Source organism: Paenibacillus tuaregi (genome assembly GCF_900086655.1).
In the GTDB taxonomy this organism is placed as follows: Bacteria; Bacillota; Bacilli; order Paenibacillales; family Paenibacillaceae; genus Fontibacillus; species Fontibacillus tuaregi.
This window is the reverse complement of record NZ_LT575476.1, coordinates 4304934-4362604: the sequence shown is the minus strand read 5'-3', so window position 1 is coordinate 4362604 and position 57671 is coordinate 4304934. Positions and strand designations below refer to the sequence as shown.

General features: G+C 47.2%; 48 protein-coding genes, 1 riboswitch and 1 other annotated feature (1 of these 50 only partly in view). Of the genes, 43 read left to right on the top strand and 5 right to left on the bottom strand.

Annotated elements, in window-relative coordinates; genetic code table 11:
• The 9 genes from BN6628_RS19495 to BN6628_RS19455 form a co-directional block, all read left to right on the top strand.
• On the top strand, window positions 1–19 hold the 3' portion of the coding sequence (locus tag BN6628_RS19495) for a hypothetical protein (RefSeq protein ID WP_068620004.1). The gene continues 563 nt to the left of window position 1, outside the view; 19 of the gene's 582 nt are visible here — the last part of the coding sequence; its start codon lies beyond the left edge, outside the window; it ends in the stop codon at window positions 17–19.
• Window position 20: 1 nt separating this feature from the next.
• Window positions 21–1145 carry a discoidin domain-containing protein gene (locus BN6628_RS19490; RefSeq protein WP_068620003.1) on the top strand — a complete coding sequence of 375 codons (1125 nt, stop codon included), beginning with the start codon at window positions 21–23 and terminating at the stop codon, window positions 1143–1145.
• Window positions 1146–1148: 3 nt separating this feature from the next.
• A complete protein-coding gene (locus BN6628_RS19485) occupies window positions 1149–2852 on the top strand; it encodes a discoidin domain-containing protein (protein ID WP_068620002.1) in 1704 nt (567 codons plus the stop codon).
• 114 nt (window positions 2853–2966) lie between these two features.
• The gene (locus BN6628_RS19480) at window positions 2967–4100 is read left to right on the top strand and encodes a discoidin domain-containing protein (protein ID WP_068620001.1); all 1134 of its coding nucleotides are present in this window, start codon (window positions 2967–2969) and stop codon (window positions 4098–4100) included.
• Between the two features lie 71 nt (window positions 4101–4171).
• On the top strand, window positions 4172–5326 hold the full coding sequence (locus tag BN6628_RS19475; protein WP_068620000.1) for a hypothetical protein: 1155 nt from the start codon (window positions 4172–4174) through the stop codon (window positions 5324–5326).
• 44 nt (window positions 5327–5370) lie between these two features.
• Window positions 5371–7431, top strand: a complete 2061-nt coding sequence (locus BN6628_RS19470; RefSeq protein ID WP_068619999.1) for a DUF4082 domain-containing protein — start codon at window positions 5371–5373, stop codon at window positions 7429–7431.
• 32 nt (window positions 7432–7463) lie between these two features.
• Window positions 7464–9281: a DNRLRE domain-containing protein gene (locus tag BN6628_RS19465; RefSeq protein ID WP_068619998.1), complete on the top strand. Its 1818-nt coding sequence runs from the start codon at window positions 7464–7466 to the stop codon at window positions 9279–9281.
• 74 nt (window positions 9282–9355) lie between these two features.
• Window positions 9356–9790, top strand: coding sequence for a phage holin family protein (locus BN6628_RS19460; RefSeq protein ID WP_235847670.1), 435 nt, complete (start codon window positions 9356–9358; stop codon window positions 9788–9790).
• Window positions 9774–10697, top strand: coding sequence for a peptidoglycan recognition protein family protein (locus BN6628_RS19455; protein ID WP_068619997.1), 924 nt, complete (start codon window positions 9774–9776; stop codon window positions 10695–10697). Before BN6628_RS19460 ends, BN6628_RS19455 begins: the two co-directional genes overlap by 17 nt.
• Window positions 10698–10826: 129 nt before the next feature.
• Here BN6628_RS19455 and BN6628_RS19450 read toward each other — a convergent pair whose 3' ends face one another.
• A complete protein-coding gene (locus BN6628_RS19450) occupies window positions 10827–11384 on the bottom strand; it encodes a hypothetical protein (RefSeq protein ID WP_068619996.1) in 558 nt (185 codons plus the stop codon).
• Window positions 11385–11690: 306 nt separating this feature from the next.
• Window positions 11691–11815: riboswitch (SAM riboswitch) on the top strand.
• Between the two features lie 114 nt (window positions 11816–11929).
• On the opposite strand from BN6628_RS19450, the gene metA reads away from it, so the two are divergent.
• The 15 genes from metA to BN6628_RS19380 all read left to right on the top strand — a co-directional run bounded on the left by metA (window position 11930) and on the right by BN6628_RS19380 (window position 28836).
• Window positions 11930–12865: a homoserine O-acetyltransferase MetA gene (metA, locus tag BN6628_RS19445; protein ID WP_068619995.1), complete on the top strand. Its 936-nt coding sequence runs from the start codon at window positions 11930–11932 to the stop codon at window positions 12863–12865.
• A 21-nt stretch (window positions 12866–12886) separates the two neighbouring features.
• Complete coding sequence (locus BN6628_RS19440) at window positions 12887–14071, top strand: aminotransferase class I/II-fold pyridoxal phosphate-dependent enzyme (protein WP_068619994.1); 1185 nt, start codon at window positions 12887–12889, stop codon at window positions 14069–14071.
• Window positions 14068–15228, top strand: coding sequence for a trans-sulfuration enzyme family protein (locus BN6628_RS19435; RefSeq protein WP_068619993.1), 1161 nt, complete (start codon window positions 14068–14070; stop codon window positions 15226–15228). Before BN6628_RS19440 ends, BN6628_RS19435 begins: the two co-directional genes overlap by 4 nt.
• 160 nt (window positions 15229–15388) lie before the next feature.
• Entirely contained in the window at window positions 15389–16522 is a 1134-nt protein-coding gene (gene mqnC, locus BN6628_RS19430) for a cyclic dehypoxanthinyl futalosine synthase (RefSeq protein ID WP_068619992.1), read from the top strand.
• A gap of 170 nt (window positions 16523–16692) precedes the next feature.
• Window positions 16693–16916, top strand: a binding site (T-box leader).
• Window positions 16917–17007: 91 nt separating this feature from the next.
• Entirely contained in the window at window positions 17008–18267 is a 1260-nt protein-coding gene (gene tyrS / locus BN6628_RS19425) for a tyrosine--tRNA ligase (RefSeq protein WP_068622463.1), read from the top strand.
• 49 nt (window positions 18268–18316) lie between these two features.
• Complete coding sequence (locus BN6628_RS19420) at window positions 18317–19000, top strand: protein rep (RefSeq protein WP_068619991.1); 684 nt, start codon at window positions 18317–18319, stop codon at window positions 18998–19000.
• Between the two features lie 833 nt (window positions 19001–19833).
• Complete coding sequence (gene tyrP / locus BN6628_RS19415; RefSeq protein WP_068619990.1) at window positions 19834–21243, top strand: tyrosine-tyramine antiporter; 1410 nt, start codon at window positions 19834–19836, stop codon at window positions 21241–21243.
• A 78-nt stretch (window positions 21244–21321) separates the two neighbouring features.
• Entirely contained in the window at window positions 21322–23187 is a 1866-nt protein-coding gene (gene tdc / locus BN6628_RS19410) for a tyrosine decarboxylase (protein WP_068619989.1), read from the top strand.
• 83 nt (window positions 23188–23270) lie between these two features.
• A complete protein-coding gene (gene pdxK / locus BN6628_RS19405; RefSeq protein WP_068619988.1) occupies window positions 23271–24104 on the top strand; it encodes a pyridoxine/pyridoxal/pyridoxamine kinase in 834 nt (277 codons plus the stop codon).
• Window positions 24105–24175: 71 nt separating this feature from the next.
• Complete coding sequence (gene nhaC / locus BN6628_RS19400; RefSeq protein WP_068619987.1) at window positions 24176–25549, top strand: Na+/H+ antiporter NhaC; 1374 nt, start codon at window positions 24176–24178, stop codon at window positions 25547–25549.
• Between the two features lie 164 nt (window positions 25550–25713).
• Complete coding sequence (locus BN6628_RS19395) at window positions 25714–26025, top strand: YerC/YecD family TrpR-related protein (protein WP_068619986.1); 312 nt, start codon at window positions 25714–25716, stop codon at window positions 26023–26025.
• Window positions 26026–26519: 494 nt separating this feature from the next.
• Window positions 26520–27770, top strand: a complete 1251-nt coding sequence (locus BN6628_RS19390; protein ID WP_068619985.1) for an S-layer homology domain-containing protein — start codon at window positions 26520–26522, stop codon at window positions 27768–27770.
• Between the two features lie 168 nt (window positions 27771–27938).
• Entirely contained in the window at window positions 27939–28088 is a 150-nt protein-coding gene (locus BN6628_RS26180; RefSeq protein WP_157692487.1) for a hypothetical protein, read from the top strand.
• Window positions 28089–28143: 55 nt separating this feature from the next.
• Complete coding sequence (locus BN6628_RS19385) at window positions 28144–28380, top strand: hypothetical protein (RefSeq protein ID WP_068619984.1); 237 nt, start codon at window positions 28144–28146, stop codon at window positions 28378–28380.
• Window positions 28381–28503: 123 nt separating this feature from the next.
• Window positions 28504–28836, top strand: coding sequence for a hypothetical protein (locus BN6628_RS19380; RefSeq protein ID WP_068619983.1), 333 nt, complete (start codon window positions 28504–28506; stop codon window positions 28834–28836).
• A 78-nt stretch (window positions 28837–28914) separates the two neighbouring features.
• On the opposite strand, the gene BN6628_RS19375 is transcribed toward BN6628_RS19380, so the two are convergent.
• Complete coding sequence (locus BN6628_RS19375; protein ID WP_068619982.1) at window positions 28915–30597, bottom strand: Ig-like domain-containing protein; 1683 nt, start codon at window positions 30595–30597, stop codon at window positions 28915–28917.
• Between the two features lie 353 nt (window positions 30598–30950).
• Between BN6628_RS19375 and BN6628_RS19370 the strand changes: the two genes are divergently transcribed.
• The 14 genes from BN6628_RS19370 (at window position 30951) to serC (ending at window position 48213) form a co-directional block, all read left to right on the top strand.
• Window positions 30951–31865 (top strand): putative sporulation protein YtxC, encoded by a 915-nt coding sequence (locus BN6628_RS19370; RefSeq protein ID WP_068619981.1) that lies wholly within the window; start codon window positions 30951–30953, stop codon window positions 31863–31865.
• A 408-nt stretch (window positions 31866–32273) separates the two neighbouring features.
• Window positions 32274–34211: a threonine--tRNA ligase gene (thrS, locus tag BN6628_RS19365; protein ID WP_068619980.1), complete on the top strand. Its 1938-nt coding sequence runs from the start codon at window positions 32274–32276 to the stop codon at window positions 34209–34211.
• Between the two features lie 85 nt (window positions 34212–34296).
• Window positions 34297–35115: a 3D domain-containing protein gene (locus tag BN6628_RS26970; RefSeq protein WP_392397647.1), complete on the top strand. Its 819-nt coding sequence runs from the start codon at window positions 34297–34299 to the stop codon at window positions 35113–35115.
• Between the two features lie 131 nt (window positions 35116–35246).
• Window positions 35247–35525, top strand: a complete 279-nt coding sequence (locus BN6628_RS19355; protein WP_068619979.1) for a hypothetical protein — start codon at window positions 35247–35249, stop codon at window positions 35523–35525.
• Between the two features lie 203 nt (window positions 35526–35728).
• Entirely contained in the window at window positions 35729–36721 is a 993-nt protein-coding gene (liaF, locus tag BN6628_RS19350) for a cell wall-active antibiotics response protein LiaF (protein ID WP_068619978.1), read from the top strand.
• 2 nt (window positions 36722–36723) lie between these two features.
• On the top strand, window positions 36724–37770 hold the full coding sequence (locus tag BN6628_RS19345) for a HAMP domain-containing sensor histidine kinase (protein ID WP_187386147.1): 1047 nt from the start codon (window positions 36724–36726) through the stop codon (window positions 37768–37770).
• Window positions 37760–38416 carry a response regulator gene (locus BN6628_RS19340; RefSeq protein ID WP_068619977.1) on the top strand — a complete coding sequence of 219 codons (657 nt, stop codon included), beginning with the start codon at window positions 37760–37762 and terminating at the stop codon, window positions 38414–38416. Before BN6628_RS19345 ends, BN6628_RS19340 begins: the two co-directional genes overlap by 11 nt.
• A gap of 118 nt (window positions 38417–38534) precedes the next feature.
• Window positions 38535–40157, top strand: a complete 1623-nt coding sequence (locus BN6628_RS19335; protein ID WP_068619976.1) for a S1C family serine protease — start codon at window positions 38535–38537, stop codon at window positions 40155–40157.
• Between the two features lie 165 nt (window positions 40158–40322).
• Entirely contained in the window at window positions 40323–41012 is a 690-nt protein-coding gene (locus BN6628_RS19330; protein ID WP_068619975.1) for a response regulator transcription factor, read from the top strand.
• 2 nt (window positions 41013–41014) lie between these two features.
• On the top strand, window positions 41015–42472 hold the full coding sequence (locus BN6628_RS19325; protein WP_068619974.1) for a sensor histidine kinase: 1458 nt from the start codon (window positions 41015–41017) through the stop codon (window positions 42470–42472).
• 98 nt (window positions 42473–42570) lie between these two features.
• Window positions 42571–43530 carry a 4-hydroxy-3-methylbut-2-enyl diphosphate reductase gene (locus BN6628_RS19320; RefSeq protein WP_068619973.1) on the top strand — a complete coding sequence of 320 codons (960 nt, stop codon included), beginning with the start codon at window positions 42571–42573 and terminating at the stop codon, window positions 43528–43530.
• 605 nt (window positions 43531–44135) lie between these two features.
• A complete protein-coding gene (gene aroF / locus BN6628_RS19315) occupies window positions 44136–45188 on the top strand; it encodes a 3-deoxy-7-phosphoheptulonate synthase (RefSeq protein WP_068619972.1) in 1053 nt (350 codons plus the stop codon).
• 228 nt (window positions 45189–45416) lie between these two features.
• Window positions 45417–46841 carry a type I glutamate--ammonia ligase gene (gene glnA / locus BN6628_RS19310; RefSeq protein WP_068619971.1) on the top strand — a complete coding sequence of 475 codons (1425 nt, stop codon included), beginning with the start codon at window positions 45417–45419 and terminating at the stop codon, window positions 46839–46841.
• Window positions 46842–47124: 283 nt separating this feature from the next.
• Window positions 47125–48213 (top strand): 3-phosphoserine/phosphohydroxythreonine transaminase, encoded by a 1089-nt coding sequence (gene serC, locus BN6628_RS19305; protein ID WP_068619970.1) that lies wholly within the window; start codon window positions 47125–47127, stop codon window positions 48211–48213.
• Window positions 48214–48284: 71 nt separating this feature from the next.
• Here the strand turns inward: serC and BN6628_RS19300 are convergent, their stop codons facing one another.
• Window positions 48285–49505: an MFS transporter gene (locus BN6628_RS19300; protein ID WP_068619969.1), complete on the bottom strand. Its 1221-nt coding sequence runs from the start codon at window positions 49503–49505 to the stop codon at window positions 48285–48287.
• A gap of 111 nt (window positions 49506–49616) precedes the next feature.
• Between BN6628_RS19300 and BN6628_RS19295 the strand changes: the two genes are divergently transcribed.
• The 4 genes from BN6628_RS19295 (at window position 49617) to BN6628_RS19280 (ending at window position 54882) form a co-directional block, all read left to right on the top strand.
• Window positions 49617–51395, top strand: a complete 1779-nt coding sequence (locus BN6628_RS19295) for an ABC transporter substrate-binding protein (RefSeq protein WP_068619968.1) — start codon at window positions 49617–49619, stop codon at window positions 51393–51395.
• A 402-nt stretch (window positions 51396–51797) separates the two neighbouring features.
• Window positions 51798–53594 (top strand): S41 family peptidase, encoded by a 1797-nt coding sequence (locus BN6628_RS19290; RefSeq protein WP_068619967.1) that lies wholly within the window; start codon window positions 51798–51800, stop codon window positions 53592–53594.
• Between the two features lie 340 nt (window positions 53595–53934).
• Window positions 53935–54399 carry a tRNA (uridine(34)/cytosine(34)/5-carboxymethylaminomethyluridine(34)-2'-O)-methyltransferase TrmL gene (trmL, locus tag BN6628_RS19285; protein WP_068619966.1) on the top strand — a complete coding sequence of 155 codons (465 nt, stop codon included), beginning with the start codon at window positions 53935–53937 and terminating at the stop codon, window positions 54397–54399.
• Window positions 54400–54627: 228 nt separating this feature from the next.
• Window positions 54628–54882, top strand: a complete 255-nt coding sequence (locus BN6628_RS19280) for an AbrB/MazE/SpoVT family DNA-binding domain-containing protein (RefSeq protein WP_068622459.1) — start codon at window positions 54628–54630, stop codon at window positions 54880–54882.
• A 274-nt stretch (window positions 54883–55156) separates the two neighbouring features.
• On the opposite strand, the gene BN6628_RS19275 is transcribed toward BN6628_RS19280, so the two are convergent.
• Together BN6628_RS19275 and BN6628_RS19270 are read right to left on the bottom strand one after the other, a co-directional pair.
• Entirely contained in the window at window positions 55157–56227 is a 1071-nt protein-coding gene (locus BN6628_RS19275) for a phosphodiester glycosidase family protein (RefSeq protein WP_068619965.1), read from the bottom strand.
• Entirely contained in the window at window positions 56224–56634 is a 411-nt protein-coding gene (locus BN6628_RS19270) for a hypothetical protein (protein WP_068619964.1), read from the bottom strand. The genes BN6628_RS19275 and BN6628_RS19270 overlap by 4 nt, the downstream gene beginning before the upstream one ends.
• A 197-nt stretch (window positions 56635–56831) precedes the next feature.
• On the opposite strand from BN6628_RS19270, the gene BN6628_RS19265 reads away from it, so the two are divergent.
• Window positions 56832–57671: aminotransferase class I/II-fold pyridoxal phosphate-dependent enzyme (locus BN6628_RS19265; RefSeq protein ID WP_148449331.1), on the top strand; the 840-nt coding region annotated here is incomplete at its 3' end.

Below are 57671 nucleotides of genomic sequence, written 5' to 3'. Positions count from 1 at the left end.
GAAAGTGGAGGTGAAATGATATGGCGGTTCCAGCAACAACGGGGAGTTTAAGAACAAAGGTAAGTGAGATGGAGATTGGGGATTATATTGCTTTTTATTACGGAAATATAACTGGTCCTGCCACAGCAGGATCACCAGCTAAATTTGATAAATTAGGCTTAAATGGCAACGTGATAGAATTACCAGTTACGGGAAAGGCGAATCCGGATGGATACTTTTATTTTATAAAAGTTGATAAGGGGATTTTGTTAGCAGACAGAATCGTTCAAAATGGCATATCGTGGGATGCGTTGAATTTAGGAAAGTATATTCAAGGTGTTCCGTGGGACAGCGGAAATGCAATTCCTACTATGACAAGTAATACGGCTCCAAGTGGAGTGGCGAGTGTGAGCGGAGTTTACTCAGGATCATACGTTTATGACCCCTGGAAAGCCTTTGATAAAGTTACAAACAATACGGCCAATCGTTGGGTTGTACAAAACACATCAGGATGGATTAGTTATCAATTCACTTCACCGAAAGTTATCAGTAGTTATACACTTCTTGCCAGCAGCGCAGGGGGCAACGTAACGGATTGGCAGACTATCACCCCTAAATCATGGACATTTGAGGGATCAAACAATGGAATAGATTGGACTGTATTGGATACTCAAAAAGGTGTCACACCTTGGACAGATAATGTAAAGAAAATATTTTTATTTACCAACAATCAAGCGTATCAAACTTATAGATTGAACATCAGTGCCAACAATGGCGGTAACTTTGTTGGAATTAATGAAATCGAAATGATGGAGACAGTAGGTCTTATCCGTTCTCTTACAGGTGGAGTGGCTTATGCAGATGCTAACGGAAATAGTTCTGCTACCGATCAGGGCAAAGGTGCTTGGCCTACAAATTCAGAATGGGATAAATATATTGTTAATTTTCCAGTAAGTAAAATTCAAGTAGGAAAGACATTAGATGATGTGTTTCATTGGAGTAATGTCTCAACTTTAATCCAAGACACTCCTATTATAGCTTATTCAGCAGCAACAAATAGAGTAGTGCGTGGACGTAATAAAGCACAGGATTTTGAAGTTGTTGCTTCCTCTGTTTCGTCTCCTAATGCAGGATTTCGTCCTGTATTTGAATATAAGGAGGTGTAATTTATGGCTACAATTGGACAACAACTTACTTCGCCAGAGATAGGCTGGAAGAGGCATAACATGCCTACCGCAAAATACTCAGAAGGCGTTTGGGAGAACTATGGAAATTCCTATTTCAGGTCAGCAAACTTGAATGCAAAGATTTCATTCAAGTTTACTGGTACTAAGTTAAGGATTGTTACAACAATGTGGAGTGATCATTCTAATAAGATTTCAATTTCTATAGATGGAACCACAGAAGTATACTCGGAATCGACTTCAGAAACACGGCAAGCGTTAGTATTTGAAAAGTTAGGTCTGATTGATGGTCTGCATTATGTAGAAATATCCAACGCAACTAATAAATATATAACACTTAGCGATATAGACATTGATTCCACGGGTCGCTTATTCCATTCTGATGAAGTCACTAATATAAAAGACTTATCCGTTGGCAAGCGTATTCGCTGTCACTACAAATCTGCTGTAGCTGGGACTATAGGTGCTTTTAGTGGATTGGGACAAGAAACAAGTAACTTCATTCCTTCTACTAGCTCCGCTACGCCGGATGGCGACTTTTACTTCATTATGGCGGAGGACTGGAATAAGAAAAAGATGCTTATACCAGATCGTAATATTCAACATAGCATTTCGTGGGATGTTTTAAACAGCGCTGGTATTGCAAGCGGTAGCGGAGCGATACTAGACTTTCAATGTGTACCAACAATGAATGCAAACGATACATTAGAAATGGCAGTAGAAGGGTCACAATATAATGCCAATTACCCTCCTTATAAATTATTTGATGGTCAATTCGGCGCTTCGGATGGTATGTTTTGGGCATCTGCTACAGCAGGAGTAGAAACAGTTACAATTACTTTTAAAAATAAAACTCCTATAATTAACAAATACAATCTATATCCAAGAGTTGGATATTTGGATGCCGCTCCGAAAGATTGGTATTTTTACGGTTCTAATGATAAAACTAATTGGGTTAAATTAGACAGCAGAGTTGGAGAGTCCAAGTGGAGTTCATTGTCATCGCCAAATAGTTATTTATTTCAAAATGATAAGGCATACAAGTACTACAAATTCGTTTTCTCAAAAAATAATGGAAATCCTCTTTTCTATGAATTGTCAGAGATTGTTTTAGCAGAGAAGAAAAACTACTCATCTACTACTCGTTTATTGACTGGTGGTACATCGGCATCAGATACAGATAACGAATGGGATAAGTATATAGTTAACTCTACGCTCAATGGAACTATTACAGCAGGGGATAATAGTGTTTGGAATTCATCGTATTTATATACCTATACAAGTACAACTCATTCGTCTGGCTCAGGTAATAGAGTGTCTAGGGCGACTACAAAAAGCGGTTTGGTAGCATATGGTTCAGCAGTATCAAACACTGTGTATGCAAACTCAGGCTTCCGTCCTGTATTAATCATCGAAATGTCAACTGGAAATAAATCATTTATCTTATTCAATGGAGGGTATAAGAAGTGGAATACAGAAAATAAAGTATGGCAGACAGTTTCGACAACATTACCTTCATTGGACACTTTTATAAGTGACGGGATGGACGACTTATCTGTGTTTGATAGGAAAGCAACAACAATCGTGCAGAGTACGACTGCTAATGGATCGTTGGGATCAGGTAAGATGTTTAAAGGGAATATTGATCTGAAAAAGTATTTTGAAATAACCAATGTAACTGTGAAGTAGGATTCGAATAGTCCTACTTCTTTTGTTTTGTTAAAGTAAACGATTTTACCAAGAAAGTGAATAAAAAAAGATGAATATGTCATTTTGTATATGAAATGGTAAGGAGGGTGAAACATGGATATAATTGGCTCTGTTTTAGCGACACCAGAAGTAGGTTGGCAGAGAGTTGAAGAAACTAATATCAATATGACTTACGAGGGAACTTGGATTAACTATATTGATGCTAATTATACTAGTGGTGGATCATCAAAAAGAGGTTCGACTAATGCAAAAGCTAAACTTACATTTATAGGAACTCAATTTAGAGTTATTGGATTTGGTCATACATCTCTGTCTAATAGTATTGATGTGTATGTTGATGGAGTTAAAGTAGGAAATTTTAGTGAGGCAACCGCAAATACAAATGGAAAAATTTTAATGTTTGAAAAAACTGGAATGCAAAATGTAAGGCATGATATTGAATTAGTAAATATGGGTGCTGCGCTGTTTGATCTTGATGCTATAGATATTGAGTCCACGGCAAAGTTTATTAATAATAAAATCTTACTATCATCAGATATTAAGTTAGCTTCAATAAAGGATCAAAGATCGATTAATCTTATTCCTACCATGACCAGTAACACTTTGCCAGTAGGGAAAGCTTCAGCAAGCACAGAATATGATGCAAATTATCCAGCATGGAGAGCATTTGATAAACAAATTACACAAACTGGTGCTGCTAACAGTTGGCTTACTTCTGCAAATGTAGTTACGGGTTGGCTACAGTATGAGTTTTTAATACCAACTGCTGTAAATAAATATACTTTAATGCATGGCTTTAATTTAGTTAATACAGCTCCAAAGACATGGACTTTTGAAGGTTCAAATGACGGATTGGCCTATACAGTTTTAGATAGACAGTCAAATATTACAGACTGGGTTCTTTGGACAAAAAAAGAGTTCTCTTTTAACAATAACTCTAAGTATAAAATGTATAGAATCAACATTACTGCGAATAATGGAAGTACTGCATATGTTGGAATACAAGAGATGGAAATGTTTAATAACACATTTAAGTTGAAATATATCAATGGAAACCAAGACGAAAATATATTCATAGATCATGGATTGGATTCATTTGATACAAAAACTGGATATGATGGAATTGTTGACATTTCAAGGATATCGACATCTCTTAGTTCAGGAAGAACTTTTGAGCATTCCATTGATTTATCAAAGCGCCGAGTTGATAAGATTTCATTTCAGTAAGAAGTGGAAGTTTGTTACTCTATTTCTTTTTATGTCATTAAGTTATTTTATGCATTGATAGGAGGACCTAGATGAGCAATTTAGTAAATGCAACCCCAAAGTTCACAAGTGACACTGTTAGCGATATGCCAGGTTCTACTGTTATAGTTCCAAGCGATCTTGCTACTGGGACTACGTGGAGTGTTTTTGATGGAAATACTGCTACAGCAATTAGAAGTGCTACAACACCAATACTTCCAAATTATATAGGCTTGAACCTTCCAACTAAAAAGTTTATAAAGAAATACTCTCTTCTATTAAATGATAGTGGCTATTTAGGCATGACTGATTGGGAATTTCAAGGCAGTAATGATAATTTTACAACCTATGATGTCCTTCATATTGTGGCAGGGAAACCTGCTGTCGGCTCTCCTACTTTATTTGAATATGATCTACCTAATGTCACCAAGAAGTACAAATCTTTTCGAATTAAAGTAAATGGAAGGATTGGAGCTAATAGCTGGGGGTTAATTGAATTTAAAATATATGAACTGATATTTGAACATAAATTCTTGATTTCATCAGAAGATGCGACATATTCATTGCACAAAAAGCTCAAACCATTAATTCCAGTGATGAATGGATATGAAAATGCAGTTGGTAGTGTTATTGGATCAGGAAGCTATTTGACAAATTACACTTGGAAGGCATTTGATAATGATGATGCTACTTACTACGGCACTAGCTTCGTACCAGCCTCATCATATCCAGTTTATGTAGGTTTTAGATTCAATGATCCGGTATGTGTAAAAAGATATTCTTTTCTAGCTGGTCTAAGAACATTCAAATTTATGGCATCCAATAACGGAACTACATGGGACACGCTTGATACCAGAACATCGCTAGAGTCGAATACGACAACGACACAGACATTCGACATACAAAATAACAACTTTTATACGCACTATAAAATACAAGCAACTTTAGCGACAACTGGGAGTGATTGGATAAGCATCTTTTCGGCCCAGTTTTATGAGCTACCACCAACCGTATTGATAACTTGTACAGCCAATGAAAATAATTTTGTTAATCATGGTATGGAAAGAGGGTTCAATATCGATACAAGTGAACAATTAAATACTATTAAACATATAAGACAGAATTCAACATCCCTTGGGTCAGGTAAGGTATTCAAGCAGAAAATCGACACAACAAAAAGACCAATTAAGAAAGTATCAATCACATAACCAAATAAAATGATTGTTTTAAAGAAAGGAGCAGAGAAATTGTTATGGCTGGACTATATACGGTTAAAACTCCTATCTCAAATAACGGAGCATCAAATAGGCCGATCATTGGCTACAAAATGGTATTCAACAAAGATTTAAACATAACTAGCATGTTTTTTTATAGAAACGGGATGTATGCTGCTGGTCAGGTGCAACCAAGGATATATGATAAAAATGGCGTTCTTGTTGGATCTAATACACCAAAGACAAGTTCGTATATTAGTGATTCTGGTTATTGGCAAGAACTTGCTTTTTCGTCACCTGTAAAGATACTTGCAGGTCAGGAATGTCTTATTGGCGTTTACTATAGCGGTTCAAATCTGGCTGGCATAGTACCTGGGAATTTACCGCCAAAAATTGTGGAGGGGAGTTCGGGATTAGAAATCACCCTAAAAGGTTTGTATTCAAATTCAATAGATTCATTCCCTACAACACTTGAATCGAATCTTCAATTCTCTTTTGGTCTCACGTTTTCTGTGGTAGAGAGTAGAGTGTTAATTTTTAATAATGGACAATATAAATACTTCGATAATGAATGGCGAAATTTAGGTGGCGCAGTTTTAGAAACCGATTTTTTATCACACGGAATGTCATCAATCGAAACGATCTCGGATAACGATTGGAGTCAACTTCAAGGCGAAGTAGAACTATGCTACTACACAGATGATCCATCAAAAACCGAAGCCCAATTCACCATCGAAACAACTCCCTTCACACTCGCAGAAGAGTGGGAAGACCAGACTATCAAGATCATCGAATACACTGACGATCCTAATCAAACCGAGTCATCTGTGACGTTGGAAACCGAGCCATTTACCTTGTACGATGAACTTGGTGACTCTGTAGATGTTCTGTATTACACAGATGATCCGTCAGCAACTAGTAAGAATCTGGAGATCACAGCAAATTACAGTCCATTAGATGAGTTAACAGGTGATTTTGACATCCTAACCTGGACAGAGGATGAGTCATTAACGACATCCAACTTAACCCTAAAAGCACTTCCTTTTGAACAACTGCTACTCCAGCCATCAGACTTTAAAATAAACGGTTCACTTCAATCCATCATTGTGAATAAAATTACAAGCCAGTTTCCAGAAGGAACCCACAAATACATAGTATCGTTCGATTCCGGGCAGACGTGGGAGGCTTATAAATCTAAGAAGTGGTTGAAAGTTAATCCAACGAATCTGGAAGAAGTCAAGACATACGCTATGTCGCTTGCTACCTTACAGACTCTAAAGGAAGCAGCGTTTGCCGGCAAAGGAAAACAAATTCGAATAGGTTATTATCTGGATAATAGTATCCATCGTGAAGAAGAAGTGAAACTCGATAATCTCAAATTGGTTACGAAATCACCAACCGATGATGTTAAATTTAACGAACTGTCCTTCTACTTGTTGAACACGGTTGCTACCTTACAGATGAAACTAACTGGGAATAAGCTTACAGGGAGCCTGGATGACACAGATAAGGGAAAGGTACAGTACCGGGCTCTTCTGAACGGTAAACCTTACTTTCCTGTTACTGGTGAGTTCACGGCTTTAGCGCCTTCTCCTGTAGATATTCACTTGAATATCTCGGAGAGGGCTATTTTGTTTAATCAGCCCAATACGATTCGAGTCGAGTTCCAGGATGCCTGGAGGCAGACCGACTTCTGGGAAGCCCAGTTCATAGGAACTTATTCCGGGCTCATGTTTATGGATGAAAAAGGGGAGTATCTGTCCGATACGTTTGGCGGGCTGCTTAAATATCTTAATTTCGACATCATTATTGCCGGGCAAACAACGCTGGAACAAAAAGTAGTTATCAAGAATCAACTGGGTTATCCAATCAAGAATCTTACGCTAGAGGTCATGAACGATAAGCTTCCAGAGGGAGTAAATGTTGAATTATCAAGAAAAGCGAATCCATTTATAGGGTCACCTAAGTTAGGCTTTAATCAAGTAATAAATCCGGATGAAACTATAGAAGTTTATGTTAGAGTCGCCACAACAATTGACGCGAAGCCATGGCCTGGGGGTCAATTTGAGATAAGGGCCAAGGCGGACAAATTAACATAATCTCAATACAATGAGATTGGATGTGAAGAAAATTGAACGATGTTTTTGACCTGATTGGAAGCTTATCGATAAGAACTCCATCGAATACGGCATTAGGGAAGTTTGTTTTATATGGATCTGGCACAGCAGAGATAGAGTCTTTGATTGATATTAAGCAAAAGGGAACTGCTCCGATTGATTCCCTAATATCGGTCAGAGTTCAAGAAACAGATGAACTCGATTCATCCTTGAACATTATGTACCGGGGAAATGGGGACCGGGAGGCACTCATCCTGGCCATTTCATCAACCTATATGGATAGTGTGATAGAAGTCAGACCTCACAATCAGGCATTCGGCAGGTTTGAGCTTTTAGAAGCTCCAAGAAAGACAGCGAAGCTCTCTCCAATAGCGGATGCGACAGTCCGCAGCAGTGAGGACTACAAGACCATCAATTATGGCGAGCTGCGGACCATGGGGGCGGGTTCTAATGCTAATGAGTATTTTGAATCATTTATTAACTTTGGGGATTTAAGCAAAGCGATTCCCGATTTGCGGATTGTCAAAGAAGCTAAGCTGAGACTTTATTACACGGGTATTTACCCCAAAGACCAGGTTATTAAGCTTTCCCAACCGGACAAACTTTGGCGGGAGTATGGAGTAAATTATGTAAACAGGCCCCTGCCGGTCTCATTATTAAAAGACAAGTATACAGTTAATGAAACGGAATGGTATATCGAGTTCGATATTATGGATGTCGTTGCTCAGTGGCAAAATGACACTTTGCCCAACTATGGTTTCATTATTACTTCGGACGAGCCTTCTTTGTATTACTTTTATACAAGGGAGTCCAGCAAACCGCCTACCTTGCAAATAACATATATCACTAATCAAATCTATTCTATTGGTAGGTCTGAGATCCAATCCCAGATGTTCATTTGGGGAATCGGGAGATCAGAACGATCTGCTGTGTTGGAAGTACATAGTGATTATGGATTTAGCGAACGTAGCGGTATGCTTTATGTGCATCGGCCAGAAGTTCCCCTCTTATCAGAACAAGATGGGGCGATTGGCGTAACAAGAAACTGGATATCTGGTAATTTAACTTCGGCCTACAGAGACAACAAGGAAATTGAGGCCATGATTGGGTACTATTACCGGAAGACGGATGCAAGGGATTTCTTACTCTCAGTTAGTACTCCAGAGAAAGAAGCCTACATTACCGTTGACCCTAGACGAAGTCTGCCTGCTCTCATTCAAGCCAAGGCTATAAAGTCGAGTGACAGGGAATCTAATCTCACGGTGTCCAGGCCTTCCCAAGTGGGGCAAATTACCACATCTAAGTATAAAAGAACTCAAAGTGAAATCGATTGTACTCTCACATATGCCATTCAGAAATCTTCCGAAATCAATGCTTCTATCTCCATATCCAGGCCGGAGATTACGGGGAAACTAGCTGTAAGAGTAACTGAGGCCAGTCTAAGAGAGGGAATTATTGAAGTTCCTTATAGTTTCAATCTTGAATCAAGTCTCTCTGTTTCGAGACCGAGTGTTCCATCTATGATTAGTGTCCATTATAAAAGTGATATGGATGGGCATATTGAAGTAAAAGAACGGGTTGAACTGGATTGCTCCTTAATGGTGTACAGTGTAAGCTCGATTGAAGCAACGATGCTTGTAATGCAGCACAATGAGATAAATACAACTCTGTATGTTAGCAAACCGGAGCTTTCAGCCTATGTGCAGGCAAGGGTGCCTGGTTCTGCTGAGTTAGCTGGATTGGCCGACATTAGAATTAAAGACGCCAGAGATCTGGACTGCATTTTTAGAGCAAGAGGGCAAACCAGAAACACGTATTATTATATTCTGTAAGCAAATATATCAATTAATCTCAATTAGGACTCCAACCCGGAGTCCTTTTTATTTTGAACATGGGAGGTCAAATTGTGTATGCAAAAATACTAAATCTGAGTGTGGCTGTGATGGGCAGCGGCACCAGCTACTTATATGGAGGCATGAGCGCTATGCTTGAATTCTTACTGCTGCTCGTCGTCGTGGATTATGTAACTGGAATTGTGGCCAGCATTAAGGAAGCTAGAGCCGGAATGTCCACTAAGGGACTTTCGAGCAAGAGAGGTTCTATTGGGCTGGCTAAGAAGGGCATCATGTTCCTGATTATTGCGGTTATGCACCGGGCGGATGTAATTCTGGATATGAATGTGCTGATGGCAGGTGCCATTTGGTTCTACGTATCCAACGAGCTTATCAGTGTAACAGAGAACTTGGGACGACTGGATATGAAGCTGATTCCGCCGCAGCTGAAGGAAGTCATTGCGGTGCTGAAGAACAAGGACGGTGACCGGCATGAAGCAGAAAGGTAACTTCCTGCTTATGAAGCCTTCCGAGTTCAGGGGATGGCTGAGCAAGCAAAAGGTCATCCGGAACATATCCCGGCTGCAGGTTCACCATACCGCCTCCCCGAATTACTCAACACGGGGGATTCGGGAGGGTGCCGCTCGCCAGGATTACTTCGTATGCCTCGAAGGCATGCGGAATTATCATATTCAGACGCAGGGGTGGTCAGCTACTGGCCAGAACATCACCACCTTCGAAGATGGCACTATTGCCATCAGTTTAGACCGGGATTTGAATCACACTCCGGCAGGCATCAAGGGGGCCAATACGGGGGCAATCTGCATTGAGAATATTGGCAGCTTTGACCGGGGAGGCGACCTGATTACAGAAGAACAGCGGAAGTCGATCCTGCATCTCTACGCCTGTCTGGCTGAGAAGTTCAATATCCCTGTCGATACCGATCATATCGTGTATCATGCCTGGTATACCCGGTCCGGAGAGCGGATGGCCGATTACACCCCGGGCAGGTCCAGCAAAACCTGTCCCGGCACGAATTTCTGGGGAGACGGCAATACGGTACTGGCAGCCAATCGAAACTTTATTCCTCAGATTGCTGCTGAACTTGCTAGATTGAAGAACAAAAAGCCGACCCCGGATCAGATCAGCAATATAAATGATAATTCAATTAATAAGGAGGACGAACCCATGACACCCACGGAAAAGAAAATGATGGACGAGCTGAAAGCTCAAGTGAATGGGCTGCTTAAGGCTCAGAGTATGGACGTGCCGTCCTATGCCAAGCCGGCAATAGACAAGCTGACCCAAATGAAAGATAGAAACGGGCATCCGATCATCGATACCCCGGACGGCCGCAGTGCCGACTTCTACGCACTGGCTACGGTTCTGGATCGGCTGGGCATGCTAGACCGGTAAATAGAGCGTTAACGAGCAGGCCAGGAAACTTAAAACTAAAAGCACCGCTTAAGTCTCGGCATATGGCCGACCAGCCATCCAAGCATGCCCCGGACCACGCATCCGTGCGCACAGGGAGTGCGCTGCCATTTAAGCTTCTCCGTCATTTAACTCACACTTATAGCCTTCTGCGGCGGATTCTGCACATAATAGTCCGCGGGAGGCCTTTTGCGGATAGATTTGGTGCTCAGGCAGCTTCCGGTGATCCATACTGATGTAATTTAATGCAGAAACATACTGAACAACAGCCGTATCGTATACGTATTCTAGATTCAATCCCTCATCTAATCTTTCCTCAAATTGCCGCACCATGTTATCCGGGCAAGCATGCTGAAACAGCCGCTCCAAGGCCAACCTCTTATTTCGTTGAAAAGAAACCTCAAACTCGCGATACGAGGCGAATCTAGTACTCCTAATCTTGTATTCATGGAACTCAAAAATCAACTCTCTAAAACCCTCAGTATTACCATCCCACATGGAATATAACTTTCGAAAATCAGCCTCGTTCTTGACATCAAAGATAACCATCCGATACATCAAGGTTCTCTCCCAGTTCAACTCCCTAATCAAGAAACTTAGAAAAGCCTCTTTACTATCCCAAGCGTTGTTGATGATATCCATTCGTTGACTAAAGGTTTTATCCCACATAAATGATTCAAATCTCCTTAATCTCCAGGTCTAAAATCACAAGTGTCCGTGGGATAATTTTACTACATAAGAACATATGTTCGCAATAAATATAAAACGACATAATTCTAGTTTTTTTGCCAAATTCGATTGTGAAATTTATTATTGAGAAATTCCTAACCGTTTGATCTTGCGTAACGGAATAAATTATGTATAATTGAGCATAACGACGAAACAAGTGTGTAACGTCATGGATTTCGTCAAGCTTTTCCACAATTAAATAACCTTAATTAGGACGTCTACGTAGACAACTAATTAATCAACGTTTTCTTATCAAGAGTAGGTGGAGGGACCAGCCCAATGAAACCCGGCAACCGGCGAGCAATCGCACGGTGCTAATTCTTGCAGAACTTCAGGCAGCCGCAAGGCCCTGAGTCTCTGAGAGATGAGAGAGGCGCATATATATCAAGGATATGACCTTTCTCTATAGAGAAAGGTCATTTTTTGTATGCCCCCGCTTCTGACATAGGAAACCGCACCCAAACCCATGAAGGAGTGAACGAGACATGCCAATCAAAGTACCTGACACCTTACCCGCCAAAGAAGTTCTTATTAACGAGAACATCTTCGTGATGGATGAAAGCCGTGCTTATCACCAGGACATCCGCCCGCTGCGGATTGCTATCTTGAACCTGATGCCTACGAAAGAAACTACGGAGTCGCAAATTCTGCGCCTGCTGGGCAATACTCCGCTGCAAGTGGAGATCGTGCTGCTGCATCCGCGTTCCCACACATCCAAGAACACGTCGGCGCGGCACTTGGAAATGTTCTATAAAACATTTGACGAGATCAAGAAACAGCGCTTTGATGGAATGATTATTACGGGAGCTCCGGTGGAACAAATGGAGTTCGAAGAGGTAAACTACTGGGATGAGCTGAAAGAGATTTTTGAATGGACGAAGACCCATGTCACTTCAACTCTTCATATATGTTGGGCTTCTCAGGCAGGTCTGTATCATCACTTCGGCGTACCAAAGGTACCCCTGGAGGACAAATGCTTTGGTGTTTTCCCGCATACAGTCAATATTCCGAACGTGAAGCTGCTGCGCGGCTTTGATGAGGTGTTCTATGTGCCTCATTCCCGCCATACCACGGTGCGGAAAGAGGATATCGAGCGCAGTGAAGAGCTTGAGATTCTGGCAGAGTCCGAGGACGCGGGAATTTATTTGGTTGCGACCAAGGACGGCAAGCAGATTTTTGTGACTGGGCACTCGGAATATGATCCTTTATCCCTGAAGTGGGAATATGACCGTGATGTGAATAAAGGGATGGAAGTTGCCCTTCCGGTAAATTACTTCCCGAAGGATGATCCTACCCGCACACCGCCTTCGACTTGGCGGGCTCATGCGAACTTATTATTTTCCAATTGGCTTAATTACTATGTGTATCAGGAAACACCGTATGACATGGAAGCTCAAGCAGACTATGTGTACCACATCTAAATTAGGGGGTTAATCTACGTTATGGCAGACAAAGAGCTTCACATTGAGAGCAGACTGGCGCAGATCGGTTCCGTTGAGGAGCCGGTTACCGGAGCGATTAATTATCCGATCTACCAGGCAACCGCCTTCCGTCACCCGCGCCTCGGGCAGAGCACCGGATTTGATTATTCACGGACCAAAAGCCCAACCCGCGCAATTCTGGAGGCTGCTGCAGCCAAGCTTGAATCCGGGGATGCCGGATTCGCCTGCAGTTCCGGAATGGCGGCGCTACAGACGATTTTCACATTGTTTGCGCAAGGGGACCATCTGATTGTATCCCTGGATCTATACGGGGGAACCTACCGGATGATCGAGCGGATTCTGGGCAAATACGGCATTACGGCTTCGTATGTGGACACAAATGATCTGGATGCGCTCGAACAGGTGCGCCAGCCGAATACCAAAGCGCTAATTGTGGAGACTCCAACGAATCCCCTGATGATGGTTACAGATATCGGGGCGGCGTGTACATGGGCCAAGCGGCATGGAATCCTGACCGTGGTGGACAATACGCTGCTGACCCCGTTCTTCCAGCGTCCGATTGAGCTTGGAGCGGATATTGTCATTCACAGTGCTTCCAAATATTTGGGCGGTCATAACGATGTGCTGGCGGGCCTTATTGTGACAAAAGGAAAAGAGCTGTCTGAAGAAATCGCCTTTCTTCATAATTCCATTGGGGCAGTGCTGGGTCCGACGGATTCCTACCAATTGATGCGCGGCATGAAGACGCTGGCGCTTCGCATGGAGCGCCATGAAAGCAACGCGCTGGCAATCGCCCGGCATCTGCAATCTCATCCGCAGATTGCCGAAGTGTTCCATCCGGGTCTGCCTGAGCATCCCGGGCATGAGATTCAGAGCCGGCAGGCCAGCGGCAACACAGGGATTTTCTCCTTCAAGGTGAAGGATGCCCGTCTTGTTGAGCCGATCCTGCGGCATCTGGATCTGATTGCCTTTGCGGAGAGCCTCGGCGGGGTAGAATCGCTGATGACTTATCCGGCGATCCAGACGCATGCGGATATTCCTGCTGAAATCCGGGATGCGGTAGGGGTTGATGACCGGCTGCTCCGCTTCTCGGTGGGGATTGAGCATGTGGACGATCTGATTGCCGATCTGGACCGGGCTATTGAAGCTGCGCGGGCCGAAATTGAAGGAGGACAGGCAGTATGAGCGGACAAGAACGGAAATTTGATACCAAGCTGATTCATTTTGGCTCCGAGATTGATGAGACGACCGGGGCTTCCAGTGTGCCGATTTACCAGGCCTCCACGTTCCATCATCATGATATTTTTAATCCCCCTGTCCATGACTACAGCCGCTCGGGGAATCCAACCCGCCAAGCGCTGGAGGATTACATTGCAGTGCTGGAGGGCGGCGTTCGCGGTTTTGCCTTCTCCACCGGCATGTCCGCCATTTCGACCACCTTCATGCTGCTGTCGGCGGGCGACCATATTATCGTCACGGAAGATGTATACGGTGGTACATACCGGCTGCTGACGACGATCCTCAGCCGGATGAAGATTGAGACAACCTTCGTGGACATGACCGATCTGGAGGCAGTGAAATCTGCACTTCAGCCGAATACCAAGGCGGTCTATATCGAGACGCCATCGAATCCAACGCTGAAGATTACGGATATTGCGGCCGTAGCCGGATGGGCGAAGGCGCAGGGTCTGATCAGCATTGTGGACAATACGTTCATGACGCCGTATTATCAGCGTCCGCTGGAGCTTGGCGTTGATATCGTGCTGCACAGTGCGACCAAATTCCTGGGCGGGCACAGCGACGTGCTTGCCGGCCTGGCCGTTGCAGGCAGCGAAGAGCTTGCGAAGCAGCTCAAGTATCTGCAAAATGGCATGGGCACTGTGCTGGGTGCCCATGAGTCGTGGCTGCTGATGCGCGGCATGAAGACGCTGGGTGCGCGCATGGCGCACAGCGAGATCAGCGCGCGCAAGCTCGCGGGTTGGCTCAGTCGCCGGAATGATATCGGCGCTGTGTATTATCCCGGCCTGCCGGAGCATCCGGGCCGGGAGGTGCAGGAGAAGCAGTCGACCGGTTATGGCGCGGTCGTCTCCTTCGACGTAGGCTCGGGCGAGCGTGCCAAGCAGGTGCTGAGCGATGTGAAGCTGCCGCTGGTAGCGGTGAGCCTGGGCGCGGTGGAGAGTATTTTATCGTATCCGGCGATGATGTCTCATGCCTCCATGCCTGCGGAAGTGCGTGCGGAGCGAGGGATTACGGATGGACTGCTGCGCTTCTCGGTAGGTCTTGAAGACATTGATGATCTGATTCAGGATCTGGAGCAGGCTCTTGAGAATAGTCCCAAGTAGGTGAATGAGTGCTTTATTATAAAGATATTTAAAGTTCAACAAATGTTCATATTTGACGTTTTAATCCAGGCACCCGTTCTTATCGGGTGCTGTTTTTCTTGGGCGGGTATGGTACGATGAATGATATGAATATGACCAGACTCTTGTTAGGAGGTTCTGTATGATAGACGCAATTTTAGATAAAGCCCTAAAGGGCGAACGCCTTACAGTTGAAGACACCATTGCCTTGTTTGAATCTAACGAGGTGGAGAAAATGGGACATACGGCAAATATCCTGATGGAGCGTATGCACCCAGACCCTATCACCACCTTTGTGATCGGTCGTAATGTGAATTATACGAACGTATGTGATGTGTACTGCCGTTTCTGCGCCTTCTACCGCAGACCAGGCTCGGATGAAGGTTATGTGCTTCCGGACGAGGTTATTTTCCAGAAAATCCAGGAGACGATTGATGTCGGTGGCACCGAAATTCTGATGCAGGGCGGCACGAACCCGAATCTGCCGTTCAGCTATTATACGGATCTGCTGCGCGGAATCAAGCAGCGCTTCCCGGAAATTACGATGCATTCGTTCTCTCCGGCAGAGATTCAGAAGATGGTTGTGGTCTCGGATGGCCTGACTCTGGAAGAGGTTGTACGCCAGATTCACGAAGCGGGACTGGACTCACTGCCGGGCGGCGGTGCTGAGATTCTCGATGACCGGACACGCCGCAAGATCAGCCGGTTGAAGGGTTCCTGGACAGACTGGATGGACGTGATGAAGACGGCCCATAAGGTGGGCATGAACACAACGGCCACTATGGTTATTGGATTGGGTGAGTCCATGGAGGAGCGCGCTCTGCACCTTCACCGTGTGCGTGATGCTCAGGATGAGTGCATCCGTAATGGGTATGATTCCGAAGGCTTCCTTGCCTTCATTCCTTGGACATTCCAGCCGGACAATACGAATCTGAAGCTGGACCGACAGACTCCTGAGGAGTACTTGAAGACTGTGGCGATCAGCCGGATCACGCTGGATAACATCAAGAACTTCCAATCCTCCTGGGTCACAATGGGACCTGAGGTAGGCAAGCTCTCTCTTCAATACGGCTGTAATGATTTCGGCAGCACGATGATTGAGGAGAACGTGGTCTCTTCCGCGGGAGCAACTCATAAAGTGAACATTGGATCGATTCTGAAGCTGATCCGTGAGACCGGCAAAATCCCGGCACAGCGCAATACCCGCTATGATATTCTCCGTGTGTTTAATGATGAGAACGCGAATGTGGAGAATGATTTTGTGATGCAGAACTAATTCCAATCATATTTTCTGTACTTAGAGCAGCACTTGTCTGTTCCTAATCCTGCTTGAGGACGGAACAGGTGGGTGCTGTTTCTGTGCTTGAACCAGGGATTACTTAGAATAAAAAAGAAAATGTTGACAAACCCTAACTGCAGGTCTAATATGACATTAATCTAATATTGGATAACACAATGAAAGAGCGAAGTAGCGATTTTGTCCCTGTTCCCAGAAAGCCGGGGGTTGATGCGACCCGGTACAAACAACAATTGCGAATTACACTCCGGAGTAACTTAGGTAACGCTAAGCGGACTGGCAATCGATATCATTGCCGAGAGTGGTATTAACGGTGGCTGCAGCGCCGTTAATGCAATTTGGGTGGTAACACGGTTAATACATCGTCCCTATAGTCTATACGTAGACTAGGGACGATTTTTTGTTTTTCAGCGATTCATTCCCAATTAACAATATAACAAACGCCAAAGGAGCTGATCACAATGTTGAATATCATTGATGAACTGGAATGGCGCGGAGCCATTAACCAACAAACGGATGCAGAAGGACTTCGCAAGCTGACCTCGGAGAAATCGATATCGCTATACTGTGGGGTTGACCCGACCGGAGACAGTATGCACATCGGCCACTTGATTCCTTTTATGATGCTGAAAAGATTCCAAATGGCCGGCCACCGTCCAGTGATTCTGATTGGCGGAGCTACCGGTACGATCGGGGACCCAAGCGGCCGGACATCAGAGCGGACACTTCAGACGATGGACCAGGTTCAGAAGAATGTTGATGCCCTTACAGCGCAAATGAAGAAGCTGTTCCTGAACGAGGGTGAAACTGGACTTCGTATGGTCAACAATTTTGACTGGACGCACAACCTGACGATTCTGGACTTTCTCCGCGACTACGGGAAGAACTTCAGCGTCAACACGATGCTGGCCAAGGATATCGTTGCAAGCCGTCTTGATTCGGGAATCTCATTCACCGAATTCTCGTACCAGATCCTTCAATCCATGGACTTCCATCATCTGTTCAGAGAAATGGATGTGCAGCTGCAGATCGGCGGCGCGGATCAATGGGGGAACATTACAAGCGGACTAGATCTTATTCGTAAAAAAGAAGGTCCAGAAGCCAAAGCCTTCGGTCTAACTATTCCATTGATGCTTAAAGCAGATGGTACCAAATTCGGTAAAACGGCAGGCGGGGCGATCTGGCTCGATCCGAACAAGACAACCCCATTTGAATTCTACCAGTTCTGGGCCAATACGGATGACCGTGATGTAATCAGATACCTGAAATTCTTCACCTTCCTGTCTAAGGAAGAGATCGATGAGTTGGAAACAAAGGTTCAGACAGAACCGCACAAGCGGGAAGCCCAGCTTAAGCTGGCAGAAGAGATGACCAAGTTCGTACACAGCGAAGAAGCACTGATTCAAGCTAAGGAAATTACGGCAGCTTTGTTCAGTGGGGATATTAAGTCCTTAACAGCTGATGAAATCGAGCAGGGTTTCAAGGATATGCCTACCTTCCAAGCCTCGACAGAACCAAAGAATATTGTGGACTGGCTGGTCGATCTGGGCATCGAGCCTTCCAAACGCCAAGCGCGGGAGGATGTGACGAACGGGGCCATTTCCATCAACGGGGATAAGGTGACCGATCTGGATATGCAGATCACAGCGGAGAATTCTTTCGAGGGTAAATTCATTATCGTGCGCAAAGGGAAGAAGAATTACAGCTTGGTCAAATTAGGGTGAATAGCCGCTTAGGCTATTCCTACCCATTCCTCTTGGAGGCGAATGTTAAGTGTCTGAACCGTGGAGAAGGACGCTTCAATACGCTTGTGCCAATCATCGGATCATCTCGGCTATTAACTGCGATCAGCAAGTGAACTGGCTCCATCTGGACCTGGTCCTTAAACAGATTCCCAGTGTTCAACTGGGGGCGGAACTCGATCAAGCGCTGGTAGCATTCAATCGCTTGCTGAAGTACAAAAGTGTAAAGCAAGTGACACTTGGATATTTCCGGATGTTAGAGGTCAGGCAGGATGGCGATCTGTCGGAGGCAAGAATTCATATTCTGCTGTCCACGCTGAAGAGCTATTTTCAAGGAAGGTATTATCTGAAGTGTGATACCTGGTTATCCTTGTGGCGTAAAGCGATGGACCGCGAAGCTGACAACCGGGTAACTGTCGAAGTTAGTTCTATTAATGGAAAAAGCGATAAATGCCATACCATCGACACGATGAGACGGGGACTGCAGCAAATGCAGCAATCGCAACAAGAATGTGAGGCGTCAAAAGCTGATGAACGGCCGGGTGGACGGAGATGGATCGGATATGGTAAATTGCTGAAGCAGTACTTGGATCTTCCTAGGTCTGGTGATGATCTGGATTTAGGCTCTTATGACATGGATGATCCTGTCGCAAACCGTGCATTTGAAATCATGCTTGCCTGGTACCCTGGAATACGAAAGGCTGCAGTTAGATAAGCTGAACTTGAGAATTATCAATCCATAAGCAAGAGTGTAAAAGATTCTGGAGAAGCGAAGCGTTCGCCTTTGTGATTGGATTGCTGCCACATTTCACACGACTATCTTTCTTATAGGTCGATAGTTCAACTTATATAGATCAAATGCTGGCCGTGAGTTATATGACAATAATCACAGTTTTGGCTTAATATTTCGTTTTTTTAAACCGGATTTTATGTCATGAATCATGACTGAAATCCGGTTTTTTTTGTCATTTTTGTCTAAATTATGCTCCTGTATTAACGTGTCTTCGGCAGTAAGTAAGATGAAGGGATACCGTAATATGGAAATACCCCATTTGCCCAGAGCATCGTTGAACGGGGGAGTGGAAATCTTGATGTGAGTAAGTATTCATTTTAAGCATAAAAGAAGCTGCCGATTTATGTTCTGTTTTTCACATGTAACGCTTAATGGAATGTAGGTCGATATGCAGAAAATACATAAATATTTATTCAATTATATTGAATAAATATACTATATTCTTTCTGTTTAATGCTTTTATTGAAAGAAGCATTAAACGATTTATGGATGAAACAATAGTGTGATAAAAGCATGAATGCCTTTATTAATTAGATTCTATAAAAAAGCTAAAAACCCATGTGTGACAAGGTTTTGAAGGTGATTGACATAACAAAAAGATCAGGCGTATACTGACCGTGCAAGTTAATCGATTAACAAAAAAATGAATTTCCAAAGAGTTCCAAGGTGGTGAATTAGAAGGCCAGTCAACTATGATTTAGGTGAGTATTTATGCACTGCATGATGACTAGAGATAGAAAGAAGGATAGAATTTTATGGCCAATTCAAAAAAGCTGACCCTGTTTGGCTTGATTGGTATCACGATGGCGTTCTTCGGTACGGTACGGAGTGTGCCGACGCTGGCTGCGACAGGGTGGACACAGATCTTTTACATGCTGGTGGCGGCGATTTTGTTCGCTCTGCCGATTGCCCTGATGTCCGCCGAGATGTCCACAGGCTTTGCCGAAGAAGGCGGGCCGCAGGTATGGGTCAAGAAAGCGTTAGGTGAGAAGTGGGGATTCGTTACCTCCTGGTTGTTATGGGTTCAGATGTTTTTCGGGATGGTAATGGTAGCTTCCACGGTGGGAGTGCTCTTAGGTTATGTTATTGACAAGCCTGATCTTTCATCAAATAACGTGTTTATCTTTGCGGTTATTCTGATTTCTTATTGGGGAGTAACCCTGCTGAATCTGAAATTCGACATGGTTAAGATTGCCGGTAACTGGGGAGCTATTATCGGTGTATATATTCCATTTGTTATTCTGGTGGTTCTTGGTGTGATTTATATGATCAAAAACGGAATTCAGCCAGGAAGCTATCTGGATCACTTCAAGGCAAGCGATCTGCTCCCTAACTTGTCTGACCTGGGAAGTCTGGCGTACTTGTCCGGTATCATCTTTATCTTCGCCGGTGTGGAGATTTCCTCTGTTCACGCCAACAACATTGAGAATCCGAAGCGGAACTATCCGATCGCAGTTATTGCATCTGTAATTTTGCTCGTTATTTTCAACCTTGTTGCCGGTTTGACCGTATCCAACGCGGTGCCTTCAGGCAAGATGGAGCTGGCGAATATCACTCAGCCATATTTGATCTTCTGTGAGAACTTGGGCATTCCGTCTATATTAGTTAATATCATTTCCGCAATGATCCTGATCGGGGTGCTGGTTCAATTGAGTGCATGGGTTCTTGGGCCGAGCAAATCGATGATTAAGGTAGCGGATGAAGGCAACCTGCCTCCGTTCTTCCAGAAGAGAACGTCCAAAAATATTCCGATTACGTTTGTAATGATTCAAGCCATTGTAATCTCGCTCGTGTCTGTACTGTACCTGGTTGTACCAAATGTGAACAGCGCATTTCTGATAATTACGATTACAACAACGATTCTGTATTGTATCGTGTACGCACTGATTGCGATTTCGGCCATCCGCCTGCGCTACAAAATGCCAGACATTGAAAGACCATTCAGACTCGGACTTAAAGGGAACGGATTGATGTGGTTTGTTTCCATCCTGTCCCTGCTCAGCGTAGCGATCACAATTGTTGTCAGCTTGATTCCGCCATCAGTGCTCGAGCCAAGCCAATATACAGGTTATATCATCTATCAAATTGTTGCTACCGTAGTCATGGTGGGCATTGCCCTCATTATTCATAAAAAGAAGAAGCCTAGTTGGAAGAAAAGTGACTAATTTCACAAAGTTTTTTGTTTCATTGATTTATGATTTCAATCTTACTTACACCATACACGTTCAACAGGAGGACTTAACATGAGTTATCAAATTCCAGAAATCGACCTGAAAGCTTTGTTCCTAGGACATAAAGGGGAGAACGTGGATCTCTTCAAAGAAGTGCTGCTTAAGATGGTGGACGAGCACGTGGGCTGGCGCCAAAATTACCAAACCAAGGACATGCCGGTGATCACGCCTTTTGATAAAAGCAAACAAAGCTTCCAAGATACCTCGAATCATATGCGCAGCGTATTTAATGAACTATCCTGCAAGCTGCGTTCACAATCTATGCCATGGCATACCGCTGGACGCTTCTGGGGCCATATGAATTCCGAGACCCTGATGCCGGCAATTATCGCTTATTCGGCTGCGATGTTATGGAACGGCAATAACGTAGCTTATGAATCGTCCCCGGGCACCTCACAAATGGAAGAGGAAGTCGGACATCAATTGTGCAAAATGATGAGCTACAAAGCCGGCGCAAGCTGGGGGCATATTTGTGCCGACGGTTCAATCGCCAACTTTGAAGGACTGTGGTACGCCCGCAACATGAAATCCCTGCCGCTGGCCATTCGTGAGATTGCTCCTGAGTATGTACAAGGAAAATCCGAGTGGGAGCTCCTGAACATGTCAACGGAAGAGATTCTGGATATCATGGACCAGCTCCCTGAGAAGCTGGACGAAATTAAATCGAGATCCGCTCGCGGCGGTTACCATCTTCCGAAATTGGGCAAATGGCTCATTCCGCAAACGAAACACTATTCCTGGCTGAAGGCAGGGGATGTTCTCGGTGTAGGCCTGGATGCCGTTGAAGCCGTGGATGTCGACAGCAGCTATCACATGGATATTGCCAAGCTGGAAGCTAGAATCCGCGAGTTGGCTGCTCAGCATATTCCGGTACTTGGAGTCGTAGGTGTTGTCGGAAGTACAGAAGAAGGCCAGATCGACCATATTCACAAAATCGTAGCTCTGCGCGAGAAGCTGAGAAGAGAAGGCATTTACTTCTATATTCACGTTGATGCGGCTTACGGCGGATATGCCCGGTCCATTTTCCTAGACGAAAATGATCAGTTCATTGATTATGACCAAATTGACGAAGTGTACGAAAGAAATCATGTGTTCACAGATATGAAGCTGAAGGAACAATGGCTTACCGATGACGTATACAACGCCTTCAAAGCCATGAGCCAAGTGGAATCGATTACGATTGACCCGCACAAAATGGGCTACATCCCTTACGCCGCAGGCGCCATCGTCATCAGAGATATCCGCATGCGTGATGCGATTTCCTACTTTGCCACTTACGTATTCGAGAAAGGTGCAGACATTCCGGCACTGCTCGGCGCTTACATCATGGAAGGCTCCAAAGCAGGCGCTACCGCAGCTGCAGTGTGGACTGCTCACAGAGTATTGCCGCTGAACGTGACCGGATACGGCAAATTGATGGGGGCCAGCATCGAGGGCGCATTCCGCTTCTACAACTTCTTGAAGGGCAAGAAGTTCAATGTGAACGGTAAAACCATTACTGCTTATCCACTGGCCAAGCCGGATTTCAACATGGTTGACTATGTGTTCAATGTGGAAGGAAATACGGACCTGGAGGTAACGAACAAGCTGAACCATGACTTCTTCGATTATTCCTCTTATGTGAAGGGCGATCTGTACGGCAACAAGTTCTTTACGTCACATACTGACTTTGCTATCCCGGATTATGGCAACAGCCCGCTGGAGTACGTACAGAGTCTGGGATTCACTAAGGAAGAATGGGAGCGTGTTGAGAAGGTAACGATCCTCCGCGCATGTGCATTGTCCCCATATGCTCATGATCCAGAGGTGTTCGATTACTATGCAGCCGAGCTGGAGGAAGCTATTCAGGAAAATCTGACTCACGCGATGAACGAATAATCAACTCATAACATTAGCGGGTGCATAAGGCAGCAGGTTGCTGCTGCCTTACGTACTCCAATTACTCACAAGGAGCACCGAAAATGGCAGACAAAGCGATTAAAAGGGTTTTGACCGTTGCGGGTTCGGATTCGAGCGGAGGAGCAGGACTGCAGGCAGATCTGAAGACTTTTCAGGAATATGGGACATTCGGTTTAACTGCAATTACCTCTATTGTCACCATGGACCCTGATCAGGGCTGGAATCATGCCGTCTATCCGGTAAATACCTATCAGGTCGAACAGCAGCTGAAAACCGTACTTTCTGGAAGTTCCCTGGATGCCATGAAGACCGGCATGCTGGGTTCCATTGAAATTATAGAATTGCTGAGTGAAACGATCGACAAGCACGCAATTCCAAACATTGTAATCGATCCCGTGATGGTGTGCAAAGGGGAGAACGAAGTCCTTCAGCCTGAGAATGGAGCAGCTATTCGCAAGCTTCTTGTTCCTCGGGCAACCGTGGTTACCCCAAATTTATTTGAAGCGGGGCAGTTGGCGGGAATGCGCAGCATCAGCACGTTGAAGGACATGAAAGAAGCTGCCCGGATCATTTATGAGCTTGGCGCGAAGCATGTCGTGATCAAAGGCGGGAAGTCTGTTGAAGGTGACCAGGCTATGGATCTCCTGTTCGATGGTTCCGAGTTTACTCTATTCAAGGAAACCAAACTGGAGACAAGTTATAACCATGGAGCAGGGTGCACATTTGCCGCTGCTATTACGGCTGGTCTTGCCAAGGGTTTGACGGTAATAGACGCCGTTGCCAGAGCAAAGGCATTCGTAACTGAAGGGATTAAGAATGGATTTGCTTTCAATTCTTTTGTGGGGCCGGTATGGCATGGTGCCTACAATAAGGCTGAGCAGCGACTGAACTCGTAACAGCATGTATCTGGCCCCGCTATTGTGATTTAGGAATGACACAGTGTCATTGCAGATAAGGAGTTCGGCTTATGAAAAAAGAAGAGGTAACACTTAAAGAAAGTCTGTTTCTCTTAGTGGTGTTGTTAGCGATTATCGGAGTTTGCATTATCGTTATGGGCATGGACCCGCAAATCCCTATTCTTATTTCCCTTGGCGTGATTATTGTCTTTGCTAAAATCAAAGGGTTTTCCTGGGATCGGATTCACAAAGGCCTTCAAAATGGGATTACCCCCGGACTCATCCCCATCCTGATCTTTATGCTTATTGGGGCTTTGGTCAGCGTGTGGATTGCAGCCGGAACGATTCCTACCATTATGGTATATGGATTCGGCATATTGTCGGCCCAATTTTTCTTACCTTCTGTGTTCGTCATTTGTGCGCTTGTAGGGGTTACGGTAGGCAGTTCTTTTACCACGATATCTACAGTGGGCATTGCTTTTTTCGGCATGGGACAGATCATGGGTTATGATCCGGCGATTACCACAGGCGCCATCATCTCCGGCGCATTTCTCGGGAACAATATTTCCCCGCTGTCCGACACCACCAACTTGGCATCGGCGATTGCCGAAGTTGATTTATTTGCGCATATCCGGTATATTTTACGGGTTGTTGCTCCAGCCGCTCTAATCTCGCTTCTGTTCTTTATTGTTGCTGGGCATTCAAATGTCTTGTCCACAGGTGATCAGATTCATGAGTTGGTGAACACTTTGAAATCTTCCTTTGTCATTTCACCTGTTACACTCATTCCGGTACTGGTCCTATTTCTTTGTGCTTGGCGGAAAGTTCCCGCTATACCTACGTTACTGCTATGCATCGCCTGTACTATTGGGGTTCTATTTATGTATCATCCTCACACCAGCTTCCTCGAATTATCCAAGCTGATGCAGGATGGTTATGTGTCGGGCACCGGCGTAAACAGCGTGGACAAGCTGCTCTCCCGCGGCGGCATCCAAAGCATGATGTGGTCGGTATCGTTGATTCTGCTTGCACTGGCACTCGGCGGATTGCTTGTTGAATTGAGAATTATCGGCACCTTAATCGCCCGAATTTCTGATTTTGTAAGTACCGAGGGTAAACTCATACTAATGACAGCCGTAAGCTCCATGGGAATTAATCTTCTCCTCGGGGAGCAATATTTGTCCATAATTTTACCGGGAGAAGCGTTTAAGCCTCAGTTCGATAAGATTCATCTTCCGCGAAGAGATATGTCGAGGATTGTCGCCAATGCGGGCGCTGCCTTTAACGCTCTTATTCCTTGGGGGGTTAGCGGTGTATTCATCACCGGAACCTTGGGAGTTTCAACGCTCGAATACTTACCATTTGCAATCTTTTGCATTGCCGCTCCGGTCCTCAACATCCTGTACGGATTCCTGAAGCCGCACAAGGTGTATCAACCAAGCTGAGCTTTTCTGTCCGGCATGGAAAAGCAGTCCTTCGGTGTTTGCCTTTGTGTGCCGGGCCTTTCTTAAATATAGATCGTTATCTATATAAGAATAAGTCATAGTAAGTAAGCAATATTGTATTTATAATGTACGAAGAACAGTCACCATCGGGGGAGGCTATCACTATGCTAATTAATGAACTGAAAGGAAATGCGCTGGATGACTTTTTCCAGGGGATTCTAACCTTAGAGTCAATTGAGGAATGTTATGCTTTCTTTGACGATCTATGTACGGTCAACGAGATCAAAACATTAATGCAGCGTTTCCAGGTAGCAAAAATGCTGTATAACCATAAAACGTATTGCGAGATCGAGGAGGAGGCGAGTGCAAGCTCGGCTACCATCTCGCGTGTCAAACGTTCGTTATATCACGGGAACGATAGTTATGATGTTATTTTCAGACGAATGCAGGAACAGGGAGACTCTAGCTCCGAGTAACTCTTTGAAATACCAGATAGATATGAGATATGGGTTTACAACAATTATGCACTCCTCTTTCGAGTAACCAAGCATGTTCTCCAGATAGTCGGTGGAGGATGTTTTGGAGGCTGGAATGGGCGGTGCATATTTAGTATGCGGATGTCAGAGTAAAGTAATAAACCAATGGAGATTAGGGGACTAGCGTTTTTAACATAGGCGAAAAATAAATAACACACCAAACAGGAGCTGCTTATGGGTAGCTCCTGTTCAGCATGAATCACACTCTATGCATACCTCAAATTTATAGACTCGGTTCCTCAAGGGAAAGTGAAAGTCCTATTAGGAATTAGTTCTTAATTCAACACAAAACGACAAATTTTTCAAATCCGTACTAGTATAATATTCCTGTATTTCTTATTCGCCCAGGTACGTACGGGACTATAGATAGGGGTGGCGTAGTCATTTGGAAGGATGAATTTAACAGAAGGTACAACTTGAGAGGATGAGGTTCTATGAGTAAAAAGCTAGCAGTTGCATTATTTGCAAGTGTTGTGACTCTAAGTGGTGCATTCGGAGTTACAGCCAGAGCAGCGGCTGAAGGCACAGCAGCCTTCAAAGACAGCCTGCCCGCTTGGGCTAAGTCGGATATTGAATATGTGGCCGCCAAAGGGTACATGAAAGGCGACACGAACAGTAAATTTAACCCGAACGCAACAATCAGCCGAGCGGAGTTCGCAGCCATATTAGCTAGGGCCTCCAACAATACAGAGGATAAAGGAGAGACTGGATTCAGCAGCATTCCAGGCTGGAGCCAGAATGAAGTGAACACGGCGGTAAGTAAAGGATTTATTCTGCCATCGGATTATCCGAATGGCTTCAATCCAGATACGCCGCTGACTCGTAGAGAGCTGGCCAAGTGGGTATCTTCCGGCCTTGCAGCCAAGGACGAAGATTTCAAGAAGGCGCTGTCGGATACTGCAGATACGCTTGTGCCGGTGGCCGAGTACTACAAGGGCGGTTTGAATAAGGAAGACTATCCTTATGTATCCGTGGCTATGGGTACCCATTTAATGACCGGTTACCCGGATGGCCGATTCGCTCCAAACCAGACAACCACCCGGGCAGAGGCCGCGGTGATCCTGCGAAGATTTGAGTCGATCCAAGACAAGAAACCGGATGCGTTCCAGGATTTGAAGGAGTTCCGTGAAGTGGGGCTGACAGGGACGAATGTGATTAGTATGGGGTATAAGTATGGGGTTGATCTTGATGGAATTGAAGCCAACTTTTCAAGAATTAGAAATCAACCTTATAAGTTGAGGAGCAATGTTGGGAGCATACGACTAAATCATTTCATTATTGCAAATGCAAACGATTTGGGGAATATTAAGAATTTATATGGAAAAATGTTTTTAGATCAAAATTATGAGTATCGTTCACATATTAACGAAAAGAATTATCAGGTATTTGTAGAGGCATCCTTGAATTCAAATGTAGCAAATATGGATGCGGATACTTATTTGAACGCTTCATCAAAAGAATACTTGCAGCTTCCAGGTTTCAAGAGTGGAACAATTAGTAAATATGGACTTACTGTACTTCCAGATTACGGAATGATATCTAAAGAACATTTTTTTAAGAAGGGTATAGAGAAAACATACTGGACAGTTAGTACAATAAATAAATTTTATGTAGATGAAATTGTGGATAATGGGGCTAATATCGGGATTAATGGAAAAACCTTTTCGTTTTACATTCCTAAATGAAATATTGGTGTCTGAGAAATGTATAAATATAAAAATACGACAATTTTTTCGAATTTTCTATGCTAATACGTCCCCGAATATAGTTAATAGGTCCTGTTATTTAAGGTGCTAGAAATGGGACTATCAACCCCAGTATCCTTACAAATAAGCATGGAAAGAGGAGAGAAGATGAAAAAATTTGTTATAACATCCCTTGCCGTTTTGTCATTTGTAACTGCATCCATAGGAACTACTTCACTTATCGCCACGGCTTCAAGTACACCAGCTATCGAACAAGAGAAGAATGATGCTTCTAAAGATCCCTGGGTCATGCGATAAGAACAACTAATCTTCCGAGCCATCCACGGCTTCTATGGGAGAAGGGAACTTCTTTATGATGGCCCGCTTCAAATTCAAGATCATCAGCTATGACAAGAATAAGGACTATATCATTTATGACGATTGGTTCACCAATAACCGTCTTAAAGAAATTGCCAAGAATGTAGAGTACGAGGGCTTCACAGACATCCAGCTTGACTTAACAACCTATAATGGAACGCTTAACCAGGTCAAAGTGTCAGACGGAGCTTCCATTAATAGACACGCTACTTTTAAGAAGGTCAAGAAATAATAACTCCTTATGGTCATTCGTTTAATCTGAAGAATGGTGCTGTCTCCATTTTGTTACCATCCTCAATCGGGTTACTGGTATAATATTAAAGTGAGATTACTAGCTTCGGGAGGAACGGTGTGCATGAACAATCGGCTAATCCAAAGGCTGCTTGGGTTGATCGGCACATGCTTGGCCATTGTAGTGGTTGGCACTGTAGTCCATATTGTCAGTACGATTCATAACAAGAACATCGACCAGAATAATAAAGCCCTACTGACAATCAACGGTTCGAGGGTGGATTATACCACAGCAGATGAGGGTGGGATTATTTTCCGGGGGCGCAGATACAACTCTGCTCAAGAGCTAGCCAAATCTCTGGGTGGGAGTATGAAATGGAACCAGAATACGGGGACCATTGAGATCATGCTAGAGCCAGCTCAAAGTTACGTACCCTCAGTCAATATGAATAAATAAGTGAATCTTCTTATTCATCCACTTAATATGGATACAAATCAGGGGGCCGTTCCCACAGGACGGCCCCCTTCCCAATCATCAATACACGGTCACCTTGGCTTGAATCTCAGCTCCCTGATAGGTCGCAGTCAGCACGGTCTCCCCGTGTCCAACTGCCGTAAGATTACCTTCACTGTCCACTACGGCAACCTTGGCGTTATCTGTACGGAATGTTCCTTTGGAGGTAACCTCCTTGATTTTTCCCTTTTCGTTCACCGTCAAATGAACATCCAGTGTCTGCCCGGGCAAAAGGCTGTACTCTTCAGAATCCAACTTCAGGTCTTGAACAACAGTACGATATACAACCACCGTAGAGCTTACGTTCAAGCCTTGATAGGTGGCGGTAAGCTTTGTCTGTCCCGGTTTGATCCCAGTAATATTGCCAGCCGTATCCACCGTGGCGATTTGAGGATCTTCGATGTAGTAGCTGCCCTTTGATGTAATGTCTTCTGAACTTCCCCCCGGACCTTGCAGTGCCAGTCTTACATCCAGTGAATCTCCAGGGATCAGACTGTATTCACTGGAGTCGAGACTAAGCTGATCTTGTGGATCGGAATTCCCCTGCCTGGACAGCTTCACCAGATATCCGGATTGATCCTTGGTTCCATACGTGGCCAAATCCCCGTTTGCTAGCGGCAGCAGTTGTTTTAGTTTCTCCTCCGCTGGAGCTTCGCCGATGTTTTTGAACCATCCCAAGCTTCCATCCCCACCGAGCTGAGCAACGTATTCATCACTCACATTAAGATCTGTTTGAATATTCCCTCCGATAAGCAGCTGCCCATTGGCAGAGAACTGGACATCCTCCACTGTAATTTCTTTTCCATCAAGAATGTCCTTGGTCCATACCACCTGAAGGTCTGGAGAAATCTTGGCTGCCTGGAGGGTGTCACCTTGTACACGGACATTAATCAAGTTATGATCGGGACCTTCAATGGTCCGGCTGTGTGGTGGAAACAACTCCGGATTGCTCCGGTTCCATAGTTCTTCTCCGCTTGGGCCCAGCTTGGTGAGAGTCCAATTGCGCGGCTCATTGAAATCTCCTTTACTGTAACCACTCAGCAGGTACCCGTCATCCGTTACTTGCAATTGATGAATATTACCTAGCTGATTATATGAAATGTATTTCTCCCAAAATAATTCCGCTGCTGAGTTGAATTTCTTAACGGTGATAACTTGTTTCATATTTCTCTCGACATCTGCTGTTAGAATATAACCTCCGTCAGGTGTAACCTTTGCACTTGTCAGTTTGCCGTACCGGTTCGAGGACAAGATCTTGGTGCTTGGGGAGCTTCCGTCTGAATTCGTTGTGATTGTGAAGAATTCCGTTATTTTATACCAGTCATTGGCACCAAAAATAACAAGTCTGCCATCCGGTGTTTCCTGAAGATAGGCCTCACTGGACAGATACCTTTCAAAGTTCTGAACCGGAGGCAGCTCTGGAGTTATGGAGCGTGACCAGAGGATGGTGCCTTGATCATTTGTCTTGGTAAGATTGTATCCGGTCTTAGTCACCTGTAGCAGGGCAAAGCCACCATCTTGAGTATGTACTGCTTCTCTAGGCGTTCCTTCCGTAGTCTGCTGGACGGTCCAAGCGATGGAAGGTTCGGCTGCACTGGTTGCATAAGTATGAGTGGCATTCCAAGGGAGCAATAGACTTAGGGCAACGAGCCCGGCAGCAGTTTTCATTTTCCACTTTCCAACAGCTCCGCGTACTAATTTCATGCGATCACTCCTAAACATAAATTAATAGATATATAAGTTGAACTTAAGAATTACAGCGACCTTAAGGAACATTTCATACGGCTGCCTGCCTTTGTAAATGAATAGTGCAACTTATATATCCACAACTTAATTGTAGATATTTACATAGTAGATAAAAATAGTAATTTTTGATCAAAAATCCAGGATTTCCGTGGCTTGGCCAAGAGCATCAAAGGCTAAAATCCCCTCAAATGGGAGTTTTGGAGTACAAGTCTAATTCGTGAATACCTCGCATTCTTTTCCATAGGCTCCTCCCGTATATCTGTTTCGGTCTCACCATATACTTTGGAGAAGAAAGGGAAGGGGGTAAGCGCATGGAGTTTTGTGTGGTCTCGGCGGAAGCCGGCAGCAGAAAGGATGCGGAACGCTTTTACCGTCATATCCGGCGTAAATTTACAGCTTTACATAGAGATAAATCGGGGTACAGCCTGCGTTTTGTCACGGACGGCAGTGTGGTGCAGGCCGTCTTTGAAGGGGACACAACCTCCTACAGCTTTGCCAAGCGCTCGATTGCAATCCGGGAGAAGCTGTCCCTAGCCATCGCGGAATACATCGTATCGGAGCGGGAGCCAGGAATCGTGAGGCGGTTGATCATCCGGGAATATGACTTTCCCGAGGAGGAGGACCGCCGGCATATTGAGCAGTCTGCATTAAGCTTGCTGAATCCTAACGAAGAGGAGGTCAGAGAGCGGCGGATCGGTCAGCTTGCGCAGCATATCCGCAAATTCCTTGAAGAACACCAAGAGCTTCATATTGACGGGCTGATAGCTTTCCGGATGCAGGAGTACACCCAGCAGCTACGGGAAACCGTGGATTATGTAGTCGATGAGTATCTGCTGGATAAGCAGTATGAAGAGTTTATTGGCTTGTTAAAATATTTTGTGCACTTCCAGGAATCACAGATCGATGTTGTCAATCTGATGCATACCGGCGGCAGTGACTTTGCGATCTTTGACGGCCAGATGCTGCCCCTGAAAGCAGCGGCAGCAGAAGGGGTTATAGCCAGAATCGCCGATCACGAGCTCGAGCTCGAGGATGTGATTGTCAGCTCCTTGATCTCGCTGTCACCTGGAAGGATCATCATCCATACACGTGATCCTGAAGTCCAGATCATCTCCACTATCCGGCAGATCTTTGGTGAGCGGACCCAGCTGTGCGAAGACTGTCCGCGCTGCAAAGCTTTTCTGGATGGAAGCCGGAAGCGGGGGAAGTCTGCCCTGAACAAGTGAATGAAACACCTAAAACCGATTACAACAGCTTGACTCGAAAGTATACCAAACGCTATAATATTTGAAGAATTTAGGTTAACAACAGCCATGACAAAGACATGGAGTGAAGCAGAACGAACGTGCAGAGAGAGGAACCTCGGCTGAAATTTCCTCCGGATCGGGCTTTATTCTACCCCTTTGTAGCTGCGGCTCCGAACCTTCCGATGTATGTGAAGATAGAAGTAAGAACCGCCGGATCATTTCCGTTACCGAATGCTAATGAAGGACTTAAGCTGTAACAGCAGATTCAGCATGAGTCGAATTAGGGTGGAACCACGGGTAAATACACACTCGTCCCTTTGTTGGGACGGGTGTTTTTTGTTGTCCGTTTCCTGAACAGACGGACCATATTTGAGGAGGAATAAGATCATGGCAGTATCTATTAAATTACCGGACGGCTCTGTCCGGGAGTATGCAGAAGGCAGCACTTTTGAAGATGTGGCGGCTTCCATCAGCAGCGGCCTCCGCAAGAATGCGGTAGGCGGGAAGCTTAACGGCATCGTTGTCGATTTGAACACCAAGCTTGAGGAAGGCGCTCAGGTTGAGATTATCACCTTGGATTCTCCAGATGGGCTGGAAATGATGCGCCACAGCTCAGCCCACTTGCTGGCTCAGGCGGTTAAGCGTCTATTTGGCAATAAGGAAGTGAAGCTGGGCATCGGGCCGGTGATCGAAGACGGCTTCTATTATGACATGGACTTGGAGCATCCTCTGAATCCAGAGGATTTGCAGAAGATTGAGAAGGAAATGGAGCGTATCGTGGGCGAGAATCTGCCGATTACCCGCCGTGAGGTCAGCCGCCAGGAAGCGCTGGATATTTTTACGGAGCTTGAAGATCCGTACAAGCTGGAGCTGATCCGTGATCTTCCAGAGGACAGCATCATCACGATTTACGATCAAGGCGAATTCTTCGATCTCTGCCGCGGACCGCATGTCCCTTCAACCGGCAAAATCAAAGTATTCAAGCTGCTTAGCGTGGCAGGCGCTTATTGGCGCGGGAACAGCAAGAACAAGATGCTGCAGCGGATTTACGGTACCGCATTTGTGAAGAAAGCGGAGCTCGACAACCACCTGCATATGCTGGAGGAAGCCAAGAAGAGGGATCATCGCAAGCTTGGGAAGGAGCTTAAGATATTCACCTTCTCTAATCTGGTCGGACAAGGCCTTCCGATTTGGCTGCCGAACGGGGCGAAGCTGCGCCGTACGCTTGAGCGGTATATCGTAGACCTGGAAGAGCGGCTTGGCTACCAGCACGTATATACACCTGTTATGGGAAATGTGGAGCTGTACAAAACCTCCGGCCACTGGGAGCACTACCAGGAGGATATGTTCCCTAAGATGGTGCTGGATAATGAGGAGCTTGTGCTTCGTCCGATGAACTGTCCTCACCATATGATGGTGTATAAGAGTGATATGCGCTCCTACCGCGATCTTCCGGTTCGGATCGCCGAGCTTGGCCTGATGCACCGCTACGAAATGTCGGGCGCTTTAACGGGTCTGCACCGGGTTCGGGCGATGACCCTGAATGATGCGCATATTTTCTGCCGCCCTGATCAGATCAAAGACGAGTTCGCGCGTGTCATCCGTCTGATCCAGCACGTGTATGACGACTTCGGCATTAGAGACTACCGTTTCCGTCTGTCTTATCGTGATCCTCAGGATACTGAGAAGTACTTCCAGAATGACGAGATGTGGGAGATGTCCCAGCGGATGCTGCGTGAGGTTGTGGAATCCCTGGACATTCCGTTCTTCGAAGCCGAAGGCGAAGCTGCGTTCTACGGTCCTAAGCTGGACGTGCAGATCAAGACGGCGCTTGGCAAGGAAGAGACTTTGTCCACCGTACAGCTGGACTTCCTGCTTCCAGAGCGTTTCGAGCTTGAGTATGTGGGCGATGACGGTCAGAAACACCGTCCAGTCGTTATCCACCGCGGAATTATCAGTACCATGGAGCGTATGACTGCATTCCTGCTGGAGAACTTTGCGGGCTCCCTGCCGCTGTGGCTGTCCCCGGTCCAAGCTAAAGTGATTCCGGTATCTGGCGCATTTGACGACTATGCCAGCGAAGTTATTGAGAAGCTTCAGGCGGCCGGCATCCGTGTGGAAGCAGATCTGCGCAACGAGAAGCTTGGCTACAAGATTCGCGAAGCCCAGCTTGAGAAAGTTCCATATATGTTCATTGTGGGTGAGAATGAGAAGAACAGCGCATCCGTGTCGGTCCGCAAACGCGGCGAAGGGGATATCGGAGCGAAGACGATTGATGAGACTGTAGCCTTGCTGCAGGAAGAGATCCGCAACCACGTGATCTAACGAATTAAATAGATTCCATTTCATCAATTGAAGTATAAAATGCGGCGCATGTGGAGAACCTCTCGAATAAGGGGAGGGTTTTCATATGCGCCATATTTATATTTGGAAAAAGATCGGGTTTACCTTCATGCTCACTTTGATTACATGGAGTCTATTACTGCCTGACAGCACGATATATGCACAAGAGAATAAGCCGCTATCTTTGTTCGAACGATTCATCAGCAAGGTGCTTGAGTATACGGAACAACAGTATCTTGCTGAACAGGGCCGTAAACCAAGCTTCGTCAAAAAGGAAACAACCGTTACCAAGTCTGCTAACCGGATGCTGCAGCCGAAGCGGACGAATTGGGATGCTCTTCCGTCAATACCGGGACGGCTGAGAGAGAAAGAGATTCCAGGCAGCAAAGCTCGGGGATCGTCAGCTGCCCAGGAGCGGGTGAATCCTTCATCCGCCGTTCTGGCGGCTCCGAGTGACGGCAAGGTGCTCCGGACTGTGTCAGTCATAGCGACGGGATATACAGCTGGCTATGAATCGACTGGAAAGAAGAAGAATCACCCGCAATATGGAATTACGTATTCCGGTGTTAAGGTACGCAGGGACAAATCTACCGTCTCCACCATTGCTGCTGATTTAAGATTGTTCCCACTAGGGACCATCCTCTACATTCCGGGATATGGGTACGGAGTTGTGGCGGACAAAGGCTCGGCGATCAAGGGGAAGAAGATTGACCTGTACTTCTCCACCACCAAGCAGGTCTACAAGGAATGGGGCAAGAAGAAAGTGGAGGTTCAGGTGATAAAGCATGGACGCGGCAAGCTGACTGAGGCGATGCTTAAGGAACTTGGGCGGGCGATGCAGGTGAGCAAGCAGGTGCCGCCGGATGTATGGGAAGAATCGGTATAACTAAATGGGGGCTTCTGCCGGCTGAGGAACCGGCAGGGGCCTTTTTGCATTGTGCATAATGTCCCTTCTGAACATCCATACTACCTTTGGGTAGTAAAATACCCCGCACTCATCACAGGGAGGTGACACGAATGCCAAGAAATAACCAAGGTAACATGGGTGGTCAAGGACGTTCCCTTACGCCGAATGAGAAATACAATGCGGAATTTGCGGAGTCTGACACTCCGAACCAAGTAGCCCAGAAGGCTAGAGCTTCTCATGCTGAAGGTCAAACTCACACAAATTTCCAAACACCTGACGAGAAGTTTAACGCTGAATTTGCGGTGGAGAATGAGAGCAACAAGCTCGGTTCTCTTGCTAATAACTCAGTAAATTCCTCACGTCAAAGCCGCAGCCGCCGCAACAGCTAGTGGATGCAGAGCAGAAGAGCTGTCCCATCGTTAAGATGGGGCAGCTTCTTTTATATATATAGATATATAAAATGGAAAATAAATCCACACCTCTCGGTCTTGAGACTGAGACAAACTTCAACCCCGCGTCTCTGTTGCATGAATCCTGTGATGTTGTAAACTGGAGTCAAGCTAAAGATTGTTCAGAATTTGGAGGCGTAATTATGGGTAAAGGATCTTTTGGCAGATACCTAGGCGGGCTGATATTGATTGGGATCGGTGGTTTGTTTCTGCTGAACCAACTGGGGTATACCGATATTAGTATCGGGTACATCTTTTCAACGTTTTGGCCTGTATTCTTGATATTGGGCGGACTAACACAGGTCTTTAATGGAAGGCGTTATGGGTCCAGCGCATTTGGCGGGTTAATTCTGACTGTGGTCGGAGTCTTCTTCCTCGGCAGGAATTTGGATTTAATTGATATGTCCCCGGGGGAATTCTTCCGGTTCTTCGCTCCAGCGGCATTGATTCTTGTAGGTGTTTATATTCTGTTCAAACCTAGAAGCCATTCCAGACGGAGAAAATATCAGGAGCCACCGTATCCTCCGGAACCTCCATTCCCTCCTCAGCCGCCATATCCCCCTATGGACAGCAGCTTTCATCCTGAAATGAAATCAAGCCTGGATGAAGCGTTCGGGGAGAAATTCGGGCCGCAGCCGGGTCCGCAATCGGATTCGCATTCGCATTCGCACTCGCATTCGGGTCCACAGAAGGAAGGGTGGGGTTATAAGGAAAGACCTCGTCATTATGACTACAGTGATCCTTTCCGGGATAAGGAGAAAATCAACAAATCCGGCTTTATCGGAGACGTGCATATCGGGCAGGATTACTTCGAGCTGAAGCCGACAAATATTTCGCATTTTATCGGGGATACCGTGATTGACCTCACGAAAGCCCAAATTCCTTACGGCGAGACTCAAATCAATGTGTCCGCGTTTATCGGGGATGTGAAGGTCTTTATGCCGGATGAAATGGATGTGGCCATTACCGTAAGCTCCAGCTCTTGCATTGGCGATATGAAGGTGCTTAATGAGAAGCAGGGCGGGTTTATGAGCAACGTACAGTCCAGCTCCCCGCACTACATGGAGGCCAGCCGCAAGGTGAAGCTGGTGGTCAGCGTATTTGTCGGTGATGTCCGTGTGAATATGGTGGGCTGATCATGATCCTGCGGAATCTAAGAAGCACAAAATGGGAGCTGCTGTTTTACTTTCTGCTGACAGGCTGCTTGTCAGCGGCAGCTCTCTATGTCGGCAAGTCTTCCGGATATATCGTCATTACGACTCCCCGCATGTGGATTTACTACGTGGTGGGGATTGTGGTGTTTTCAGTCATTATAGGCTATTTAGCGGGGCAGAGAATTCAGCGCCGGATTGATGCGCTGCATTTGGGTATGCTCCAGGTGGCCAAGGGCAATTTGCATGTCAGGCTCCCAGGCACGGTGGACCAGACGTTCGCTGGCCTGTATATGGAGTTCAATACGATGATGGCGGCTGTGGAAAAGAAGATGCAGCTGCTGCAGCAGCTTGGCGAGCAGGAGGTCATCGAGAAGGAGCAGGCCTCGGAGAAGGCCGTGCTCGAAGAGCGGCGGCGACTGGCAAGGGATCTTCATGATACGGTCAGCCAGCAGCTTTTTGCGATTCATATGGCGGCATCTTCACTGCCTAAGGTTCTGAAAATTAATGAAGACCAAGCCACCATAGTTATGGACCAGCTAATCCAGATGTCCAACATCGCTCAGAAACAGATGAGGGCGCTTATTGCCCAGCTTAGACCTATGGAGCTGGTCGGCAAGACTTTGGCTGAAGCGCTGGATCAGTGGTTCCCGGATTATTGCAGGCAGAATAACCTGAAGGGAATGAAGGAACTCGACATCCCGGGCCAGCTGTCTGAAGCGAAAGAGCACCAGTTGTTCCTGATCATCCAGGAAGCGATGGCCAATATCGTCAAACATGCCGGAGCCAATATGGTCAGCTTGTCCTTGCGCGAGGGTCCGCGGCAGGTGATGCTGAGCATCAGCGACGATGGGCAGGGCTTCAGTTCCACTTACCAGAAGCAGGGCTCTTACGGGCTGACGACCATGCGCGAGCGGGCAGAGAAGCTGGGAGGCCATGTGGAAGTTATCAGCAAACCAGGGGCTGGAACAACAATACGTGTACATATTCCTAAATTTGAAGAACGGGAAGAGAGCGATGAGCATGAGCAATGAGACAATAAAAGTCATGATTGTGGATGACCATGATATGGTCCGCATGGGGCTGAAAACGTATCTGATGCTGGAGCCCAAGTTTCAAGTGATTGCGGAGGCGGGCGATGGTCAGCAGGCGGTTGATTACCTAAGCCATGCTGGCGATGATGGCATGCCGGATATTATTTTGATGGACCTGATGATGCCGGTGATGAACGGAGCTGAGGCAACCCAGGCTGTGCTGGAGCGTTTCCCACACTTGAAGATTGTTATCCTAACCAGCTTTCTTGAAGATGATCTGGTCGTCAAGGCGATTGAAGCCGGGGCGGTCAGCTATGTGCTGAAGACTGTTTCTGCGGAAGAGCTCATCTATGCCCTGCAGGGAGCCTACCGGGGGATGCCGGTGATGACCGGGGATGTGGCCCAGGCTCTGACCAGGGGACTGCGGCAGCGCACTGTACAAAATGACGAATCCGGCTTGACCGAGCGGGAGAAAGAGGTGCTTCTTCTCATTGCGGAGGGAAAGACAAACAAGGACATTGGGGAAGAGCTTCATATCAGCATCAAAACGGTCAAGACCCATGTCAGCAATCTATTAATGAAATGTGAGCTGGAAGACCGCACACAGCTTGCCATCTATGCACACCGCCAGGGATGGGTTTCTTAGAGCCATAAAGGTTTATCTCCTTTTTAATTGTTTTTAAGGTACGTTTAAGGTTTATAGTACACAATAAGAACAAGTAAACAAGATCCCTTGTGGACATGGGATAAGGAGGATAACAACAATGGACGAACAAAGAAGTAAACCCGGAAATAACTTTGGAGACGACGCGGCAGATCAGCGGGAGCAGAAGCCATCAGATTCCGGTTCATCATATTATTCCTATGGTCCTTTTCAGTCTTACGGTCAAGATAGTCAAAGGGAGGCGGGAAGAGAGCTGTCCCAGGAACCGGAGCGTGTTGAAGTCACACCTCCACAGCCGGTCAGACCCCTCTTAACCTCCTATGATATACGGCCTTCGAATGACGGAGGCGGCGGTGGAGCATCCGGAGGTGGCAAAGGCGGCGGGGGAAACTGGCAGTATAACGGCAAGCCGAAGTCTTCTATAAAATCCGTCATTGCGGGTGCCCTGGCCGGCATGTTGATCCTTACCGGCGCGATGGTATTTGCCGATAAGGAGAATCTGTTCACCTCAGACCAGGCAGCTGCCCCTGCGGTCTCTTATTCTAGCGGCTCTAACGGGGAACAATCGGAGAGCAGCACATCTTCCAATAAAACAACCCAGGCCATCTTCCCAATGACCAACCCCGGAGATGTCAGTGATGTGGTGGATCATGCGGGACCGGCAGTGGTTAAGATCGAAACGCTGGTGAAATCCAGCAAGCAGAGCCGTGGAAGCAGTACAGACCCGTTCAATCAATTTTTCTTCGGCGGAGATGACAGCCTGTTTGGCGGCGGCGGCCAGGGCAATGATCCTTATGGTTCCGGCGGTTCGGGCTCTGGCTCCGGTTCTGGTTCCGGGTCTTCCGGAAATCAGCTCGTTCCAACAGGCTTGGGTTCCGGCTTTATCTTCGACAAAACCGGATATATTCTAACGAATGAGCACGTGGTTCATAATGCGGATGTGGTACAGGTCACCGTACAAGGTACGAATAAGCCTTATGAAGCTAAAGTTCTTGGCACAAGCTACGACCTCGACCTTGCCGTCCTCAAGATTGAAGGCAGCGACTTTCCTTCGATCCCGCTGGGCAGCTCCAACAACACCAAAGTCGGTGAATGGCTGGTGGCCATTGGTAACCCGCAGGGCTTCGATCACTCGGTAACAGCCGGTGTGCTCAGCTCCAAAGGACGCCAAATCACGATTGCTGGCGAGAATGGGGAGAAGGACCGCAAGTATGAGAACTTGCTCCAGACGGATGCCTCGATCAATCCGGGGAACTCCGGTGGACCCCTGCTTAACCTGAAAGGCGAGGTTATCGGAATTAACGTGGCGGTAAGCGAGAACTCGCAAGGTATCGGATTTGCGATTCCAACAAGCACCATTAACGAAGTATTGGATAAGCTGAAGAACAATCAGGCCATCCCTAAGAAGCCGGTTCCGTTCATCGGGGCATCTCTGATGACTTTGACAGAGGAAGTGGCCAAACAGATGGGCACCAATGTCAAAGAAGGCTCTGTAGTGTCTGAGATCGTGTACAAGTCGCCGGCTTACAGCGCAGATCTTCGTCCTTATGACATCATTACAGGGGCGGACGGTAAGAATTATGCCACGAAGGAAGATCTGATCGCCTATATTCAGACCCGTAAGGTTGGGGATAAGGTGAAGCTGAGTGTTGTCCGTAACGACAGCAAGATGGATGTAACGGTAACGATTGGGGATAAGAACAGCTTCCAGAATCTTGAGTAACGAGCCTGGGTATATAATCAGGCAGGAATACAGAAGCGGCAGGGGAATCCCTACCGCTTCTTGTTGTAAATACAGGCATTCAATTTGGTACAATACAAATAGTGAATACATGTACAATCAGGATCGATCCGCAGGTTGCGGCGAATTGTAAAAAGGAGAGGTACCATGAGATCAGGGATATTGATTATTGATGATGATGAGAAAATTATTTCCATGCTGCGGCGCGGCTTGGCTTTTGAAGGGTATGATGTCTATTCCGCCAGTAATGGTGCCGAGGGACTCCAAATGATGCTCTCGGCCGATCCTGATCTTGTGGTGCTGGATGTCATGATGCCGCAGGTGGATGGCTTTGAGGTCTGCCGGCGGATTCGCGAGGGCGGGAGTAGTGTGCCCATCCTGATGCTGACGGCCAAGGATGAGGTCGAGAACCGGGTGAAGGGGCTTGATCTTGGAGCGGATGATTACTTGGTGAAGCCTTTTGCGCTTGAGGAGCTGCTTGCCCGGGTGAGGGCGCTGCTCCGCCGTAAGGAAAGTGCTGCTGAAGGCGACAGCCAGCGCCTTGTTTTTGAAGATATCGTGCTGGACTACGATTCCAGAGAAGTGATTAGAGCTGGACGCAGGCTTGAGCTTACAGCCAAAGAGTTCGAGCTTCTGCATCTGTTCATGCAGAATCCGAAGCGTCTTTTGACCCGTGACTTGATTATGGACAAAATCTGGGGGTATGACTACAGTGGGGAATCAAATGTGCTGGAGGTCTACATTGCCATGCTTAGACAAAAGACGGAGGAGCAGGGCGGTAAGCGGGTCATTCAGACGATCCGCGGAGCCGGTTACATTCTGAGAGGAGATTCTTGAGTATGTCCATAAGATGGCGGCTGACCGCATGGTATACCTGCATACTGGCCGTAACTCTGGTGCTGTTCGGAGCTTCGATTTATGGACTTGTGCGTTATAACATTTATTCCGAGGTTAAGAGGAAAATTGTTGAGCAGGCCAATCAAATCCGGAATGTGAATGGGATTTTGGATTTGGATAGCTTTAATCTAAGTTTGGAGCTGCCCCAGCTTACCAAGCTCAAGGATAATAATATTTACTGGCAAATTTACAGTTATTATGGCACCGGAATCACAAGTATTTCGCCGGATCTTCAAGAACGCAATTTAACCCTGCCGATTCCGAAACAGTCTACTTTGGTAGACGGAGGTAAATTTTCAGTCTTTAATAAGGGCGGGTATTCGTTCATTTTATTTGAGGTGCCGATTCAGACTGCGAGTCAGCCGATCGGAGTACTGTCGCTGGCGGTAAACACCATGTCAGAAGACCGGTTGCTGGATCAGATGAAGACGGTTCTGATCTTCGGTTTCTTCATTACCGTTGTCTGTGCTTCAACGTTGGGTCTGTTTCTAGCCCGGAAATCGATGATGCCGATTGGCAAAGTAATTGAGGCCGCCAACCAGATTCAGACCGGGAATGACCTCAGTGTCCGCATTGACTATGACGGTCCGAACGATGAGATCGGCCAGTTGATTGGTACGGTCAATCAGATGCTTGAACGGACTGACCGATTCTATAAGGAATTGGAGGAGGCTTATGCAACTCAGCGGCGGTTCGTTTCGGATGCCTCGCATGAGCTGCGGACGCCGCTTACCACAATACGTGGCAATGTGGATCTGCTTAAGAAGGCTTGGGATCAGGAAGCCGAAGGGCGGCTTAAGATGGATGAGCTGACCCTGCGCAGCATGTCCATGGAAGCGATTAGCGATATCGCGGATGAGGCCAAGCGGATGAGCCGGCTCGTGAATGACATGCTGTCACTGGCCCGTGCGGATACAGGGCAGACTATTACGAAGGAGCCGCTGCTCATCTCCCCGATTGTGCAGGATGTCATCCGGCGTTCGCAGTTCCTTAAGCGTTCCGCCGCATGGATACAGGGCGACCTGTCCGCGATTAACGGCATTTATGTGGAAGGCAACCGTGACTATTTGCAGCAGATGCTGTTCATTTTCATTGAGAATGCGTTCAAATATACGCCTTATGGCAAGGTTGTGATCGATGCCGTGCGGGTCGGCGGCCAGATTGGAATCCGGATCGCTGATACAGGCATCGGCATGGATCAGAAGGATATTCCCCACATCTTCGAGCGGTTCTACCGTGCCGACCCATCGAGAGGGGTCACTCAAGGGACAGGGCTTGGGCTGTCCATCGCCAAATGGATTATTGACGAGCACCGGGGCTCGGTCGAAGTCATCTCCCGCAAGGGGGAAGGGACGGCGTTTGTGATCTGGCTGCCCGCCTTCCCGACCCCGCTTCAATAAGGTATAATAAAGGTGTTTGTCACAAGTAGAGTGTAAGGTTCGCAGCTAGGGGCTTATAGAGTCCCGCTGAAAGAACCAAGAAAGCGGGGTATTATTCCATGGAAGTCGTCAAAATTTCGCCGCGTGGTTACTGTTACGGTGTGGTCGACGCGATGGTTTTGGCCCGTCAGGCGGCCAAGAATCTCGATCTGCCGCGTCCGATTTATATACTGGGCATGATTGTTCATAATAGTCATGTTACCACCTCTTTCGAAGATGAGGGAATTATTACACTGGATGGTCCGAACCGTCTGGATATCCTAAACCAGGTGGAATCCGGCACCGTAATCTTTACGGCTCACGGGGTATCTCCGGAAGTCAGGAAGATGGCCAGAGAGAAGGGTCTGACTACGGTCGATGCAACCTGTCCGGATGTGACGAAGACTCATGTGCTGATTGAAGAGAAGGTTGCTGAGGGGTATGAGATTATCTATATCGGGAAGAAAGGGCACCCTGAACCCGAGGGAGCTATCGGTATTGCACCGGAGCATGTGCACTTGATTGAGCGTGAGGAAGAGATTGATACGCTGGAGCTGAACTCAGACCGGATTATTATTACGAACCAGACGACCATGAGCCAGTGGGACATCAAGCACATTATGAAGAAGCTGGTTGAGAAGTTCCCTGGGGCTGAAGTGCATAACGAAATCTGCCTGGCTACCCAGGTCAGACAGGAAGCCGTGGCCGAACAGGCGGGTCAGACCGACTTGGTCATTGTGGTCGGCGATCCCCGCAGCAACAACTCGAACCGCTTAGCCCAGGTCTCTGAGGAGATTGCTGGTGTCACGGCCTACCGTATTGCGGATGTGACAGAGCTTAAGCGGGAATGGCTGGAAGGTGTGAATAAAGTAGGAGTTACTTCCGGGGCGTCTACGCCGACCCCGATCACCAAGGAAGTGATAGCCTATCTTGAACAGTATGATCCTGACCGCCCAGAGACTTGGGAGATTGTACGCACAGTCAATATGAAAAAGCTGCTTCCCCCGGTTCGCGAGAAGTCGGGAACCCCAGCATCTTAAGCAGAAGACGCCAAGACGCCTGAATTCAGGCGTCTTTTTTTGAATTTCAATTCTTACGATTAATACTGTTCTCGGCAATTTCTCTGTCCCGCTACCTGGATATTTTTTGGAAACCTGTTATGGTGGGAAGACTCCCAGGGACTGCTGCTCGAATTGTGAACCTATTGGGAAAATACTCTTGTCTCTATATCCCTTGACTGATACGCCTTTATAGCGTTTTCCAAGGGGCGATTTCCGTACCCGGGAGGGGCCAAGGGTTGACGGTAGGGAGATACTCCTGTATAGTTACTTTAATGGATAAAAGCTTAAAAGCGAACAAGCGTTTAAGCGCGGAAGTGAATTTCTGCATTAACTTCAACTTTAAACAATATAAAATGAACTTTAGAATGAACCGATCTCAGCTTCGATCCCGAGTGATTCTGAAGAAGCGGAGCGTTCGCCTTTGTCTCCGAAATGCCCCATTAATATCTAGTTCAAGCATTTCGGAGACAACAGCGGTCGTAAGAACACTCGGCATCGCAGCGCCCGAATAGGGTAACTTTCATAAAGTTAATTTTATATAGAATGAGACAACTGTAAATTTTCCCCGGAGAGGATGTCATAACATGATCGTAATTACTTCTAATCAGACTCCTGAAGAGCGCATTCAGGAAATTATTGCTGTCATCGAAAAAGAAGGGCTCCAAGCTCACGTATCCCGTGGAAGTGACCGCACCGTGATCGGCCTGATTGGTCAGATCGAACCGAAGCTTGCAGAGCATCTGCGTCAAATGAAGGACGTAGAGAACGTCATCAAGATCTCGAAATCCTACAAGCTTGCGAGCAGGGATTTCCACCCTGAGAATACTGTGATTTCCCTTGGCGATGTCACCATTGGAGGCGGCGAGCTTGTAGTCATGGGTGGACCGTGTGCGGTGGAGACGCCGGAGCAGATCGATGAGATTGCCCGTTTAGTGAAGGCAGCAGGAGGGCAAGTGCTGCGCGGCGGCGCATTTAAGCCCCGCACAGGCCCGTACAGCTTCCAGGGAGTCGGTGTGGAAGGTCTGATCATGATGGCTGAAGCGGGGAAGAAGCATGGTCTGCTTACAATTACCGAGGTTATGACACCGGAATATGTTGACGTATGTGCGGAATATGCGGATATTCTTCAGATTGGTACCCGAAATATGCAGAATTTTGATCTGCTTCGGAAGCTGGGCAGCTGTGGACGCCCGATCCTGCTTAAACGGGGCTTCAGTGCAACCTATGACGAACTTCTCAACGCGGCTGAGTACATCCTTGCCGGCGGGAACCCGAACGTGATGCTCTGTGAACGGGGAATCCGCACATTTGAGACTTATACCCGCAACACGCTCGATCTGTCCGCAATTCCGGTCCTGCAGCAGCTCAGCCATCTGCCGGTGATCTCAGACCCAAGCCATGGCACAGGACGGCGTGAGCTTGTAGAGCCAATGGCTAAAGCGTCCGTTGCGGCTGGTGCAGACGGTCTGATTATCGAGATGCACACAGATCCTGACAATTCCATGACCGGAGATGGGGTGCAATCCTTGTTCCCTGATCAATTCGCAGCGCTTCTGCAGGACTTGGAGAAGCTGGCCCCAATTGTCGGAAGACAATTTAATACCCCGAAATCTGCTTTAAATACTGTAAGTGTGTAATATTTTCCCGGGAAATACCATAACCGATTGAACGCCTGGTCCTTAGCAAGGGGCCAGGTTTTTTATGTAAAGTGATAAAATGTTATAATACCTGACATGAAAAACAAAAATACCTTACATAAGTATTGACGCATTGTTTTTGTTAGGATTATAATGACGACATTAAATATTAAGTATGAACGTTGAGTGTTATCTAGTGCTTTAATGTTCGTGATTGGGAGGATTAAGATGTCTGTACAGCAGGTTTTGAACACTATTCAGGAGAAACAAATTGAGTGGGTGGATTTCCGTTTTGTAGACCTGTCAGGTCGTGCACACCATATCAGCCTGCCAGCCAAAGAGGTGGATGAGGAGACTTTTGTAAATGGTGTAGCGTTTGACGGTTCCTCAATCCCGGGCTTCCGTGGTATTGAAGAGTCTGACATGGTAATGATGCCGGATCCCAACTCATGTTTTGTTGATCCTTTCACCGCACATCCTACCTTGAACATTCTGTGTGATATCTTTACACCGGACGGCAACCGTTATGAGCGCGATCCGCGCAGCATCGCTGTTCGTGCCGAAGAGTACCTGAAGAAGAGTGGAGTGGGGACAGCTGCATTCTTCGCGCCAGAGTCGGAGTTCTTCATCTTTGACGATGTCCGTTATGAGAGCAGTATGAACCGTTCCTACTACGAAGTGAATTCGGAAGAAGCAAGCTGGAACACAAGCCGCAGCGAAGAGGGCGGCAACCTTGGTTTCAAAATCCCTGTTAAAGGCGGATACGTGCCGGTAGCACCTACTGATAAGCAGCAGGACATCCGCAGCGAAATGTGCCGGTTGTTAGAAGAAGCAGGCCTTCGCGTAGAGCGTCATCACCACGAGGTGGCTACAGCAGGGCAGGCTGAGATCAACTTCCGTTTTGACACACTTCTCAAAACCGCTGATAACCTGATGGTTTACAAATATATCGTTCATAATACCGCACAGCAATTTGGCAAAACGGCAACCTTTATGCCTAAACCGCTGTTTGGCGACAACGGTAGCGGGATGCACGTTCACCAGTCTATCTTTGACGGCGACACCCCTCTTTTCTATGAAAAAGGCGGTTATGCTAATCTAAGTGAAATGGCGCTCCACTATATTGGTGGGATTCTGCATCATGCGCCTGCGCTTATTGCCTTCACGAACCCAAGCACGAATTCGTTCAAACGCCTTGTTCCGGGTTATGAAGCCCCAGTGAACCTGGTATATTCCAAAGGTAACCGTTCTGCAGCAGTACGCATTCCTGTAGCTGCCGTAACTCCTAAGGGCTGCCGTATCGAGTTCCGTACCCCGGACTCCACCGCGAATCCATATCTGGCGTTCTCCGCGATGCTGCTTGCCGGTCTTGACGGAATCAAACGTAAGATCAACCCGCAAGAGCAAGGATACGGGCCTTTCGATAAGAACATTTACGAATTGTCGGATGCAGAGAAAGCGGAAATCCGCAGCGTTCCAGGTTCCCTTGATGAAGCATTGGATGCTCTTCTGGCAGACAGTGAGTTCTTGACTGAGGGCGGCGTGTTCACCCAAGAATTCATCGATAACTTTGTTGAACTGAAACGCAAGGAATCCAAGGCGGTTAATATGCGTGTTCATCCGCATGAGATCGGACTGTATTTCGATCTGTAATCGAACTTATCCATGAAGATATCGTAGCCAAAAAGCCGTCCCACCTGGTCGTTCCGGCCCGGGAAGACGGCTTCTTTTTTGACAAAATCAGGCTTGTCCTTACCAGATGAACATGTCAGAAATAACTATTCTTTGACAAGATAAAGCGGTAATGTGTCAATTCTGCAAACTTGTCCACGCAGCCTCAATATGTTCTTGATGCCTGGATCGATTGTTGTTATAGTAAACCGTAACTAAACACCGTGTTTCAACTTACTTTAAGAAAAGAGAGGATGGGAGTCCAATGAGTAAGAGAGCCTACAATTTTAATGCGGGTCCTGCAGCGGTCCCCCTGGAAGTGCTGCAGCGCGCCCAGGCTGAATTTGTCGATTATCATGGTACGGGAATGTCGATTATGGAGATGTCCCACCGCGGAGCGGTGTATGAGGAGGTTCATAACGAGGCTCAGAGCCGGCTGCTAGGTCTGTTTGGTAATCCGGAAGGATATAAAGTGTTATTCCTTCAGGGAGGGGCTTCTACACAATTTGCTATGCTTCCGATGAACCTTCTTACCGAAGGCAAATCTGCTGGTTATGTCAAGACCGGCAGCTGGGCGAATAAAGCTATCGCTGAAGCCAAGCTGATTGGAGACACCTTTGTGGCGGCTTCCTCTGAAGAGGACCAGTACAAATCGGTTCCAGATCTGTCGAATCTTCAGCTTCCTGAGAATACGGCTTATTTGCATGTGACATCCAACGAAACTATCGAGGGCACGCAGTTCAGCAGCTTCCCGGACACTGGGAGTGTTCCTCTAGTTGTAGATATGTCCAGTGACATCTTGTCACGTTCCTTCAACCTTAAAGACTTCGGGCTGATCTATGCCGGCGCCCAGAAGAATCTGGGGCCTTCAGGAGTAACCGTAGTGATAGCCCGTGAAGAGTTGATTCAGAACTCACCTAAGCACATTCCAACCGTGCTTCGTTATGACACACACACCAAGAACAACTCTTTGTACAATACTCCTCCATCCTTCTCGATATATATGGTGAACCAGGTGCTCAAATGGATCGAAGAGCAGGGCTCACTGGAAGGCATCGAAGCGAAGAACCGGGAGAAAGCCAAGCTGCTGTATCATACGATTGACAATAGCGGCGGATTCTACCGTGGATTTGCCAATCCGGACAGCCGTTCCATTATGAACGTTACCTTCCGGCTGCAGTCGGAGGAGCTGGAGAAGCAGTTCGTCAAAGCTTCCGAGCAGGAAGGCTTTGTCGGTCTCAAAGGACACCGGAGCGTCGGCGGCCTGCGTGCTTCCATCTATAATGCCGTATCCTATGACCATATCAAAGCGCTTGTTGACTTTATGGGTGAATTCCAAAAGAAGAACGGCTAATTAAATGTAAAATGTTGACGAGGTGACCCCCGGTGCAAGGGGGTCGCCTCTTTTTTTGCTAGGATGGTGCTTTAATGGGCGCTAATCCGCAATTCTTCTGTAAAGCGCGGGCTCCATAGAGAGCTCATGCGGCAGGCGATGAACATTACGATATTCAGCAGAGCCGCTGTTCCAAAGACAAGGGCGGGAGAGTAATGCTGGGATATCCATCCGGCTGCGAGGATGGCAAAGGGCATGCCCAGCTTAAAAGCCGAACCTGTGATGCCGCTAACACGCCCAATCAGATGCTGTGGAGTAGATTCTTGGCGATAGGTCCAAATGCATATGGAGCTGATCGTCCCGAACATCCCGTCAAAGAAAAGGCCTGTAGCGAGAATAAGTCCGTTGTGGGCAAAGTACAGGACAGCATAGGCAAGCCCGCTAAGCAGTGTGGTTACGCCTAGGATATGACCGATGCTGAAGCGGCATCTGAGCGGGCTGATGAGCAGGCTTCCAGCCAGTCCGCCGATGCCTCCTGCAGACAGTACAAGTCCAAGTGCAGCATTGTCCAACCTTAATCCATCCTTGGCTGCGAACACAATTGTCGCATCCACCATACCGGTTGTGGAATTGAGAAAGATCACCAGCACCGTAATCTGCTTCAGAATCCGGTTGCGCAGCAGCTCATTCCAGCCCTCCTTGAGCTCTTGACGGAAATTGCCGCGGGGTACAGTTGAAGGCTCCGGGTCTGCAGGGAGCAGGAGTATCAGCAGGCAGGCTGGTACAAAAGCTATGGCGGTAAGCAGCAGACCGGCATTAAGGTCGGATAACATCAGAATAAGGCCGGTCAATGCCGGGCCCATGATGGCGATAGCTGTGCCGAGGAAGCTGAAAGCCGCATTGGCTGGAGTAAGATGCTGCCCAGGAAGAACAAGCTTGACCAGTGCCACACGGGCATTAGAATAAGCATAACCCAGAGTCATGAGCAGGAAGCCGGTGATATAGAACACATAGATAGATGGGCTTCCATAGGCGGTCCAGAAATATAAAGTAGTCAACAGAATCAGCTGGACTAACACACTAAAGACGGACCAAAGCTTTTTTCGTGCACGGTCGACCCACACACCAATGAAGGCGGCAAGTAATAAGTTTGGCAGGAAATCAATCCCCCGCATGACCGACATAGCAACAGAGGAATGTGTAAGATCATACAGAATCAGCGGCAGAGCCAGCTCGTAGATTTTATTCCCGACTGCCAGAATCCCTCCGCTGATCAGCAGGATCAGAAATTGCTTGTTTAACCACAAAGTCATCTGATCACCTTTCTTTACGTGTTATTGTGGGATCAGTATACTGGTTGAAAAGAGGAAGAAAAAGCGAAGCTTTCATCCAAGTATTTCACCTTTTAAACGGAGTGGACTCAGATGGAAATTGAAAAATACTATTTCCGGCTTAGGCAGCGATACTCCCATCAAGGGGAGAATCAGGCTTTTCCAGTCAAGATGGATGAGCTAACCGACGCCTTAGGATGCACGCGCAGGAACGCCCAGCTTCTGCTCATGCGCATGAGCCAGATGGAACTGCTGGTCTGGGAGCCCGGCCGTGGGCGCGGACACCTCTCCAGGTTGACGTTCCTAGGCTCACATCAAGATCTTGTTCTGGAATTGGCCCGCCGTAAGGTTCAAGAAGGGCGGCTTAATGAGGCATTAGGGCTTGTGGATTCACTCCAGGACGGGCATTTGGCCGAGCTCTTTGCAGCATGGTTATCCTCCCAGTTTGGCGTTGTTCCAGGGGGCGAGTCCATCGACATCCTCAGGTTTCCCTTCTACAGGGAGGTCCCTGATCTGGACCCGGCAGGGGTAATCCGCAGGACTGAGGCTCACTGGATCGAGCAGATATTTGATCCCTTATGTACATATTCTGCCGAAGAGGGCAGGCTGGTTCCTGGACTGGCACATGCATGGGAAAGTGAGGACAACGGCCAGATATGGCGCATTCACCTGCGGAAGGGAATCCTGTTCCATCACGGCAGACGTATGACCGCAGAGGACGTGAAGTTTACCTTGGAGCGTGTGCGCCGCTTCCAGCCGGAAGACTGGATGCTGTCCGCCATACAGCGGATTCAGATCCAAGGCAAATATGAGCTTGAAGTTCAATTTGACCGCCCGATGGGATTGTTTATGAATGTGATGGCTTCAGAGCGGTATTGTATCGTACCGGCTGATCTGGATGAAGCCAGCTTCGCCCGGAATCCTATTGGAACAGGGCCTTTCAAGTTAACTCATAATGACTCGTCCATGCTGGTTGTGCAGGCCCATGAGCATTATTTTGGCACCCGCCCGCATTTGGACCGCATCGAGATGTGGGTATGGCCCAACTATCAGGGGATTCATACATTGCAGCCCCAGGACCCGAAGGCTCAGCTCCTTTATTTTGAAGCCCAGACCTTGAGTGGAGCCAAGCCCCATCTGCAGCAGCTTGAGCAGGGCAGCACCTATTTGACCTTTAATATGAAAAAGCCGGGAGTTCTACAGGATGCCAAATTCCGCCAGGCCGTTCATAGCGCTATAGACCGCGGTAAAATGATTCGGGAATTGGGCGAGATCAGAACCCGACCCTCAGCCGGATTTTTCCCTTACCCGGGAGACAGCGGCTGCATCCAGCCAGCCTTACTTGAGGAATCCCGCCGTCTGCTGTCCGAATCCAGCTACCAAGGCGAGACTTTGTGGCTGTACACGTATGCTATGCCCAGCAATGAGGAGAACGCAGCATGGATACAGGCATGCTGCAGAAGCTTGGGCATACAGCTGGCATGGCGTGCTTTTCCGATAAGAGAGCTGTCCGAGCCGGAAAGGATCAAGGAAGCGGATTTGATTCTTGGCGGCGAGGTACTGGGTGAGCAGCCGGACTTAACCTTAATCAATCTGTATACCTCGGCCACCTCGTTTGTTCGTGGACATTTGGGCAGCGATGTGGCAGTGGAAGTGGATGCATGTATCTCGCGATGTATCGCGGAAAGTAATGCCCAGTTAAGAATCAAGGAACTGCTTAAGGCTGAGAAACTGATCCGAAGCAGCTATAATGTTCTGTTTTTGTACCACAGTGTGCAGACCGCGAACTATGACGGGGCATTTGGAGGGATGAGCCTGAATGCATGGGGCAAAGTGCGGTATAAGGATGTATGGATACGCCGGAGGAAATAGATAGAAGAGGTGATCCCCGATACAGGGAGCACCTCTTTTCTTATGATATCCGTGAAGTTCAGGCCGATCGCCTGATCGCTTGGATTGGGCAACCACTATGCCCGGATCAATCGAGGGCGGATAGGGGATCTCTGCATATGAATGTCCTTAGTCCTTATGAGTAGGTTCATGTGGAATTCTGCGGATTTTCTCGGCAGGTTATCCGGTGAGTGTCCAGTTGCGAACTCGACCAAGGTCTATTTTTAAACTGGTCCTAAGACTATTCAATCGACAATATTGATTGGATAAAATTAGGACATTACCAATGAGGAGGTTGATGTGGTATGAACAAACAGATTAGAAAAGAATCAAAAGTAACAAACGGATGGACGCATGATACTAAATATTTTTCAGGAGGAAAATATGAACAAAATGAAGCGGATAAGTCTTTTAGTCGTAGCGATGATGGTCTTTCTCGTGTCGGCTGTACCGACTATGGCGAAGGAAAAGGAGGCCCCCGTTAGTCGAGAGATTACGAACGTTCAAGCATTTACGAAGCTCTACGGGTACATACGATTCTTCCACCCGAGTGACGAGAACGAGAAAATCGACTGGCAACGGTTCGCCATTTATGGGGTGAGCAAGGCCAGGGCTGCAAAATCGGACAAGGAATTAACGGCAGCGCTCCAAGAACTCTTCTATCCGATTGCGCCGACGATGCGCTTTACGAACAAGGACAAAGCAGCCCGGCTCAACCGGCCTAAGCAGGCCCGCAATTTGACCGCATGGCTGCACCAAGGCGTCAAAATGAACTCTCCCCAAGAAATGTACACGAGCGAACGGCTGCAGTCCGAGGGCACGAGCGAAATTCTACTTCAAAAGCATATTTTGAAGCCGGGGGAGGTGGTTGTCAAGCAGATAACCCCGGGCGTATTCGCTCATATTCCAATCGTTCTGTACAGAGACAGTAAGGGGACGATTGGTGCAACGGCCGAATCGGCGGATAGACTTACCAAGCTTCAACAACAGCTTGCGAAGATCAAATTGGATAAAGTTTCGCTAAACGATCGGAATGTCCAATTGGCTAATGTCGTCATAACCTGGAATGCCATTCAGCATTTCTACCCTTATTTCGATGTCGTGAAGGTCGATTGGGAGCGGACGTTAATCGATGCGCTGCAGCAAAGCTTGAACAATCGTACGTTGGATCAGTATTCACTTACCATGAAGCGGATGCTGGCGAAACTGCAGGATGGGCATAGCCTCTTTATAGTTCCTGAACTTGAACGCGAGGCGGTATACGCTCCTTATCGGGTCGAATGGATTGAAGATCAAGTTGTGGTAACGAACGCCAAAGAAGAGACCGGTCTTAAGCCCGGAGATGTCATTTTAATGATAAACGGGAAGAAAGCAGACTCGCACTTTAAAGAGTTGGAACTGACTATGCAAGGCAGTAGGCAATATAAACGTATATTAGCTGCCCGTGAATTTTATATAGGGAAAAAGGGGACAGAAGCCAGGCTGACGGTGCAACGGGGTAAGACCAAACTCGATCTTACCATTCTTTATGGCGACCGAACCGTGGAGGAATTCATCACGCCAGGCGTTGTTGAACAGGTAAAGGACGGTATTTATTACGTTAATCTGACAAGGTTGACCGAAGACATGTTCCAACAGAACCTCTCAAAGCTGGGACATGCAAAAGGCGTAATCTTCGATTTAAGAGGTTATCCGTATCCGGGTACAATCGGGATAAATATATTGAAATATCTAACGGATTCTCCATTCCAGACGCCGCAATTCCATATGCCTCTGTTTGTATTTCCGGATCATGAAAACGTGAAGTTTAATCTCATACAATATACACATGAACCGGAGAAATCGAAATTAAAGGGCAAAGTGGCGTTTCTGACTTATGGAGGCGCAGTTAGCTATTCCGAAACAATTATGGGTATCGTCGAACATTACCGATTGGCGGATATTATCGGGCAACCGACTGCGGGGGCAAATGGAGACGCGAATTTTATTCAACTGCCGGGTGGCTGTATCGTGGGATGGACAGGTCTAGTAACCTTGAAACAAGACGGCAGCCAGCACCATCTCATCGGCATTCAGCCTACCGTGCTGGTGCAGCGAACGATTAAGGAAGTCCGTGAAGGGCGAGATGTTTATTTGGAGAAGGCTATTGAAACGATTAACGCCAAGCAAAACAATCAATAGAACAGAACAGTGTATGCTCTTCTGAATTGTTAGTAATGATGGATGAACGATAGGCGGCCGGTTTATTCCGGCTGCCTGTTAGTAATAAAGTAAGCTGCTTGAAACTGCGGACTATTCGTAGAAGCTGTAATATCCCATCCCTGTACCACAGTGTGCAGACCGCGAACTATGACGGGGCATTTGGAGGGATGAGCCTGAATGCACGGGGCAAAGTGCGGTATAAGGATGTATGGATACGCCGAAGAGAATAAGGCAGGCTGTTTGAATAGGGGAAGAACGTGATATAATACAAGGATGAATTTGATGTAATCTTTCGCACAAGAGAGGGGCTTCACTCATCATGGCTTTACATATTGTACTCGTTGAACCTGAAATTCCGGCGAATACCGGTAACATCGCCCGTACGTGCGCGGCTACGGGAATTCATCTGCATCTTGTCCGCCCGCTTGGCTTCCGTACCGATGACGCCACGCTGAAACGCGCCGGCCTCGATTATTGGTACGCTGTTCATATCGAATACCATGATTCCTTCGCAGAGGTTGAGGAGATGTATAAAGGCAGCAGATTCTTCTTCGCCACCACCAAAGGGGACAAAAGATATAGTGACTATCAATATCAGGATGGAGACTTCTTTGTGTTCGGCAAGGAAACCAAAGGATTATCGCCGGAAATCCTTGAGGCCCATCCAGACAGCTTAATCCGGATGCCCATGACCGACAAGGTACGCTCGCTGAATCTGTCCAATTCTGCTGCGATTATTGTGTATGAAGCGCTGAGGCAGCTGGATTTTCCTGGTATGAAGTAAGGATTTTATGTGTAAATATGTCTGAAGTTGCGATTTTTTCGTGAATTATCACAAAAATTAGATCGTTAAGCAGGATTCAGGAAAAAAATGCCGAAATAAATTTATTTAAAGACCTTCCATCTTTTTCTTTTCTGCCGATATAAGAAGGGGGAAGCTTTATTATATCTTCAGTGAAGAGCCCTATTCATGCACGGTCTGTTTATATTTTTCGGGAGAGGTGTGCTTGTTATGAAACCTGCTGGTGTGGTCCGTAAAGTGGATCAACTGGGGAGAATCGTCTTACCCAAATCGCTTCGGAAGAGATATCAAATGAATGAGGGGGACCCTGTCGAAATTCTCGTACAAGGGGATCATATTATCCTTGAGCGTTATCGTCCGAAGTGTGTGTTCTGTGGAAATATGGAAGATGTGAGCGAGTTCAAAGAACGGTCCATCTGTGGACAATGCCTGGTTGAAATGAACCACTTACCAAGACATGCGTAAGCTTTTGTCTTGGTTGGGGCGCCGCTAAGCAGCGGCGCTTTTTATATGCCCGGACAAGGGACGAAAAGAAGCACTTCCGCGTGGAAGTGCTTCTTCTTCATTACAAGCCTTTAGTTTTATCGTCGTTATAAGCTGCAGTTAGAATTCCGCCCACAAACAGGGCAAATACCAAGGTAATGATCCAGAACGTTAGTGAAAAGGACACAAGGCCACCTCCAGGCAATTACTCTCTTCCCCTATTATAACCATCCCGGATATAAAATTAAAAGCTCTATTATTTGAAAAATAAAAAATGAGTAGGGACCGGACGCAGCGATCCGTCTGAAGGTTTATTAATCACTCTGCCGTTTAGGATGAGCGAGGTCGATCCACCGCCGTCCAGGTTGTAGGCGCTCTGCACTCCCAAATTATACAGCTTGTCCTGTAGCTCCGGAAGAGACGCGCCGGAACCGCCTTTCTCGTCATAACCATCGACAACGAGTACAAGGAGCTGATCATCCCGGTAGCTGCCAATTACTGTGCGGGGCGCCCGGTAAGGGGAGGTTATCCACTTGGCTGGGATGGGGGTCTTGGACCCGTTCTGCAGAAGCACCGGAACGAAGGTGGCCCCGAAGGCAGGCTTCAACCGGTCCAGCTGGTCCTGGCTGGAGAATTTTCCTCCGATCAGCTTGCCGGACTGATTCAGGCCGACAAAGGATAGATCCTTATAGCTCGGCTCAAAGCCGGTCAAATATTTGCCGTTCAGGATCGTGGTGCTGAGCGGGTAGCGCTTGCCGCCTGAATCCGCGAATCCGCCGGCATTGATCCCGGCAACAGCACCGCTGTGCTTGACTGCCTGCATGGTCGTCTCTGCGGCGCCGAGCTTGTCGCCGGCCACAGCCATTTTCATGGCAGAAGGGGTTTTAAGTTTGATTTTCATGGCGTACCCTTTATAATTCCCCGGATTAATCTTATACAACTCAATCCGGATCTTGTCGCTCTGTACGGTCTCAAAGGGAGCTGTTCCGAACTTGGCCGTGATCCGGTGATCATAGATCATTTCCGGGCGCCGGGAAGCCGAGCTTGCCGATGTGACAATTTGCGACATTGCACTAGTCGTCTTCTGATACAGCAGCGAGGTTTTGCGAATGGTGGAAATCGTATATTTAGCTGTCTCTTCAGCATTAGTCAGTCCCTGTGACAATGAGGTTACATGCTGATTAAGCTCCTTCGGCTCAGGCAGGGCCACCTGCTGTCCTTCCCAGTTCAGGTGAACGCTTCCGAGCAGCAAAGCGATGAACAGACCGAAGAAAGGGGCTGTTGCAAGCATAAAGAACCGGTTAACTTGTTTGACCTGAATGTTCATTTCAGCAGGTCCATCTTGCTCTGAAGAGCATTAAGTTGTTTTTTGACTTCATTTAACTGGGTGTACAGCTTGTTGCTGTTATCGGTCTTATTGCTTGCATTGTCCTTCGTAAAAGTCAACAGCTCATTAAAAGACTGCACTTTGCTGCTTAGTTCGCCCACTTCCTTGGACAGGGAGGTCAGCTTGGCGTTGTAATCAGCCTTAATGGCATTCGTCTGGGTTTGCCACTTGGCATCCAGGCTCTTCAGCATGGCCTGCTGCAGATGGTTGCTGTACCAATAGGTTGCGGCAATCCCCGCCCCAATAAGCACGAGCCAGATTACCAGAAATACTTTTACGGACGTTCCCCGATTTCTCTGGCTGCGCGTTGCGGGAGGCGTGGAAACAGGCTCCGTAGAGAAAGACATGTAAATCACCTCAAAGCATTTTCTATAAATTTTACCTTTTTAGTATTCTATCATTCTATCATTTCGCCCTGTTGACCGCAAAAAATGTAAATGTTTTCAAAGAGATTTGTTGGAGAAAAAGTCAGAATCGCGGGTATTAGGCACCTTGGACTTCCATAGGTATAGGAAACAAGCGGAGATTTGGAGGTGAATGGGGGATGACGAAAAGAAAATTAGACCCTGAAGAGAGGAGACCACCGGGGGATGGGCTTATCTCCTTGGCGGAGGAGGGTCTGGAGACAGGACTTCTCCCGGACGGCTGGCGGGAAGCCGCATATGAAGCCTGGAAGGGAGAGGTTCAAGAAGAACTCCTGAGTCTTGCTGGTGAAGGAGTTCTTCAGGCGGAGGTAACCCGGGCAATAAGCGGGTGGTTCTCACACGGAGATAGTCCGGCTCTGGAAGATGGGCGGGGCCTATTTGTCACGGCTGGTAGGGGAAGGGCTCTCGCACTGCTTGCGAACGCGCTGTTGAAGCCGGGAGAGAAGGTGCTGGTGGAGACACCGGTATCGCCTGCTGCCAGGGAAATATTCCTTAGGAACGGGGTAGAAATTATCGGGGTGCCCTGTGATCCGGATGGGATGCTTCCTGGGGAATGCCGGACTTTAATCCGGAAACATAAGCCGAGGCTCATTTACTTCACGCCAGATGGATCGGATACTTGCGGGATCTCTTGGAGTTCCCGGCGAAGGGCTGAGATGCTTGAGGTGGCGCTAGAAAATAAGGTTTGGACCGTGGCCGACCGAAGCGGCGGCCGCGCACCTGTTCCAGGGGAGGAAAGCTACCTCAAAGGCTCTATATACGCCCTTGCTGGGGGGCGAGGAGCCGGGGCAAGGACGGCCGAGCTGGATTCCATGGATGGGCACGGCATCCATGCAGCCTGGGTTAGGGCCGACCGGGCGCTGGTTCAGCGCTTGCAGGAGGCGAGGCTGAAGCTCCCGGAGCAGGCCGGGCACCGTGGCCTCCCGGGAGTATCGGCGGCGCTGCTGGTTCGGCCGGGC

Bases quoted from the DNA above. Each gene is read 5' to 3' on its own strand.
- BN6628_RS19490 (WP_068620003.1), top strand. From the start codon at position 21: ATGGCGGTTCCAGCAACAACGGGGAGTTTAAGAACAAAGGTAAGTGAG.
- BN6628_RS19485 (WP_068620002.1), top strand. From the start codon at position 1,149: ATGGCTACAATTGGACAACAACTTACTTCGCCAGAGATAGGCTGGAAG.
- BN6628_RS19480 (WP_068620001.1), top strand. From the start codon at position 2,967: ATGGATATAATTGGCTCTGTTTTAGCGACACCAGAAGTAGGTTGGCAG.
- BN6628_RS19475 (WP_068620000.1), top strand. From the start codon at position 4,172: ATGAGCAATTTAGTAAATGCAACCCCAAAGTTCACAAGTGACACTGTT.
- BN6628_RS19470 (WP_068619999.1), top strand. From the start codon at position 5,371: ATGGCTGGACTATATACGGTTAAAACTCCTATCTCAAATAACGGAGCA.
- BN6628_RS19455 (WP_068619997.1), top strand. From the start codon at position 9,774: ATGAAGCAGAAAGGTAACTTCCTGCTTATGAAGCCTTCCGAGTTCAGG.
- BN6628_RS19450 (WP_068619996.1), bottom strand. From the start codon at position 11,384: ATGTGGGATAAAACCTTTAGTCAACGAATGGATATCATCAACAACGCT.
- metA (WP_068619995.1), top strand. From the start codon at position 11,930: ATGCCAATCAAAGTACCTGACACCTTACCCGCCAAAGAAGTTCTTATT.
- BN6628_RS19440 (WP_068619994.1), top strand. From the start codon at position 12,887: ATGGCAGACAAAGAGCTTCACATTGAGAGCAGACTGGCGCAGATCGGT.
- BN6628_RS19435 (WP_068619993.1), top strand. From the start codon at position 14,068: ATGAGCGGACAAGAACGGAAATTTGATACCAAGCTGATTCATTTTGGC.
- mqnC (WP_068619992.1), top strand. From the start codon at position 15,389: ATGATAGACGCAATTTTAGATAAAGCCCTAAAGGGCGAACGCCTTACA.
- tyrP (WP_068619990.1), top strand. From the start codon at position 19,834: ATGGCCAATTCAAAAAAGCTGACCCTGTTTGGCTTGATTGGTATCACG.
- tdc (WP_068619989.1), top strand. From the start codon at position 21,322: ATGAGTTATCAAATTCCAGAAATCGACCTGAAAGCTTTGTTCCTAGGA.
- pdxK (WP_068619988.1), top strand. From the start codon at position 23,271: ATGGCAGACAAAGCGATTAAAAGGGTTTTGACCGTTGCGGGTTCGGAT.
- nhaC (WP_068619987.1), top strand. From the start codon at position 24,176: ATGAAAAAAGAAGAGGTAACACTTAAAGAAAGTCTGTTTCTCTTAGTG.
- BN6628_RS19395 (WP_068619986.1), top strand. From the start codon at position 25,714: ATGCTAATTAATGAACTGAAAGGAAATGCGCTGGATGACTTTTTCCAG.
- BN6628_RS19390 (WP_068619985.1), top strand. From the start codon at position 26,520: ATGAGTAAAAAGCTAGCAGTTGCATTATTTGCAAGTGTTGTGACTCTA.
- BN6628_RS26180 (WP_157692487.1), top strand. From the start codon at position 27,939: ATGAAAAAATTTGTTATAACATCCCTTGCCGTTTTGTCATTTGTAACT.
- BN6628_RS19385 (WP_068619984.1), top strand. From the start codon at position 28,144: ATGATGGCCCGCTTCAAATTCAAGATCATCAGCTATGACAAGAATAAG.
- BN6628_RS19380 (WP_068619983.1), top strand. From the start codon at position 28,504: ATGAACAATCGGCTAATCCAAAGGCTGCTTGGGTTGATCGGCACATGC.
- BN6628_RS19375 (WP_068619982.1), bottom strand. From the start codon at position 30,597: ATGAAATTAGTACGCGGAGCTGTTGGAAAGTGGAAAATGAAAACTGCT.
- BN6628_RS19370 (WP_068619981.1), top strand. From the start codon at position 30,951: ATGGAGTTTTGTGTGGTCTCGGCGGAAGCCGGCAGCAGAAAGGATGCG.
- thrS (WP_068619980.1), top strand. From the start codon at position 32,274: ATGGCAGTATCTATTAAATTACCGGACGGCTCTGTCCGGGAGTATGCA.
- BN6628_RS26970 (WP_392397647.1), top strand. From the start codon at position 34,297: ATGCGCCATATTTATATTTGGAAAAAGATCGGGTTTACCTTCATGCTC.
- BN6628_RS19355 (WP_068619979.1), top strand. From the start codon at position 35,247: ATGCCAAGAAATAACCAAGGTAACATGGGTGGTCAAGGACGTTCCCTT.
- liaF (WP_068619978.1), top strand. From the start codon at position 35,729: ATGGGTAAAGGATCTTTTGGCAGATACCTAGGCGGGCTGATATTGATT.
- BN6628_RS19345 (WP_187386147.1), top strand. From the start codon at position 36,724: ATGATCCTGCGGAATCTAAGAAGCACAAAATGGGAGCTGCTGTTTTAC.
- BN6628_RS19340 (WP_068619977.1), top strand. From the start codon at position 37,760: ATGAGCAATGAGACAATAAAAGTCATGATTGTGGATGACCATGATATG.
- BN6628_RS19335 (WP_068619976.1), top strand. From the start codon at position 38,535: ATGGACGAACAAAGAAGTAAACCCGGAAATAACTTTGGAGACGACGCG.
- BN6628_RS19330 (WP_068619975.1), top strand. From the start codon at position 40,323: ATGAGATCAGGGATATTGATTATTGATGATGATGAGAAAATTATTTCC.
- BN6628_RS19325 (WP_068619974.1), top strand. From the start codon at position 41,015: ATGTCCATAAGATGGCGGCTGACCGCATGGTATACCTGCATACTGGCC.
- BN6628_RS19320 (WP_068619973.1), top strand. From the start codon at position 42,571: ATGGAAGTCGTCAAAATTTCGCCGCGTGGTTACTGTTACGGTGTGGTC.
- aroF (WP_068619972.1), top strand. From the start codon at position 44,136: ATGATCGTAATTACTTCTAATCAGACTCCTGAAGAGCGCATTCAGGAA.
- glnA (WP_068619971.1), top strand. From the start codon at position 45,417: ATGTCTGTACAGCAGGTTTTGAACACTATTCAGGAGAAACAAATTGAG.
- serC (WP_068619970.1), top strand. From the start codon at position 47,125: ATGAGTAAGAGAGCCTACAATTTTAATGCGGGTCCTGCAGCGGTCCCC.
- BN6628_RS19300 (WP_068619969.1), bottom strand. From the start codon at position 49,505: ATGACTTTGTGGTTAAACAAGCAATTTCTGATCCTGCTGATCAGCGGA.
- BN6628_RS19295 (WP_068619968.1), top strand. From the start codon at position 49,617: ATGGAAATTGAAAAATACTATTTCCGGCTTAGGCAGCGATACTCCCAT.
- BN6628_RS19290 (WP_068619967.1), top strand. From the start codon at position 51,798: ATGAACAAAATGAAGCGGATAAGTCTTTTAGTCGTAGCGATGATGGTC.
- trmL (WP_068619966.1), top strand. From the start codon at position 53,935: ATGGCTTTACATATTGTACTCGTTGAACCTGAAATTCCGGCGAATACC.
- BN6628_RS19280 (WP_068622459.1), top strand. From the start codon at position 54,628: ATGAAACCTGCTGGTGTGGTCCGTAAAGTGGATCAACTGGGGAGAATC.
- BN6628_RS19275 (WP_068619965.1), bottom strand. From the start codon at position 56,227: ATGAACATTCAGGTCAAACAAGTTAACCGGTTCTTTATGCTTGCAACA.
- BN6628_RS19270 (WP_068619964.1), bottom strand. From the start codon at position 56,634: ATGTCTTTCTCTACGGAGCCTGTTTCCACGCCTCCCGCAACGCGCAGC.